58 protein-coding genes, 4 tRNA genes and 1 pseudogene (1 of these 63 only partly in view) are annotated in these 54,159 nt (G+C 67.2%); 29 read left to right on the top strand and 34 right to left on the bottom strand.

All coding sequences use genetic code 11. The annotated features are described in order from the left end of the window. The 5 genes from recA to ABE522_RS11235 form a co-directional block, all read left to right on the top strand. Positions 1 to 414, top strand: partial view of a recombinase RecA gene (recA, locus tag ABE522_RS11255; protein ID WP_042615466.1) — the 3' end only. The gene continues 627 nt to the left of window position 1, outside the view; only the last 414 of its 1,041 coding nucleotides appear in the window; its start codon lies beyond the left edge, outside the window; it ends in the stop codon at positions 412 to 414. Positions 415 to 523: 109 nt separating this feature from the next. Beyond that, entirely contained in the window at positions 524 to 1,018 is a 495-nt protein-coding gene (gene recX, locus ABE522_RS11250) for a recombination regulator RecX (protein WP_346591765.1), read from the top strand. Positions 1,019 to 1,123: 105 nt separating this feature from the next. Then, positions 1,124 to 3,775 (top strand): alanine--tRNA ligase, encoded by a 2,652-nt coding sequence (gene alaS / locus ABE522_RS11245; RefSeq protein ID WP_346591764.1) that lies wholly within the window; start codon positions 1,124 to 1,126, stop codon positions 3,773 to 3,775. 145 nt (positions 3,776 to 3,920) lie between these two features. After that, positions 3,921 to 4,121 (top strand): carbon storage regulator CsrA, encoded by a 201-nt coding sequence (gene csrA / locus ABE522_RS11240; RefSeq protein ID WP_042615469.1) that lies wholly within the window; start codon positions 3,921 to 3,923, stop codon positions 4,119 to 4,121. Between the two features lie 81 nt (positions 4,122 to 4,202). Then, positions 4,203 to 4,295 (top strand) — tRNA-Ser (locus tag ABE522_RS11235). Positions 4,296 to 4,431: 136 nt separating this feature from the next. Here the strand turns inward: ABE522_RS11235 and ABE522_RS11230 are convergent. Next, complete coding sequence (locus ABE522_RS11230) at positions 4,432 to 5,133, bottom strand: pirin family protein (protein ID WP_346591763.1); 702 nt, start codon at positions 5,131 to 5,133, stop codon at positions 4,432 to 4,434. 139 nt (positions 5,134 to 5,272) lie between these two features. On the opposite strand from ABE522_RS11230, the gene ABE522_RS11225 reads away from it, so the two are divergent. Beyond that, positions 5,273 to 6,187 (top strand): LysR family transcriptional regulator, encoded by a 915-nt coding sequence (locus ABE522_RS11225; protein WP_346591762.1) that lies wholly within the window; start codon positions 5,273 to 5,275, stop codon positions 6,185 to 6,187. A gap of 93 nt (positions 6,188 to 6,280) precedes the next feature. Here ABE522_RS11225 and ABE522_RS11220 read toward each other — a convergent pair. The 9 genes from ABE522_RS11220 to ABE522_RS11180 all read right to left on the bottom strand — a co-directional run bounded on the left by ABE522_RS11220 (position 6,281) and on the right by ABE522_RS11180 (position 11,529). Next, positions 6,281 to 6,357: transfer RNA gene (locus ABE522_RS11220), tRNA-Arg, on the bottom strand. A 54-nt stretch (positions 6,358 to 6,411) separates the two neighbouring features. Next, positions 6,412 to 6,488, bottom strand: a tRNA-Arg gene (locus ABE522_RS11215). A gap of 56 nt (positions 6,489 to 6,544) precedes the next feature. Beyond that, positions 6,545 to 6,621 (bottom strand) — tRNA-Arg (locus ABE522_RS11210). A 63-nt stretch (positions 6,622 to 6,684) separates the two neighbouring features. Continuing rightward, complete coding sequence (locus tag ABE522_RS11205; protein ID WP_346591761.1) at positions 6,685 to 7,539, bottom strand: alpha/beta hydrolase family protein; 855 nt, start codon at positions 7,537 to 7,539, stop codon at positions 6,685 to 6,687. After that, positions 7,536 to 8,345: a bifunctional hydroxymethylpyrimidine kinase/phosphomethylpyrimidine kinase gene (gene thiD, locus ABE522_RS11200; RefSeq protein WP_346591760.1), complete on the bottom strand. Its 810-nt coding sequence runs from the start codon at positions 8,343 to 8,345 to the stop codon at positions 7,536 to 7,538. Before thiD ends, ABE522_RS11205 begins: the two co-directional genes overlap by 4 nt. 50 nt (positions 8,346 to 8,395) lie before the next feature. Beyond that, the gene (locus tag ABE522_RS11195; RefSeq protein WP_346591759.1) at positions 8,396 to 8,890 is read right to left on the bottom strand and encodes a hypothetical protein; all 495 of its coding nucleotides are present in this window, start codon (positions 8,888 to 8,890) and stop codon (positions 8,396 to 8,398) included. Beyond that, complete coding sequence (locus ABE522_RS11190; protein ID WP_346591758.1) at positions 8,887 to 10,284, bottom strand: PhoH family protein; 1,398 nt, start codon at positions 10,282 to 10,284, stop codon at positions 8,887 to 8,889. Before ABE522_RS11190 ends, ABE522_RS11195 begins: the two co-directional genes overlap by 4 nt. Before the next feature lie 85 nt (positions 10,285 to 10,369). Then, complete coding sequence (locus tag ABE522_RS11185) at positions 10,370 to 10,849, bottom strand: peroxiredoxin (RefSeq protein ID WP_346591757.1); 480 nt, start codon at positions 10,847 to 10,849, stop codon at positions 10,370 to 10,372. Between the two features lie 119 nt (positions 10,850 to 10,968). Further along, entirely contained in the window at positions 10,969 to 11,529 is a 561-nt protein-coding gene (locus tag ABE522_RS11180; protein ID WP_042615184.1) for a glycine cleavage system transcriptional repressor, read from the bottom strand. A 163-nt stretch (positions 11,530 to 11,692) separates the two neighbouring features. Between ABE522_RS11180 and dapA the strand changes: the two genes are divergently transcribed. Then, on the top strand, positions 11,693 to 12,586 hold the full coding sequence (gene dapA / locus ABE522_RS11175; RefSeq protein WP_346591756.1) for a 4-hydroxy-tetrahydrodipicolinate synthase: 894 nt from the start codon (positions 11,693 to 11,695) through the stop codon (positions 12,584 to 12,586). A 28-nt stretch (positions 12,587 to 12,614) separates the two neighbouring features. Beyond that, the gene (locus tag ABE522_RS11170; RefSeq protein WP_346591755.1) at positions 12,615 to 13,163 is read left to right on the top strand and encodes a hypothetical protein; all 549 of its coding nucleotides are present in this window, start codon (positions 12,615 to 12,617) and stop codon (positions 13,161 to 13,163) included. 100 nt (positions 13,164 to 13,263) lie between these two features. Here ABE522_RS11170 and fdxA read toward each other — a convergent pair whose 3' ends face one another. Next, positions 13,264 to 13,587 (bottom strand): ferredoxin FdxA, encoded by a 324-nt coding sequence (fdxA, locus tag ABE522_RS11165; RefSeq protein WP_042615187.1) that lies wholly within the window; start codon positions 13,585 to 13,587, stop codon positions 13,264 to 13,266. Between the two features lie 513 nt (positions 13,588 to 14,100). Next, positions 14,101 to 14,448, bottom strand: coding sequence for a RidA family protein (locus tag ABE522_RS11160; RefSeq protein ID WP_346591754.1), 348 nt, complete (start codon positions 14,446 to 14,448; stop codon positions 14,101 to 14,103). A 181-nt stretch (positions 14,449 to 14,629) separates the two neighbouring features. On the opposite strand from ABE522_RS11160, the gene mprF reads away from it, so the two are divergent. Continuing rightward, positions 14,630 to 17,188: a bifunctional lysylphosphatidylglycerol flippase/synthetase MprF gene (gene mprF / locus ABE522_RS11155; protein ID WP_346591753.1), complete on the top strand. Its 2,559-nt coding sequence runs from the start codon at positions 14,630 to 14,632 to the stop codon at positions 17,186 to 17,188. Here the strand turns inward: mprF and ABE522_RS11150 are convergent. The 4 genes from ABE522_RS11150 to ABE522_RS11135 form a co-directional block, all read right to left on the bottom strand. After that, entirely contained in the window at positions 17,185 to 18,510 is a 1,326-nt protein-coding gene (locus ABE522_RS11150; RefSeq protein ID WP_346591752.1) for a virulence factor family protein, read from the bottom strand. The genes mprF and ABE522_RS11150 overlap by 4 nt on opposite strands. 79 nt (positions 18,511 to 18,589) lie before the next feature. Next, positions 18,590 to 19,207 (bottom strand): DUF998 domain-containing protein, encoded by a 618-nt coding sequence (locus tag ABE522_RS11145; protein WP_346591751.1) that lies wholly within the window; start codon positions 19,205 to 19,207, stop codon positions 18,590 to 18,592. Then, a complete protein-coding gene (locus ABE522_RS11140) occupies positions 19,204 to 19,374 on the bottom strand; it encodes an oxidoreductase-like domain-containing protein (RefSeq protein WP_192083205.1) in 171 nt (56 codons plus the stop codon). The genes ABE522_RS11145 and ABE522_RS11140 overlap by 4 nt, the downstream gene beginning before the upstream one ends. Before the next feature lie 43 nt (positions 19,375 to 19,417). Next, positions 19,418 to 20,020: an HD domain-containing protein gene (locus tag ABE522_RS11135; RefSeq protein WP_346591770.1), complete on the bottom strand. Its 603-nt coding sequence runs from the start codon at positions 20,018 to 20,020 to the stop codon at positions 19,418 to 19,420. Positions 20,021 to 20,251: 231 nt separating this feature from the next. Between ABE522_RS11135 and ABE522_RS11130 the strand changes: the two genes are divergently transcribed. After that, positions 20,252 to 21,412, top strand: a complete 1,161-nt coding sequence (locus ABE522_RS11130) for a tetratricopeptide repeat protein (RefSeq protein ID WP_346591750.1) — start codon at positions 20,252 to 20,254, stop codon at positions 21,410 to 21,412. Positions 21,413 to 21,416: 4 nt separating this feature from the next. On the opposite strand, the gene ABE522_RS11125 is transcribed toward ABE522_RS11130, so the two are convergent. After that, positions 21,417 to 21,752 (bottom strand): zinc ribbon domain-containing protein YjdM, encoded by a 336-nt coding sequence (locus ABE522_RS11125; RefSeq protein ID WP_042615086.1) that lies wholly within the window; start codon positions 21,750 to 21,752, stop codon positions 21,417 to 21,419. Between the two features lie 123 nt (positions 21,753 to 21,875). Between ABE522_RS11125 and ABE522_RS11120 the strand changes: the two genes are divergently transcribed. From ABE522_RS11120 to ABE522_RS11110, 3 genes are all read left to right on the top strand, one after another. Further along, a complete protein-coding gene (locus tag ABE522_RS11120) occupies positions 21,876 to 23,237 on the top strand; it encodes an Hsp70 family protein (RefSeq protein ID WP_346591749.1) in 1,362 nt (453 codons plus the stop codon). A 243-nt stretch (positions 23,238 to 23,480) separates the two neighbouring features. Beyond that, positions 23,481 to 23,774 carry a YkgJ family cysteine cluster protein gene (locus ABE522_RS11115; protein WP_083492053.1) on the top strand — a complete coding sequence of 98 codons (294 nt, stop codon included), beginning with the start codon at positions 23,481 to 23,483 and terminating at the stop codon, positions 23,772 to 23,774. An 11-nt stretch (positions 23,775 to 23,785) separates the two neighbouring features. Continuing rightward, on the top strand, positions 23,786 to 23,965 hold the full coding sequence (locus tag ABE522_RS11110) for a hypothetical protein (protein WP_042615088.1): 180 nt from the start codon (positions 23,786 to 23,788) through the stop codon (positions 23,963 to 23,965). Positions 23,966 to 24,028: 63 nt separating this feature from the next. Here the strand turns inward: ABE522_RS11110 and ABE522_RS11105 are convergent, their stop codons facing one another. The 3 genes from ABE522_RS11105 to ABE522_RS11095 are packed head-to-tail and all read right to left on the bottom strand — an operon-like array spanning position 24,029 to position 26,076. Then, entirely contained in the window at positions 24,029 to 24,919 is an 891-nt protein-coding gene (locus ABE522_RS11105) for a DUF4097 family beta strand repeat-containing protein (RefSeq protein WP_346591748.1), read from the bottom strand. Between the two features lie 27 nt (positions 24,920 to 24,946). Then, entirely contained in the window at positions 24,947 to 25,483 is a 537-nt protein-coding gene (locus ABE522_RS11100) for a hypothetical protein (RefSeq protein ID WP_346591769.1), read from the bottom strand. A gap of 17 nt (positions 25,484 to 25,500) precedes the next feature. Beyond that, positions 25,501 to 26,076: an RNA polymerase sigma factor gene (locus tag ABE522_RS11095; RefSeq protein ID WP_346591747.1), complete on the bottom strand. Its 576-nt coding sequence runs from the start codon at positions 26,074 to 26,076 to the stop codon at positions 25,501 to 25,503. Positions 26,077 to 26,203: 127 nt separating this feature from the next. Here ABE522_RS11095 and ABE522_RS11090 point away from each other — a divergent pair, with 127 nt between their 5' ends. From ABE522_RS11090 to ABE522_RS11080, 3 genes are all read left to right on the top strand, one after another. Further along, complete coding sequence (locus tag ABE522_RS11090; RefSeq protein WP_101100372.1) at positions 26,204 to 26,392, top strand: hypothetical protein; 189 nt, start codon at positions 26,204 to 26,206, stop codon at positions 26,390 to 26,392. A 36-nt stretch (positions 26,393 to 26,428) separates the two neighbouring features. Then, positions 26,429 to 27,010: a mechanosensitive ion channel family protein gene (locus ABE522_RS11085; protein WP_346591746.1), complete on the top strand. Its 582-nt coding sequence runs from the start codon at positions 26,429 to 26,431 to the stop codon at positions 27,008 to 27,010. Positions 27,011 to 27,429: 419 nt separating this feature from the next. Continuing rightward, positions 27,430 to 27,780: a DUF3301 domain-containing protein gene (locus tag ABE522_RS11080; protein WP_346591745.1), complete on the top strand. Its 351-nt coding sequence runs from the start codon at positions 27,430 to 27,432 to the stop codon at positions 27,778 to 27,780. 42 nt (positions 27,781 to 27,822) lie between these two features. Here ABE522_RS11080 and ABE522_RS11075 read toward each other — a convergent pair whose 3' ends face one another. From ABE522_RS11075 to ABE522_RS17510, 7 genes and pseudogenes are all read right to left on the bottom strand, one after another. Then, entirely contained in the window at positions 27,823 to 28,296 is a 474-nt protein-coding gene (locus ABE522_RS11075) for a ClpXP protease specificity-enhancing factor (protein ID WP_346591744.1), read from the bottom strand. 78 nt (positions 28,297 to 28,374) lie between these two features. After that, positions 28,375 to 29,010, bottom strand: a complete 636-nt coding sequence (locus ABE522_RS11070; RefSeq protein WP_123699408.1) for a glutathione S-transferase N-terminal domain-containing protein — start codon at positions 29,008 to 29,010, stop codon at positions 28,375 to 28,377. Between the two features lie 163 nt (positions 29,011 to 29,173). Beyond that, positions 29,174 to 29,923 carry a cytochrome c1 gene (locus tag ABE522_RS11065; protein WP_346591743.1) on the bottom strand — a complete coding sequence of 250 codons (750 nt, stop codon included), beginning with the start codon at positions 29,921 to 29,923 and terminating at the stop codon, positions 29,174 to 29,176. Then, on the bottom strand, positions 29,916 to 31,175 hold the full coding sequence (locus ABE522_RS11060) for a cytochrome b (RefSeq protein ID WP_346591742.1): 1,260 nt from the start codon (positions 31,173 to 31,175) through the stop codon (positions 29,916 to 29,918). Before ABE522_RS11060 ends, ABE522_RS11065 begins: the two co-directional genes overlap by 8 nt. Further along, positions 31,175 to 31,795 (bottom strand): ubiquinol-cytochrome c reductase iron-sulfur subunit, encoded by a 621-nt coding sequence (petA, locus tag ABE522_RS11055; RefSeq protein WP_346591741.1) that lies wholly within the window; start codon positions 31,793 to 31,795, stop codon positions 31,175 to 31,177. Before petA ends, ABE522_RS11060 begins: the two co-directional genes overlap by 1 nt. Before the next feature lie 150 nt (positions 31,796 to 31,945). Beyond that, positions 31,946 to 32,905 (bottom strand): lytic transglycosylase domain-containing protein, encoded by a 960-nt coding sequence (locus tag ABE522_RS11050; protein ID WP_346591768.1) that lies wholly within the window; start codon positions 32,903 to 32,905, stop codon positions 31,946 to 31,948. Positions 32,906 to 32,952: 47 nt separating this feature from the next. After that, a pseudogene (locus ABE522_RS17510) lies at positions 32,953 to 33,925 on the bottom strand (helix-turn-helix transcriptional regulator). A gap of 78 nt (positions 33,926 to 34,003) precedes the next feature. Between ABE522_RS17510 and ABE522_RS11040 the strand changes: the two are divergent. From ABE522_RS11040 to ABE522_RS11000, 9 genes are all read left to right on the top strand, one after another. After that, positions 34,004 to 34,624: a glutathione S-transferase family protein gene (locus ABE522_RS11040; RefSeq protein ID WP_346591740.1), complete on the top strand. Its 621-nt coding sequence runs from the start codon at positions 34,004 to 34,006 to the stop codon at positions 34,622 to 34,624. A 194-nt stretch (positions 34,625 to 34,818) separates the two neighbouring features. Then, positions 34,819 to 36,240: a tRNA (N6-isopentenyl adenosine(37)-C2)-methylthiotransferase MiaB gene (gene miaB / locus ABE522_RS11035; protein WP_346591739.1), complete on the top strand. Its 1,422-nt coding sequence runs from the start codon at positions 34,819 to 34,821 to the stop codon at positions 36,238 to 36,240. Positions 36,241 to 36,465: 225 nt separating this feature from the next. Beyond that, the gene (locus ABE522_RS11030) at positions 36,466 to 37,452 is read left to right on the top strand and encodes a PhoH family protein (RefSeq protein WP_346591738.1); all 987 of its coding nucleotides are present in this window, start codon (positions 36,466 to 36,468) and stop codon (positions 37,450 to 37,452) included. After that, positions 37,449 to 37,934 (top strand): rRNA maturation RNase YbeY, encoded by a 486-nt coding sequence (gene ybeY / locus ABE522_RS11025; RefSeq protein ID WP_346591737.1) that lies wholly within the window; start codon positions 37,449 to 37,451, stop codon positions 37,932 to 37,934. Before ABE522_RS11030 ends, ybeY begins: the two co-directional genes overlap by 4 nt. Positions 37,935 to 38,013: 79 nt before the next feature. Continuing rightward, positions 38,014 to 38,208: a hypothetical protein gene (locus ABE522_RS11020; RefSeq protein ID WP_346591736.1), complete on the top strand. Its 195-nt coding sequence runs from the start codon at positions 38,014 to 38,016 to the stop codon at positions 38,206 to 38,208. 95 nt (positions 38,209 to 38,303) lie between these two features. Further along, positions 38,304 to 38,873 (top strand): hypothetical protein, encoded by a 570-nt coding sequence (locus ABE522_RS11015; RefSeq protein WP_346591735.1) that lies wholly within the window; start codon positions 38,304 to 38,306, stop codon positions 38,871 to 38,873. Between the two features lie 110 nt (positions 38,874 to 38,983). Further along, positions 38,984 to 39,865: an HlyC/CorC family transporter gene (locus tag ABE522_RS11010; protein WP_346591734.1), complete on the top strand. Its 882-nt coding sequence runs from the start codon at positions 38,984 to 38,986 to the stop codon at positions 39,863 to 39,865. A gap of 20 nt (positions 39,866 to 39,885) precedes the next feature. After that, on the top strand, positions 39,886 to 41,121 hold the full coding sequence (locus ABE522_RS11005; protein WP_346591767.1) for a lipoprotein N-acyltransferase Lnb domain-containing protein: 1,236 nt from the start codon (positions 39,886 to 39,888) through the stop codon (positions 41,119 to 41,121). 15 nt (positions 41,122 to 41,136) lie between these two features. Next, positions 41,137 to 42,153 (top strand): magnesium and cobalt transport protein CorA, encoded by a 1,017-nt coding sequence (locus tag ABE522_RS11000; RefSeq protein ID WP_346591733.1) that lies wholly within the window; start codon positions 41,137 to 41,139, stop codon positions 42,151 to 42,153. A gap of 69 nt (positions 42,154 to 42,222) precedes the next feature. Here ABE522_RS11000 and ABE522_RS10995 read toward each other — a convergent pair whose 3' ends face one another. Further along, positions 42,223 to 43,587, bottom strand: coding sequence for an NAD-dependent succinate-semialdehyde dehydrogenase (locus ABE522_RS10995; RefSeq protein WP_346591732.1), 1,365 nt, complete (start codon positions 43,585 to 43,587; stop codon positions 42,223 to 42,225). 264 nt (positions 43,588 to 43,851) lie between these two features. On the opposite strand from ABE522_RS10995, the gene ABE522_RS10990 reads away from it, so the two are divergent. After that, positions 43,852 to 44,259, top strand: coding sequence for a MoaF-related domain-containing protein (locus ABE522_RS10990; RefSeq protein WP_346591731.1), 408 nt, complete (start codon positions 43,852 to 43,854; stop codon positions 44,257 to 44,259). 48 nt (positions 44,260 to 44,307) lie between these two features. On the opposite strand, the gene ABE522_RS10985 is transcribed toward ABE522_RS10990, so the two are convergent. From ABE522_RS10985 to ABE522_RS10975, 3 genes are read right to left on the bottom strand one after another with little or no spacing between them, the layout of a single operon-like run. Continuing rightward, positions 44,308 to 45,153 (bottom strand): ABC transporter permease subunit, encoded by an 846-nt coding sequence (locus tag ABE522_RS10985; RefSeq protein WP_346591730.1) that lies wholly within the window; start codon positions 45,151 to 45,153, stop codon positions 44,308 to 44,310. Next, complete coding sequence (locus ABE522_RS10980; RefSeq protein ID WP_346591729.1) at positions 45,150 to 46,061, bottom strand: ABC transporter permease subunit; 912 nt, start codon at positions 46,059 to 46,061, stop codon at positions 45,150 to 45,152. The genes ABE522_RS10985 and ABE522_RS10980 overlap by 4 nt, the downstream gene beginning before the upstream one ends. Then, positions 46,058 to 47,194, bottom strand: coding sequence for an ABC transporter ATP-binding protein (locus ABE522_RS10975; RefSeq protein WP_346591728.1), 1,137 nt, complete (start codon positions 47,192 to 47,194; stop codon positions 46,058 to 46,060). The genes ABE522_RS10980 and ABE522_RS10975 overlap by 4 nt, the downstream gene beginning before the upstream one ends. 192 nt (positions 47,195 to 47,386) lie before the next feature. On the opposite strand from ABE522_RS10975, the gene ABE522_RS10970 reads away from it, so the two are divergent. Next, positions 47,387 to 47,857 (top strand): MoaF-related domain-containing protein, encoded by a 471-nt coding sequence (locus ABE522_RS10970; RefSeq protein WP_346591727.1) that lies wholly within the window; start codon positions 47,387 to 47,389, stop codon positions 47,855 to 47,857. Positions 47,858 to 47,866: 9 nt separating this feature from the next. Here the strand turns inward: ABE522_RS10970 and ABE522_RS10965 are convergent, their stop codons facing one another. The 3 genes from ABE522_RS10965 to ABE522_RS10955 all read right to left on the bottom strand — a co-directional run bounded on the left by ABE522_RS10965 (position 47,867) and on the right by ABE522_RS10955 (position 51,257). Further along, positions 47,867 to 48,982, bottom strand: coding sequence for a polyamine ABC transporter substrate-binding protein (locus ABE522_RS10965; RefSeq protein WP_346591726.1), 1,116 nt, complete (start codon positions 48,980 to 48,982; stop codon positions 47,867 to 47,869). A gap of 119 nt (positions 48,983 to 49,101) precedes the next feature. Then, positions 49,102 to 50,499 carry a glutamine synthetase family protein gene (locus ABE522_RS10960; RefSeq protein ID WP_346591725.1) on the bottom strand — a complete coding sequence of 466 codons (1,398 nt, stop codon included), beginning with the start codon at positions 50,497 to 50,499 and terminating at the stop codon, positions 49,102 to 49,104. Continuing rightward, positions 50,496 to 51,257: a gamma-glutamyl-gamma-aminobutyrate hydrolase family protein gene (locus ABE522_RS10955; RefSeq protein ID WP_346591724.1), complete on the bottom strand. Its 762-nt coding sequence runs from the start codon at positions 51,255 to 51,257 to the stop codon at positions 50,496 to 50,498. The genes ABE522_RS10960 and ABE522_RS10955 overlap by 4 nt, the downstream gene beginning before the upstream one ends. A gap of 97 nt (positions 51,258 to 51,354) precedes the next feature. On the opposite strand from ABE522_RS10955, the gene ABE522_RS10950 reads away from it, so the two are divergent. Continuing rightward, positions 51,355 to 52,662 carry an NAD(P)/FAD-dependent oxidoreductase gene (locus tag ABE522_RS10950; protein WP_406846341.1) on the top strand — a complete coding sequence of 436 codons (1,308 nt, stop codon included), beginning with the start codon at positions 51,355 to 51,357 and terminating at the stop codon, positions 52,660 to 52,662. Between the two features lie 68 nt (positions 52,663 to 52,730). Then, positions 52,731 to 54,056, top strand: coding sequence for a GGDEF domain-containing response regulator (locus tag ABE522_RS10945; RefSeq protein ID WP_346591722.1), 1,326 nt, complete (start codon positions 52,731 to 52,733; stop codon positions 54,054 to 54,056). Positions 54,057 to 54,159: the final 103 nt, after the last annotated feature.

Below are 54,159 nucleotides of genomic sequence, written 5' to 3'. Positions count from 1 at the left end.
ACCACCGGCGGCAATGCGCTGAAGTTCTACGCCTCGGTGCGTCTGGACATCCGCCGCATCGGTGCGATCAAGAAGGGCGATGAGATCATCGGCAACCAGACCAAGATCAAGGTCGTCAAGAACAAGCTGGCGCCGCCGTTCAAGCAGGTCATCACCGAGATCCTGTACGGCGAAGGCATCAGCCGCGAAGGCGAACTGATCGACATGGGCGTGGAAGCCAAGCTGGTTGAAAAAGCCGGTGCCTGGTACAGCTACGGCGAAGAGCGCATCGGCCAGGGCAAGGACAACGCCCGCGGCTACCTGCGCGACAACCCGGCCGTGGCCCAGCGCCTGGAAGCGGAGCTGCGCGAGAAGTTCCAGCCGGCTGAAGCACCGAAGGAAGCCGGCGACGAAGACGACGCCGACGAAGCGTAAGACATGCTGTGGGGCAGGGCGGCGCCGTCAGTGACGCCGTCCTGTCCCGCAGGATTTTCACGCCGGCCAACGGCGTGGCGTCAGGGACGGCGCTGAGTGAAGGATGAGCATGCACGACGAATCCGACGCCCCACCGGGCGCACGTAAACGACGCCGGCCCGAACTGACGCCCCTGCAGCGGGCGCTTGGCCTGCTGGTGCGGCGCGATCATTCGCGCAAGGAACTGGGCCGCAAACTGGTCGCGCGCGGCATCGAGCCCGAACAGGCGCAGGCCGCGGTGGACAAGCTGACCAGCGAAGGCTGGCAGGACGATGAACGCTTCGCCGAGTTCCTGGTGCGCAACCGGGCCAATGGCGGGTACGGACCGCGCCACATCCAGGCCGAACTGGGCACCCATGGGCTGGACAGTGATGCCATAAGCGCCGCGATGGACAGCTACGAGGGCGATTTCCTGGAGAATGCCCGTGACCTGGTGCGCCGCCGTTTCGGCGAGGAAGGACCGCAGGACCTGCCGCAGCGGCGCAAGGCCGCCGACCTGCTGGCCCGCCGCGGGTTCGATGGCGACACCATCCGCCGCGCCACCCGCTTCGATGCAGAGGACTGAGCGCCGCTGGCCTGTTACCCTTCAACGTTTCGGAGGTCCGAAACCCGACCCTGGCCAGTGTGGCTGGAGGCGGTGGCGCCTCCGGCACGCAGACTGCCAGCCCCCATGACCGCATCCGCCAAATTCACTACCTCCCAGATCCGCAGCGACTTCCTTGAGTTCTTCAAGGGCAAGGGCCACACCATCGTGCCGTCGGCACCGCTGGTGCCGGGCAACGACCCGACCCTGCTGTTCACCAATTCCGGCATGGTCCAGTTCAAGGACGTGTTCCTGGGCGCGGAGAAGCGCAGCTACGTGCGCGCTGCCGACGTCCAGCGCTGCCTGCGCGCAGGCGGCAAGCACAACGACCTGGACCAGGTGGGTTACACCGCCCGTCACCATACTTTCTTCGAAATGCTGGGCAACTGGTCCTTCGGCGACTACTTCAAGAAGGACGCCATTGCCTGGGCCTGGGAGCTGCTGACCCAGGTCTGGAAGCTGCCGGCCGAGCGCCTGCTGGTCACCGTCTACCAGACCGATGACGAGGCCTACGCGCTGTGGCGCGACATGGTCGGCATCCCGGAAGAGCGCATCGTGCGCATCGGCGACAACAAGGGCGCCCCGTACGCCTCGGACAACTTCTGGCAGATGGCCGACACCGGCCCGTGCGGTCCGTGCACGGAGATCTTCTACGACCATGGCGACCACATTGCCGGTGGTCCGCCGGGCTCGCCGGATGAAGATGGCGACCGTTTCATCGAAATCTGGAACCTGGTGTTCATGCAGTTCGATCGCCAGCCCGATGGCAGCCTGGTGCCGCTGCCGGCGCCCTGCGTGGACACCGGCATGGGCCTGGAGCGCCTGGCGGCGATCCTGCAGCACGTGCACACCAACTATGAAATCGACCTGTTCCAGGCGCTGATCCGCAAGGCCAGCGAACTGACCGGCATGGCCGACCTGGAAAACAAGTCGCTGCGGGTGATCGCCGACCATATCCGTGCGTGTTCGTTCCTGATCGTCGATGGCGTGCTGCCGTCCAACGAAGGCCGTGGCTACGTACTGCGCCGGATCATCCGTCGCGCGCTGCGCCACGGCTGGATGCTGGGCGTGCGCCAACCGTTCTTCAGCAAGCTGGTGCCGACCCTGGTCGAGCAGATGGGCGTGGCCTATCCGGAACTGCCGGCCACCGCCGACACCGTGACCCGCGCCCTGCAGGCCGAAGAAGAGCGCTTCGCCGAGACGCTGGACGCCGGCATGAAGATCTTCGAAGACATCGCGGGCAAGGCCAGCAACAACATCATTCCCGGCGTGGATGCGTTCCGTCTGTACGATACCTATGGTTTCCCGCTGGACCTCACCGCTGATATCGCGCGCGAGCGTGACATGACCGTGGACACCGCCGGCTTCGACGTGGCGATGGAACAGCAGCGCGAAACCGCGCGTGCGGCGGGCAAGTTCGGCGGCGGCGTCAGCCTGCCGGCCGACCTGGTCGCCACCCTCAAGCCCACCGTGTTCCTCGGTTACGACGCGCTGCAGGCCGATGGCCTGCGCGTGGTGGCGCTGCTGAAGGACGGCCGTCCGGTGCAGGCCGCCGCCGCCGGTGATGCGGTGATCGTGCTGACCGAACAGACCCCGTTCTACGCCGAATCCGGTGGCCAGGTCGGTGACACCGGCGTGCTGTCGGCTGCTGGCGTGCGCGTGGACGTGACCGAGACGCAGAAGTTCGCGGGCCAGTTCCATGGCCATGTCGGCACCCTCGCCGAGGGCAGCCTGAAGGTCGGTGACGTGCTGGCCGGCCAGGTCGACGCGGAGCGCCGCGGCGCGACCATCCTCAATCACTCCGCCACCCACCTGCTGCATGCCGCCCTGCGCGAAGTGCTTGGCACCCACGTGCAGCAGAAGGGTTCGCTGGTGGCGCCGGACCGCCTGCGTTTCGACTTCTCGCATTTCCAGCCGATCAGCGCCGAAGAACTGGCGATCATCGAGCGCAAGGTCAACCAGCAGGTGCGCATCAACAACGCCGTGGAAGTGCACAACATGGCCATGCAGGAAGCGCTCGACTTCGGCGCGATGGCCCTGTTCGGCGAAAAGTACGGCGAAAACGTGCGCGTGCTGAAAATGGGCGACTATTCCACCGAACTGTGCGGCGGCACCCATGTCAGCCGCACCGGTGACATCGGCCTGTTCAAGATCACCTCCGAAGGCGGCGTGTCCGCTGGCGTGCGCCGCATCGAGGCGGTCACCGGCCAGGGCGCGCTGGATTTCGTCGCGGACGAAGAGGCACGCCTGTCCGAAGCGGCCAGCCTGCTCGGCGGCAGTGCGGGCGACGTGGTGGAGAAGATCCGCACCCAGATCCTGCGCCAGAAGCAGCTCGAACGTGAACTGGAATCGCTGAAGGCCAAGCTCGCCGCCGGTGCCACCGCGGACCTGTCCACCCAGGCGGTGGACGTGTCCGGGGTGAAGGTGCTGGTCGCGCGATTGGAAGGCTTTGACGCAAAAGCCTTGCGCGATGCGGTGGATCGCCTCAAACAGCAACTGGGTGATGCCGTGATCCTGCTGGCCGGTGCGCAGGACGGGAAGGTCGCCCTGGTTGCTGGCGTGAACGGCAGTGCAATGGGCCGGGTCAAGGCCGGGGAACTGTTGTCCCACATTGCCAGTCAGATCGGGGGCAAGGGCGGTGGTCGTCCCGATCTCGCCCAGGGTGGTGGCGAGGACGGGCCCGCCCTTGCGACTGCCCTGGCTGCGGCGATCGACTGGGTCCGCCCGCGTCTGGGATGAACCGCAGCCCTTCCGCGCCTTGAAGCTGCGGGAGGGCTGACGGTACCATTGGCAATCTTTTTCCCTTCGTAGTGGGGCGGGCCTTTACGGCGCGTCAGGCCGGTGGGGGATACCCTTCCACACGGTTTCATGGAGAATTACCACAATGTTGATCTTGACCCGCCGCGTTGGCGAAACCCTGATGATTGGCGACTCGGTCAGCGTGACTGTCCTGGGCGTCAAGGGAAACCAGGTCCGTATCGGCATCACGGCGCCGAAGGACGTGGCCGTGCATCGCGAGGAAATCTACCAGCGCATCCAGCGCGGTGATGAAGCTGCGACCAGCAGTGAAGATTCTGCTGAATAAGGCTTTACCTCCGGTCGCGAAAAAAGCTATTATTCGCGTCCCCGCTGCGGAGTACTTCTCCACCAGCGGTTGCAACACCCCGGAGCGATGCCCGAGCGGCTGAAGGGGCTCCCCTGCTAAGGGAGTATAGGGTCAAAAGCTCTATCGAGGGTTCGAATCCCTCTCGCTCCGCCATATATGAAAACGCCCGCAGATACTCTCTGCGGGCGTTTTTTTTGTGTCGTTGATGCCGCGTCGCCGGCTCGGTACCGCGCGGCTGCCTGACCCGCCGTGCCGTCGCAGGCCACGAGAGGTCAGGCGATGCGGGGCATTACAGCGCCAGGTCGAACACCAGCACCTCGGCGTCATTGCCGTTTTCCAGTGTCAGCTGGGATTCGTCGCGCACCTGCAGCGCATCGCCCGCTTCCAGGGTGATCCCGTTGACCTGCAGCTGGCCACGCGCCACCTGCACATAGGCGCCGCGACCGCTCGCCAGGGTGTGGGTGAGGCGCTGTGCGCCATCCAGGATGGTGGCGTAGATGCGGGCATCCTGATGGATCAGCAGCGAACCTTCGGCACCGTCCGGCGAGGCGATCAGTCGCAGTTGGCCACGCTTGTCCTCGGGGCTGAAGTTGGTTTCCTGGTAGGACGGCGCGATGTTCTCCTGGTCCGGGAACAGCCAGATCTGCAGGAAGTGCACCGTCTCATCGGCCGAATGGTTGAACTCGCTGTGGCTGACGCCGCTGCCGGCGCTCATGCGCTGCACATCGCCGTAGCGCAGCACCGAACCGGTGCCCATCGAATCCTTGTGTTCCAGCGCGCCGCCGAGCACGTAGGAAATGATTTCCATGTTGCTGTGGCTGTGCGTGCCGAAGCCCTGGCCGCCGATCACCTTGTCTTCGTTGATCACCCGCAGCGGGCCGAAGCTGGTGTAGCGCGGGTCGTAGTAATTGGCGAAGGAGAAGGTGTGCATGGAGTTCAGCCAGCCATGGTCGGCCTTGCCGCGGGTGGCGCTCTTACGGATCTGGATCATGGTGGTGCTCCTTGTTCGATGGTTTCGACGTGGGACCTCGCGGCCGTGCAGGCCGTGGTTTCCCGTTGCGAAGAAGTATCCGCTTGCCCTCGCGCTTTGAAAAACGGATAGTTTCGCAAGCCATCATCGAAAATTTCGAATGCTCAAGCTCAGCCTCGACGCCCTGCAGATCCTGGATGCCATCGACCGCCGCGGCTCGTTCGCTGCGGCCGGCAAGACGCTGCACAAGGTGCCCTCGACCATTTCCTACACCGTGGCCAAGCTGGAAGAGGACCTCGGCGTGCAGCTGTTCGACCGGGTCGGGCCGCGTGCGGAGATGACCCCGGCCGGCCGCGCGCTGCTGGATGAGGGCCGCCACCTGCTGCGTGCGGCGCGCGAGCTGGAGCTGCGGGTGCGCCGGGTAGCCTCTGGCTGGGAGGCCGAACTGACCCTGGCGGTGGATTCGATGTTCCCGACCTGGTTGCTGGGGCGGGACATCAAGGCGTTCCGTGACGTCGCCGCGCAGACCCGCCTGCGGCTGATCGGCGAGGCGCTCTCGGGCACCTGGGAGGCGCTGCTCGATCGTCGCGCGGACCTGCTGGTGGGGGCGGCGGGCGAGGGCCCCAGTGGCGGTGGCTACGTGGTGGAGCCACTGGGCAGCGTCGAGTTCGTGTTCGCGATCGCGCCGGGCCATCCGCTGGCTGCGGTGCCGGGCGTGCTGCGGCGCGAGCAGCTGGTTGAACACTGTGCGATCGCCGTTTCCGATTCGGCGCGTCGGCTGTTGCCGCGCACCGTTGGCCTGCTGATGGGGCAGGAAACCCTCAGCGTGCCGGACATGGCCAGCAAGCTGCGCCTGCAGCGCGAGGGCATCGGCTTTGGTTTCCTGCCGGCGCCGTGCGCGCATGCGGCGGTGGACCGCGGTGAACTGGTGATCCGTGAGGTCGAAGAGCACAAGCCGGAGGAAACGTTCTGGCTGGCATGGCGCACCGGCGAAGATGGCGCGGCGCTGCGCTGGTGGCGCGAACGGCTACGCACGCCAGGCACGCTGGAGGCCTGGTGGCACGCGATGCGGTGACCCCGGTAGCGCCGACCCATGGTCGGCGAGCGCAGCGGTAAGTGGCGCATGCAAAAAAAACAGCAGGCCGAGGCCTGCTGTTTCTTCGAATAGTGGTGCGCCCGGAGAGATTCGAACTCCCGACCGCCTGGTTCGTAGCCAGGTACTCTATCCAACTGAGCTACGGGCGCACGGTGTACTGCCTTCTACTGCTGCATCAACGGCGGCGTTGATGATCGCGTCACTGGTGCGCCCGGAGAGATTCGAACTCCCGACCGCCTGGTTCGTAGCCAGGTACTCTATCCAACTGAGCTACGGGCGCATGTGACAGCGATTTCTGCGTTACCACATCAACGGCGGGGTTGATGTTCCTGTTGATGGTGCGCCCGGAGAGATTCGAACTCCCGACCGCCTGGTTCGTAGCCAGGTACTCTATCCAACTGAGCTACGGGCGCCCTGCAACAGGAGCGGAATTATGCGGATTACCGCTGCATCCGTCAACGCCTTTGTGAAGGATTTCAGTCAAATGAACGCAACAGCGCCTCCGCGACCGGCTCCGGCGCCTTCATCCAGTGGAAGTGGTCGGCACGCGCGCGCAGCATCGCGGCATCCAGCACGGAGGTCGTGACCTGCACGTTGGGCAGCTTGGCCAGCAGGGCCTGCATCGATCCCGTAGGTGCCAGCCAGTCATCGGTCATCAGCACGGCGCGCGCCTGTCCCTGCACGAGCCGCAACTGGCTTTCCAAGTCCTCGGCCATGCCTGCGGCGGCATAGCGGTTGCACAGCCCCACGCGCGACCAGTCCTGGATCAGCCCGCGTGCTTCATTGCCGCCAAAGCCGAGTCGGCGGCCCGGCAGCACGCCGTTGCGCCGCGCCAGCCAAGGCAGGAAGCGGTAGGCCAGTGGCAGCAGCCAGCCGCGCGGCGCCGGGAAGCTGCGCCACCACGGCGTTCCGCTGGCCACCAGCCACAGGTGCTGGAAATCGGCGGGGAAGCGCCCGGCATGCAGGCACGCCAACTGCCCACCCAGGCTGTGGCCGCCTACGATCCACGGCAGCACGCGGTCTTGCTGGTCATGCTGGAGCAGCAGCTGTTGGCTGGCCGGCAGGTCCTGTTCGAGGATTTCCCGGTAGCCCCAATCCTGTGCACGCGAAGGCCGCAGCGAACTGCTGCCATTGCCGCGCCACTCATGCAGGTAGACCGCGATGCCGCGCGCAGCCAGCGCCTGCGCCAACGGCAGGTAATGCCGCGCGGCCACACCCAGCGCAGGCAGCCACAGCAGGCGCGCGCGCGGCTGTGCGGGCAGGCAGTGCAGCAGGGCGAAGGCGTGCCCGTCGGCCGCCTGCAGCGACGTGCTGTGCGCGTCCAGGGTCATGCGTGGGACGCAGCGCCGAAGTGATCCAGCACCAGCACCGTGCCGCGGCCTGGCGCATAGCCCTGTTGCAGGCCGCGCGCCACGTAATCGATGGCGGCCTCGCAGGCGTTGGCCAGGCTCAGCCCGTTGCACAGCTGGGCGGCGATCGCCGATGCCAGCGTACAGCCGGTCCCGTGCGCGTCCACCGGCAGACGGGCATGGATGAAGGTCTCGCTGCTCACGCCGTCGAAGAAGCGGTCGACGACGCGATTTCCCTCCTGCAGGTGGCCGCCCTTGAGCAGCACCGCGCCTGCGCCCAGCTCCAGCAGCAGTGCCGCAGCGTGCTCGGCGTCGTCGCCGTCCAGGATGCGCCGGCCCACCAGCAGTTCGGCTTCCGGAGTGTTCGGAGTAATCAGCGTGGCCAAGGGCAGCAGGCGGGTACGCAGCGCTTCCAGTGCGCTGTCTTCCAGCAGGCGCGCGCCGCTGGTAGCGATCATCACCGGGTCCAGCACGATGTGCGGCGGGCGATGTTTCTCCAGTGCATCGGCCACGCAGTGGATCACCTCGGCGTTGGCCAACATGCCCAGCTTGACCGCGTGCACGTCGAAGTCATCGAAGCAGGCGGCGATCTGGGCCTGCAGGAACGCGATCGGTGGGACATGCACGGCGCTGACGCCGCGGGTGTTCTGCGCGGTCAGCGCGGCGATCGCCGAAAGGCCATGCACGCGGTGCGCGGCAAAGGCTTTCAGGTCGGCCTGGATGCCGGCACCACCGCCGGAATCGGATCCGGCGATGGTGAGGGCGGAAGCGGGCGTGTTCGGGCTCATGGGTCGATTGTAGGGCCCCGCCATGCCCGCCTGCTCGATAGCATCCGCCGCTAGCCCTGTTTGCCCCCGTTGGCATGGAACTCGGAGAACGTGCCGAGCTTCGGGTCGAACAGCGCGCCCCAGAACATCGCACCGCCATCGCAGGCGCGCATCGCTTCGCGCGCCGGGTTGATGCCGCTGTCGTCCGGCAGTTTGAAGGCATTGACGTAGATCAGCTCGCGACCGTCGGCTTCGATGCCGACGTACTGGCGATCGTAGTCCTGCGGTGCGTCCACCTGGCCCGCCAGCTGCTGCAGCTGGGCCTCCAGCTGTTCGATCTGCAGGCGGCTGGGGGCCCAGTAGCCGGTCACCCGGCCGGCGTCGCGGCCGGGGCTGGGGCGCGAACAGGTGTCGAGCACCTGCGCGGCCACCACCGGCCGGGTCACCACCCAGGACTGCCCGGTCTTGGCCGCCGTGGGAACACTGGGCGGACCCTGTACGGTGCTGCAGGCGCCCAGCAGGGCACCCGCGGCCAGGGGCAACAACACATGCGTCAATCGGTTCACAGCACCTCCGATGCATAGTCGGCCAGCCGCGAACGTTCACCGCGTCGCAGCGTGATGTGCGCGCTGTGCGGCCAGTTCTTGAAACGGTCCACCGCGTAGGTCAGGCCGGACGTGGTTTCGGTCAGGTACGGCGTGTCGATCTGCTCCACGTTGCCCAGGCAGACGATCTTGGTGCCCGGGCCGGCGCGGGTGATCAGGGTCTTCATCTGCTTCGGGGTGAGGTTCTGCGCTTCGTCCAGGATCAGGTAGCGCGAGAGGAAGGTGCGACCGCGCATGAAGTTCATCGAACGGATCTTGATCCTGCTGGCCAGCAGGTCGTTGGTCGCTGCACGGCCCCACGAGCCGCCTTCCTGCGGCTGGGTCAGCACTTCCAGGTTGTCGGTCAGCGCGCCCATCCACGGCGTCATCTTTTCTTCTTCGGTGCCGGGCAGGAAGCCGATGTCTTCGCCGACGCTGACCGTGGCGCGGGTCATGATGATTTCGCGGTAGCGCTGCTGGTCCAGCGTCTGCGCCAGGCCGGCAGCCAGTGCCAGCAGGGTCTTGCCGGTGCCGGCGGTGCCGAGCAGGGTGACGAAGTCGATGTCCGGATCCATCAGCGCATTGAGCGCGAAGTTCTGCTCGCGGTTGCGCGCGCTGATGCCCCACACCGCATGGCTGCCATGGCGGAAATCATCCACCAGCGCCAGGTTGACCGTGTCGCCGGTGACCTTGCTGACGCGCAGCTCCACCTCGTCCTCGCCCGGCAGGTAGACGTACTGGTTGGGATACCAGTCCTCGTCCTCGTGCGCTTCCACTTCGTAATGCGAACGTCCCTTGTCGCTCCAGCTGCGCAGGTCGTTTGCGTGGCGCTTCCAGAAGTCTTCCGGCAGCTCGGTGGCGCCGGTATACAGCAGGCTGAAATCATCCAGCGCGCGGTCGTTCTCGTAGTCCTCGGACACGATCCCGGCGATGGCCGCCTTGATCCGCAGGTTGATGTCCTTGGACACGAACACCACCGGTACATCCGGTGATTCCTCCTGCAGCGCCAGGATCGCGCCGAGGATGGCGTTGTCCGGGATGACCTTGCCGAAGCTCTTGCCGGCGTCGAAATGGCTGGTCTGGAAGCGCAGCTTGCCGGCGCTGTGGACGCCGCGCAGCTGCAGGCCATGGGGTCGCTGCAACGGGATGCCTTCTGCCAGGTTGTCCAGCCCGGACGCCTGTACCAGTTCATTGAGGAAACGGCTTACCTGGCGGGCGTTGCGGCTCGCTTCGGAGGTGCCCTTCTTGCCATTGTCCAGTTCTTCGATCACCTGCATCGGCAGGTAGACATCGTGCTCCTCGAATTTGAACAGCGCGGTGGGATCGTGCATCAGCACGTTGGTATCCAGCACGTAGATGCGCTTGCCTCGGGTCATCATCGGTTCCTGGTGGACGGGCAGGGGAAAACCACCCCGGCCTGCACGTGGGCAGGGAGGTGGCGGACGAAGTAGGCGATGGGAGTCACTGTGCCTGGGCGGCCTTCAGTGCGTGGAGCACCGCATCGGCATGGCCGGCGACCTTGAGCTTGCGCCAGGACTGCACGATGCGGCTTTCCGGGGACACCAGGAAGGTGCTGCGTTCAATCCCGCGCACCTGCTTGCCGTACATGCTCTTCAGCTTGATCACGTCGAAGGCGCTGCACAGCGCCTCATCGCTGTCACTGACCAGCGCGAAGCGGAAACCCTGCTTGGCGCAGAAATTGTCGTGCGATTTCACCGAGTCGCGCGAAACACCGAGGACCACCGCGCCGGCCTGCTCGAACTGCGGCAGCAGGGCATTGAAATCGAGGCCTTCGGTGGTGCAACCCGGAGTGCTGTCCTTCGGGTAGAAGTACAGCACCAGCCATTGGCCGGCGAAGTCGCCGAGGGTGGCGTGGGCGCCGCCGGACAGTGCCAGCGGGAGGGACAGGGTGGTGCGGTCCAGGATGTCGCCGTTGTTCATGTGTTCCTTGCAGGGCCTGGGGTGGAGCCTTCGTCGAGCAAGCTCGACGCTACTACATCTGGACGCTACTACATTTGCATGAAACCCCGCACGCCCGTGACGGACGTGCGAAAAAACAGTCAGAACTTCATCGGATCCATGATCGCGTCCAGGTTCAGGTGGTCGCAGAACTCGAGGAAATCATCGCGCAGCGCGGCGATGTGCATGTTCGCCGGAACGCCGATGGTGACCTGCGCGCTGAACATTTCCGCGCCGGTCTGCATCGCACGGTAGCGGGTGCTCTGCAGGCTTTCGATGGTGATGCCCTGGCGGTCGAAGAAATCGGCCAGCTGGAACAGGATGCCCGGCTTGTCGGCGGCGATCACTTCCACGATGTAGGGCAGCAGGTTGGACTGTGCCTGCTTGGCTTCGGTGCGGTACCAGACCAGCTTGAGGCCTTCCTCGCGCTCCAGCCGGGTCAGCATGGCCTCCAGTTTGGCTACCGAATCCCAGGAGCCGGTGGCCAGCGCGGTGACCGACACATCACGGCCCACGGTGGACAGGCGAGCGTCCACCAGGTTGCAGCCGCTGTCGGCGATGCGGCGGGTGACAGGCAGCAGGGGGGACTCCGGATGCGTCGTGTAGGCGTTGATCAGGAGATGGTTTTCGCTGGGCGAAGGGCGCGGGGTGGTGTCGGTCAAGGCGATTCCGGGTAATGCGTGCGTGAGTCTGAATGCCCCCAACGGGCGGGGATTCACCGGTGTCCAGCATACTTGCCCGCGCTTTCGCGCCGCAAGTAACATGCAGGGCGGCCGGAGTTCCCTGCCGTCCCGTTTCTCCCCCCACAGCCACGAGCAGCACGCCTTGTCCCTTTCCGGCCTCATCACCGCGCTGGCGACCCCCTTCCGGGCCGACGGCTCCCTCGACATCGACGGTTGGCAGCGCCTGCTGCACCTGCAGCTGGAAGGAGGGGTGCGCGGCGTGGTCGTGGCCGGCTCCACCGGCGAAGCGTCCACCCTGTCCGATACGGAATACGACCAGCTGCTGGCCAGCGCGGTCGAGCGCATCGCCGGCCGCGTGCCGGTACTGGCCGGTACCGGCCTGTCCGGCACCGCCAGGACCATCGAACAGACCCGCCGCGCTGCCGCGGCCGGGGCGACCCACGCGCTGGTGGTGACCCCGCCCTACGTGCGTCCGACCCAGGCCGGGCTGATCGCGCATTACCGCGCCGTGGCCGACAACGGTGGCCTGCCGGTGGTGCTGTACAACGTGCCCGGCCGCACCGGCTGCGACATGCTGCCGGAAACCGTGGCTGAACTGGCCGGTCATCCGAACATCGTCGGCATCAAGGAAGCCGTGGGTGACAACGGCCGGGTAAAGGCGCTGCTGGCGCTGCGCAGCGACGGTTTCGCCATCCTCAGCGGGGATGACGGCACCGCCGCGCGCTCGATCCAGGCCGGCATGGATGGCCTGGTCTCGGTAGGCTCGAACGCGCTGCCGGGTGCTTACCGCCGCATGTGCGAGCTTGCCGCCGCCCACGATCATGATGCGACCGGAAGCTGGGACGCGCGCCTGCAGCCGTTCCATGATTTCTGTGGTGTCGAACCGAATCCGATCCCGGTCAAGGCGTTGTTGCGCCGGATCGGCATCGGCCATGACCTGCGCCTGCCGTTGCTGCCGCTGTCGGCAGCACACCAGCCCGCGGCCGAGCATCTGGCCGGCGACATCGCCGCGCTCGAAGCCCTTTCCAGCCACTGACCCCCTCGTGGCGTTCCAGGAGATTCCCATGCGTCAATCCGTTTCCACCTTCCGCGTACTGTCCATCGCGATCCTTGCCCTGGGCACCGTCGTGGCCACCACCGGCTGCTTCAAGAAGGGTGCGCGCGGCGATTACGCGCTGGCCCCGGAAGTCCGCCCGCTGGAAGTCCCGCCGGACCTGACCGCACCGGCCGGTGCCGGCAAGGCGTCCACCACCGGTGAAACCGGTTCGGTGCTGGCCTCGCAGGCGTCGCGCCCGGCCCCGGCGGCTGCCCCGGGCCAGGCTCCGGCCGCGCCGGCCAACAATGCCTCCGGCTTCAACGTCACCGCCGGCAAGGACCAGGCCTTCACCGACGTGGGTACCGCACTGGAGGCCATCGACGGGCTGACCATCGCCACCCGCGCCCAGCTGCTGGGTTCCTACGACGTGGCCTTCGAAGGCAGCAACTTCCTGGTGCGTGTCGTGGCGGTCAACGGCGGCTCATACGTGTCGGCGGTCGATCCGCGCGGCCTGCCGGCTACCGCCGATGCGCCGGTCAAGCTGATCGCCGCGCTGAAGGCCAAGCTGGCTCCGTAACGGGCGATGCCCGGTAGCGCCGAGCCGTGCTCGGCGTCACCTGCAGCACGAAAGAAGAAGGGCGCCCTCGGGCGCCCTTCTTCGTTGTCGTGCGCGCGGTTCAGCGCTCCAGCAGCGGCAGTTTGTCCGGCTTGCCATCCCAGTCGCCGGCGTCGGCGGGCGGGTCCTTGCGCACGGTGAGCACCGGCCATTCCTTCGCCAGTTCCGCGTTCAACCCCACGAACACTTCCTGTCCAGCCGGGACGTCGTCTTCGGGGAAGATCGCGTTGACCGGGCACTCGGGTTCGCACAGGGTGCAGTCGATGCACTCATCCGGGTCGATCACCAGGAAGTTGGGGCCTTCGTGGAAGCAGTCCACGGGGCACACTTCCACGCAATCGGTGTGCTTGCACTTGATGCAGTTTTCAGTGACGACAAAGGGCATGGGGGGAGGCGGATCCGTCTTTCAAGCCGCTAATTCTAGAACAGGTTGGGGTGGGGGTGGTCGAACCGGTGGAACCCGCCGGCGGCTGGCGGGTTGTGTGGACTCGGTGCGTGGGTCGGCCGGCGGGGCTGGGCGGGGGACGGCAGAAGCCGCTCCTGCGGGCCTCGTTTCGCGCCCTCCATGGCGCTCAACGCCCCCGCCCAGCCCCACCCCCCCGCCCCTGACAGGTTCCGGTGGCCGCCACCCGCGTATGAAAAAAAGAGAAAAGCGGTAGCGCCGGCCCATGGCCGCCATGGACCTGTCGAAGGTGGGGCGGGGTGGCTGTGCAGGACCGTCTTTTCGCATGGATGCGAAAAGCGAGCCTACATGGACGTACTTGCGGCGTGTCCTGTACAGCCGCCCCGCCCCGCCAACCCAACAGCCCTGCAGCTTTTGCCGTTGCCGTTGCCGTTGCCGTTGCCGTTGCTTGAAGAGCAGGTGCCGGGCGCAGCCCGGCAACACCTCAACACCCGATCACGGAACCGCGGCGGTCACCACGATCTCGACCTTCCACTCTGCATGCGCCAGCTTGGCTTCCACCGTCGCACGCGCCGGGGTCATGCCCGGCACCACCCATTCGTCCCACGCCGCGTTCATGCCATCGAAGTCGGCGATGTCGGCCAGGAAGACCTCCGCCCGCAGCACGTGCTGCTTGTCGCTGGCCACCTGCACCAGCAGCTTGTCGATCTCTTCCAGCACCTGCCGGGTCTGCCCGGTGATGTCCTGGCTGGTGTCCTCGGGGATCTGCCCCGACAGGTAGGCGACCTTGTTGTGGACGGTCATCTCGGACATGCGCGGACCAACATCGAAACGCTCCAACACGGGCGTGCTCCTCTTTCTGTGGACAAGCCCCATTCTGGCCCACCGCGCCCGGCTTGTGGTGATGGCAACGGCAGTGCAACAGCCGACCGCCCTCCTCTAGCCAAACCCCCGGCACGGGCGCACGATGCGCAGCTTCGCGCCGTTGACGCGCCCATCGCCCGTGCGGGTCCACTTTCCTTCCATGACCGAAGCCCCGCCTCCCGCGGCCCCCGCCCGCCAACGCATCAAGCGGCTGCTGACCATGGCGTTTCCGCTGCTGGTGCTGGCCCTGGCGCTGCACGGACTGGCCGGCGCCTTCGACCAACATGGCTACCGCGCGGTGCGCCAGGCGTTCCACGATCTTGGCAACGGGCAGGTGCTGCTGGCGGTGCTGCTGGCCCTGGCCAGCTATGCCTGCCTGGTGGGCTTTGATGCCATCGGCCTGCGCCGCAGTGGCGTGCGCGTGCATCCGGCGCGGATCGGCATCACCGCGTTCCTGGCGCATGCGCTGGGACAGACGGTCGGCTTTGCCGCACTGACCGGTGGCGCGGTACGGCTGCGCGGCTATCGCAGCGCCGGGCTGGACCTGGCCCAGATCGGCCAGGTGGTGCTGATGAGCACGCTGGGCTTCGTGTTCGGCGCCTGGGTGTTGCTGGGCGCCGCGCTGTGCCTGGAACCCGCCGCCGCCGCCCTGGCCGTTCCGCTGCGCACCGGGATGCTGCAGGCCGGTGGTGCGACGCTGTTGCTGGGCTATGCGGTGGCCATCCTGGCGGTCGGCCGCGGAGGGCGCACCTTCTCTTTCTTCGGCCATGCGCTGTGGTTGCCGGATCGCCGCACCATGCTGGCGGTGACCGCGCTCAGCGTGGTCGAACTGGTGCTCGCCGCTGCCGCGCTGTACGTGCTGCTGCCCGATTCCACGCCCACCGGCCTGCCCGGCTTCGTCGGCATGTACCTGGTGGCGGTGCTGGCCGGCCTGGTCTCCACCGTACCGGCCGGCTTGGGCGTGTTCGAATGGAGCCTGCTCAAGCTGCTGCCGCAGGTCGCGCCCGGGGCGGTGCTGGCCGCCGCACTGGTCTACCGCATCACCTACTACGTACTGCCCTTGCTGCTGGCCACGCTGCTGGCCACCGCGCCGGCACTGCGCCGTCCGCTGCGTGCCGGTGCCGGTGCCACCCGTGCCGGTTGGAAAGCACTGCGCCCGTGGCTGCCGCATATCGTCGCGCTTGCGGTGTTCAGTGTCGGCGCTGCGCTGATCGTGGACGGCACGCTGCCCGCGCCGCATCGGCACCTGCACACGGCCTCACTCCCCTTGCTGGAAACCTCGCACCTGCTCGGCAGCCTGGCCGGCGTGGTGCTGCTGCTGATCGGCCAGGGGCTGTCGCGGCGCAGCCATGCCGCCTGGATGCTGGCGCTGGCGATCTGCGTCGCGGCACCGCTGCCGATCTGGCTGCGCGGTGGCCAGGTGCTGATCGCGGTCGCTGCGTTGCTGGTGGCGGTCGCGCTGTGGACGGCACGTCGTGAGTTCTACCGCGAGGGCGCGCTGCTGGACCAGGCGTGGTCGTGGCCGTGGCTGCGCAACCTCGGCCTGGTGCTGGTGGCGGTGGTGTGGCTGCTGTTCTTCGTCTACAGCCATGTGGAATACCAGAACGAGCTGTGGTGGCAGTTCGCGCTGTCCGGCAACGCACCGCGCGCGCTGCGTGCGCTGCTGGTGGTGGCGATGGCGGTGGCGATCTTCGGCATCGGCCGGCTGCTGCACAGCACCCGCGGACCGCTGCCGGTGGCCGATGAGGCCACCCTGCAGGCGCTGGCGCCGGTATTGGCGGCCGCACGCGATACCCAGGCCTGCCTGGTGCTCACCGCAGACAAGGCGGTGCTGCGCGACGCGGCCGGGCTGGGCTTCGTGATGATGCAGCGGCATGGCGGTTCGCTGATCGCGATGGGCGACCCGGTGGGGCCGCCGGACGTGGCCCGGACGCTGATCTGGCGTTTCCGCGAAGAAGCGGACCGCCTTGGCCTGCGACCGGTGTTCTACCAGGTGGGCGAAGCCTACTGGCAGACCTACCTCGACCTGGGACTGGGGCTGGTGAAACTGGGCGAAGAGGCGATGGTGCCACTGCAGGAGTTCACCCTGGAAGGCCGCGACCGCGCCGACCTGCGGCAAGCCTGGAACCGGGGCAAACGCAGCGGACTGAGCTTCCGCGTGGCGGCAGCCGACGACGTACCGGCACTCATCCCGCAACTGTCGGCGGTTTCCAGCGCCTGGCTGGACGACAAGGCCGGCGAGGAAAAAGGCTTCTCGCTGGGCAGCTTCGCCCCTGCTTACCTGGCACGTTTCCCGGTGGCGCTGGTGGAAGCGGAAGGCCGTATCGTGGCCTTCGCCAACCTGTGGCACGCACCGGCCGGGCACGAGCTGTCGGTCGACCTGATGCGGCACCTGCCCGATGCCCCGAAGGGCACGATGGACTTCCTGTTCATCGAACTGTTCCTGTGGGGACGCGAGCGCGGCGATACCCGGTTCTCGCTGGGCATGGCGCCGCTGTCCGGGCTGGCCGATCACCGCCTCGCCGGCCGCTGGTCACGCGTGGCCTCGCTGGTGGCGCGCCACGGCGAGCGCTTCTATGGATTCAGCGGACTGCGCCGCTTCAAATCCAAGTTCGCCCCGCAGTGGCGGCCGCGCTACCTGGCCGCGCCCGGTGGCGTGCACCTGCCGGCCGCACTGCTCGATGCCACCCGCCTTATCTCTCTCGAGCCCCGCCACTAGCGCGCAGCGGCGTTGAGGATCTCCCGGGCGAGGCGGTCGTGGTCACCGTTGAAATGGTGGTCGCCGGGCAACTGCAGCACGCGCGCGCCCGGCGGCAGGTCCGGGCACAGGGCGTCGGCGTCCTTCTGCCCGTAAATACACAGGGTCCTGTCGGCGGGCAGGCGGGCGATCTCCGGTGCGATCGGCAGGCCGTCATCGTTGCTGCCCAGCCAGTTGCTGACGTGGAATTCGAAGTCGGCCGTGCGCCCCACCGACAGCAGCGCGATCAGTTCCACCTGCGATCGCAGCGCCGGTGCCAGCCGGTTGATGCTGGCCGGCAGTACATCGGCACCCTGGGAAAAGCCGATCAGCAGCAGCTTCGGACGCTGCCAGCGCTGGCGGTAATAGTCGGCGATGCGGGTCAGGTCGGCGGCGAAACCGGCCGGCGTGCGTGCGCTCCAGAAGTACCGCAGTGAGTCCACTCCGACCACCGACACACCCTGCGCGGCCAGCGCCGCGGCAACGTCCTTGTCCAGTCCCGCCCAGCCGCCATCACCGGACACGAAGATGGCAACGGTATCGCCGGGCACGGTCGAAGGCACCTCGACCACGGGCAGGCCATCGAGGTCCTTCGGGGCAGGCGCCACGTTGACCCCGGGTGCTTCGCCCAGCACCCGCGCCGCGGCCAGCAGGCCAGGCAGTGCATCGCCGCGAGCAGTACGGCGGAAGGTGCGTGCCGAAGCGATCGTCTGCTGGAAGGCACGCGCCTGCGCACCGCTGTCGGCCGCCAGCCACGGCAGCGCAAGCGGCACGGGTTTCAGCGTGCCATCGACGATGCCGGCGCCACAGGCCATGCGCTGGTTGTCCGCGCCCGGCTGGAAGCCGGTGGTCAACGCGCCGGCGAATACGCCCTCGCCAGCCTGCGCCGCCAGCACATAGGCGAACCGGGCGCCGTCGCCATCGCCGGCCAGCAACGGCAGGCGATAGCCCGGCAGGTGCAGCCACGCCTGCAGCCAGCGCGAGAAATTCTCCACGTCGCCTGCACCGAACGCGCAGGGCGCACTGCCTTCGCGCTGCAAGGCGTCCTGCACCTGCCCCATGTCGACCGACACCACCAGCGCGCCGGCCGCGCGCAGGGCATCGCGTTCGCGCTGCGCCGCTGCGGCCTTGCCAGTGGCATGGAACCACACCACCACGCGCTGCACCGGGCCCGGTGGCGGTTGCACCGGCACCTGCTGGAACCTGCCGTGGCTGGCTGGCTGCACCGGCTGTGCAACAGCCACGCAGGGCGCCAGCACACACCACGCCAGCAACGCGCGAGCATATTTCCCACCTGACCGCATGCAGCATTCCCCTCGCCTTTGACGTGCGTCCACGATACGCCCGGCAGGCGCCGGGGTGTGTGCCGGGACGGGTGTCCGCTCAGCGTGCGTCGCGTGCGTGGCGCCAGCCCGACCATGCCAGCCACAGCAGCCAGCCGACGATCACCGCGATCACCAGTTTCTGGCCTGCCCCGCGCGGCGGCCCCCGCCACAACACGTGCAGCCACAACAGCACGAAGGCCAGCCACGCCCACCACCACAGCACCGCCGCCGCGCGCTTCCAACCGGGTTCGCGGCGCAGGTACCAGGACTGCAGCAGCATCGCCACGCTGGCGCACAGGAATGCGGTCATCGCCGAAAGCCCGTGCACCAGCGGCCACGCAAGCGGGGCCCGCCCGGGCAGCCAGCTGTCCCCCACCGCCACCCCTGCCAGGCCCAGCCCGGAACACACGAACAGCAGGGCGGCGGCGCCACTGCGGCGCGGACCGCGCAGCTGCCGGTACATCGAAAGCCCGAGTACCACGATGGCGCCTGCCAGCAGGCAGTACGCCATGCGCAGCGCAAGCCCCCAGGGTCCGTGCAGATACAGGCTCAGGGTAGCGGTGACCCAGTCAAGGTCAGCGCGCGCGAACTGGGTCCACAGGGCGGTCGCCACGAACAGCAGCAAGGCCACCATCGCCACGCCACTGGCGCTGCGAAGGCCGCGTGCGCGGTTCATGGCGCGCCTGCCTCCGGATGCCGCAGCAACCACGCCGCCAGCGCCTGCCGATAGTTCTGCAGCGCTTCGCTGTACAGGTCGAGCACGCACAACGGGCAACCACTGCCGCAGCATTCGTTCGGACCGGGCGCTTCCGGCGGGATCGGACGGGGATCGGGATCAGTCACGCAATCAGGCCAACAGGACAGGCCGCCAGTGTAGCGGCCGCTGTCAGGGCCCGGCCACCCGCAGCAGGTTGGCCCGTGCCGGTGCGTCGAAATGCTGGTGGAACAGGTCGCTGAGGTAGATGCGCGGCTGCCGCGCCAGGTTGCGCAGGAAGCGGCGACGGCCGGCGCGGTAGAGGAAGGCCGGCACGCTGCCGGCATACTCTTCGGCCACGCCGCGGTCATAGGCATCGAACACTGCTTCCGGCGCGCCGAGGATGGCCATGTCGCAGTCCAGGAACAGCGCCGCCTCGTCGTCGACATCGCCGGGCTGCAGGCTGCCGTGGCGTGCGGTCAGCAGGATCAGTTCGCGCACCCGTGCCACGTCGATGTCCTGTTCGGGCAGCCACTGTGCGATGGCCTCGGCAGCGAGCTCAGCCGAACGCGCCTCGTTGTCCTTGCGCCCGCTTGCATAGATCGCATCGTGGTACAGCACGGCCAGGTAGACCTCGCGCGGCTGTTGCCATGGCGCCTGTTCGGCGACCCACTGCGCGTGCTGCAGCAGGGCGCGCACATGGCCGAAGTGGTGGTAGGCGCGCGGCGGCGATGCATAGCTGGCCTGCAGTGCGTCCCACTGTCCGGCGGGCAGGATGATCGGCTGGAATTCCATGTGCTCAGGATGGGCCAGCGAGTCGCCGCGGCGCAAGCACTGGTCATTCTTTCACCACCCGTTCACGGTGCCTGCAACGAAAAGCTCGGTGCCACTTATGCACAGCTTTCTGCGTGCATGGTCCACACCCGCTGTGGATGACCGCCAGGCATCCGACCAGCGGTGCAGCGGCAGGCAGGCGCGGCGCTATGCTCGTGGCCGTGGCGCATGCCGCGCCCGCGGAGAATGGCGATGACCCGCCCGTTGCTGCCCGTATTGGTGGCGTTCGCCACGCTTGTGCTGGCCGCCGCGCCGGCGCTGGCGCAGTCAGCGGCGCAGGCCCCTGCCGCATCGTTTCAGGGCGCGCTGCCGACGGCTGCTCCACCCCCTTCCCCAGCGGAGGTACTGGCCATCCCGCCGGGCCTGTCCGCGCTGCTGCAGGCCCGCGTCATCGATCCCGGCGGCGGCCGCGGACCGCAGCTGCTTCGACTGGCGGAAATGATCTTCGACCGCGACGGCATGGACCTGCAGTACGACGCCGGGGCGACCTACACCATCGAAGAGACATGGCAGCATCGTCGCGCCAACTGCCTGTCCTTCACCCTGCTGTTCGTCACCCTCGCGCGCCATATCGGCATCCAGGCGCAGGTGCAGGAAGTGGCGCAGGTGGTGTCGTGGTACCAGGATGCGGGCGTGCTCTACAACGTCGGCCACGTCAACGCGGGCATTGAATTCAACGGCCGCCGTGGCACCGTCGACCTGGACCGCAACGTGCTGTACGACCGCGACGGCCCGCGCCCGATCAGTGATGCGCGGGCGCTTGCCCACTTCTACAACAACCGCGGGGCCGAACGGATGGAGGCCGGTGACGTGGCCGGTGCACGTGCCTGGTACGCTGCGGCACTGCACCAGGCCAGCGATTTTCCTTCGGCGTTGAACAATCTCGGCGTGCTGGAAACCCGCCGGGGCAACCTGGCCCTGGCGCGGCAGCATTACGCCGATGCGCTGCGCATCGCGCCGCGCAATCCGGCCAGCCTGGCCAATGCCAGCAACCTGCTGCTGCGACTGGGCGAAACCAGCGAAGCGGCACGCCTGCAGTCCCGCCTGCGCAGCGTGCGGCAGAGTGATCCGTTCTTCCAGTATGTGCTCGGCACCCAGGCCGAACGTGCCGGTGATGCCAATGCAGCCATCACCTATTACCGGCGTGCGCTGCGTCTGTACGACAGCGCACACCAGTTCCACTTCGCGCTGGCCCGGGCCTACCTGATGGCCGGCCAGCTGGAGCGCGCCAATGGCGAACTGGCGCGCGCGCAGGCGTTGGGCGGTGCGGCCCTGCAATCGCGTTACCAGGACAAGCTGGACAGCCTGCAGCGCTGGCGGCGGCAACAGGCCAGCGCGCGGCTGGGCCGCTGAGGCATCAGGCCTTCTTGAGGAAACAGGTTTTCAGCACCAGGCCCTTGATCTTGTCCGAGTTGCCTTCGATATGCTCGGCATCGTCTTCCACCAGGCGGATGTTGCGGATCACCGTGCCCTGCTTGAGCGGGATCGACGAGCCCTTGACCTTCAGGTCCTTGATCACCGTGACCGTGTCACCGGCAGCCAGCACGTTGCCGTTGCTGTCCCGTACCACCACGCCGGAACCGACACCTTCCTCGGCGGTCCACTCGAAGCCGCAGTCGGCGCAGATCATCAGGGCACCATCGGCATAGGTATTTTCAAGCGTGCATTGCGGGCAGGCGGGGGTGGCGGACATCGGGCGAAACCTGGCTGTAGTTCAACAGCGTCCATTGTAACCGCCCGCCCGGGCGGACCGGCCCTACCGCTGGGCCGGCCGGCGCGCTACAGTGCGCGGCCCTCGAAACAGCGGAACCCTACCATGCGCCTGGGCATCGACTTCGGCACCAGCAACTCCGCCGCAGCCATCGTCCGCGATGGCCAGGTGCAGCCGATCCGTTTCGGTGACGCCGACCAGTTCCGCACCTCGGTGTACTTCCCCGGCATCATGCAGGACCCCGGTGAGTTCAAGCTTGAACCCGGCCAGGAACATGAGCTGCAGGCGCTGATCGAAGCGGCCGCCGCCCAGGCCCGCGCCAACGGCCAGGTGCGCCCGCTGGAAGCCCTGCGCCGCGAGGCGCTGCTGTCGCTACGCCGCCAGTGGATGGAAAAGCGCATGGCCGAGCCGCGCAGTTCCAGCCAGCTGCTGCAGAACGCGGTGTATGGCGATGACGCGCTGGAAGCCTACTTCGAGGAGAACGAAGGCAACCTGGTGCAGAGCCCGAAATCGATGCTCGGCTACAACCTGCATCCGCGCGCTCGCCAGACCATCACCGGGATCGCCACCCACATCCTGGAGCACATCCGGCTGACCGCCAGCGCGCAGCTGGGCGCGCCGGTGCGCGAGGCCCTGCTCGGCCGCCCGGTGCAGTTCCGCAGTTCCATCGGCGATGCCGGCAACGACCAGGCGCTGGCGATCCTGCGCGAAGCTGCGCTCGGTGCCGGTTTCGACGAAGTGGCCTTCATGGAAGAGCCCGCCGCGGCCGCCATGCACTACCACGCCACCAGCGGGCAGGCGCACGAAGCGATCATCGTGGACATCGGCGGCGGCACCACCGACATCGCCCATGCCCGCGTGGGCGGCGGCGAACCGCCGCGCATCCACCGCGCCTGGGGCATCGCCCGCGGCGGGACCGATATCGACCTGGCGCTGAGCCTGGCCGCCTACATGCCGCTGTTCGGCCGCGGCATCACCCGGGTGCCGACCCACCACTACGTGGAAGCGGCGATGGTGCAGGACATGACCCGCCAGCGCGACTTCCGCCAGCACAGCTACGACCACGTCGAAGACCCGTATGGCAGCCGCCTGCAGGCGCTGCAGGACACCGGCAACACCGCCCGCCTGTACCGTGAGGTGGAGCGTGCCAAGATCAGCCTCAGCGGCGCCACCGAACACGCCAGCCCGCTGCCGTTCATCGAAAAGGGGCTGCAGACGGAAACCTCCGCCGAGGGCCTGGGGCAGGCCGCGCACGGCTACCTTGGCCAGCTGCGGGAGCTGCTCGACCAGGTCCGCCAGGACATCGGCCAGGCCCCGGATGCGGTGTTCATGACCGGCGGCATGTCCCGCGCCGGCTACCTGCGGCAGGCCGCCGCCGATGCCTTCCCCGAGGCCCGCCAGGTCCATGGCGATGCCTCCTTCGGCGTCGTGCAGGGGCTCGCGCTGGCCGCAGCGGGCTCGCATTAACATATCTCCGCACGATCCGCGTTAAACTCGACCAGCTTGACATTCACCTGCGCCTACCGCTGACGTGCCGCCCTTGTGGCGCACGCCGCGCGCTCCAGTGCGCAGCCGCCCCTTGCGGGCCCTGTGGCCATGCTTTTCTTGGCGCTGCCATGACCACGCACCCGCTCCGAGCCGCGATCGAGACCATCCTTGGGCATTACGAAGGCCCACGAGGCCTTACAACCTGAGCAGACCCCCGCCTCCATCGACTGCCGTCGCTGTGACGCGGTGTGCTGCCGGATGCCGGTGTGGTTGATGCCGGGCGATGACGTCCCCATCTGGTTCGTTGAAAGCGACGGCCACGGCGGCCGCCGCATGGCGCAGAACGAAGAAGGCTGGTGCGCAGCCATCGACCCGTACCACCTGCGTTGTTCCATCTATACGCAGCGTCCCGCCATCTGTCGCCAGTTCGAGATGGGCGGCGATGACTGCCAGCGTGAACGGCAGGACTACCAGCACCAGGCGCTTGCCTGGAACCCTCCCCACCCTTCCACCTGACAGGAGCACCCATGCCCCGCAAGGCAAAGACCCCCGCGAAGGCCAGCAACACCATCCGCAACGAGCGCAAGGGCGGTTCATCGTCCACGCCCAGCAGCAACAGCATCGCCGCCGACCTGGCCGCGTTCCGCAAGGCGGGCGGCAAGATCGAAGTCCTCGGCAACACCTGGTCGCTGAAGAAAGCCAGCTGACCGCGTCGGCGACCGCGGCGGCAGCACCGCCGCGGCCGGCCAAGGCTGGCCCCTGCCAACGGGTCAGCGACCCAGCCGGACCCGCACGCCACCGGAATGCGATTCCAGGCTGATGTCCCCATCGCCATTGCCCAAGCGGGTATCCAGCGAGCTGCCAGGGCCGTAACGCGGCCGTTCCACCGTGCCGGCGTCGCTCTGGATGGAGCCGCTGAAACTGTTCACCGACAGCTGCGCGGACACGTTGCGCGGCAGGTGCAGGGAGATCGGCGCACTGACCGATTCCACGCTGATCCGCCCGCCCGGCGCCAACGCCGCCGCGGACAGCTCGACCGTGCCCGATACCGTCTCCACGACCATGCGCTGGGTGCGCCCGGCCTCTACCTCCACCCGGCCGGACACCGACGTGGCGCCGATTTCGCCGGACAGCCCGCCACCGGCCCGGATGCTGCCACTCACCGTCCGCGCGTCCATGCGGGGGGTCTGCACCTGCGCGTCGACATCACCGCTGACAGTGTTGAGCGTGCTCTCGCCGCTGCGACCGGCAGCACGCAGGTCACCGCTGACCGTGTTCGCCTGCAGGCGCTTGACATCGATCGCGCTGATGTCCAGGTCCGCGCTTACCGTGCCCAGCTGCAGCTCCACCGCACGCGGAACGCGCAGTTCCAAGGTGGCGCCGCTGCCGTTGCTGCGCCGCGGGTACTGCACTTCCCAGCGTACCCGGTTCGCGCTTTTTTCCTGTTTCAACGTCAATCCTTCGGCGAGCGTGCCGGTGAGCTGCACCTCACTGCGGTCCCAGCCACGTACCACCACCTTGCCGGCGATGTTGCTCAGTTCGATGCGTCCGCCGCTGGCGATGGCGTGGCGTTCATCGATGCGGGTGTCCGCCAGCGCCGGCAGGGACAACAGCGCAAGCGCGGTGAACAGCAGCGAGCGGCGTGGGATGGAAGCGTTCATGGTCATGCGTACTCCTGATGGATCGGGTCAGCTGGGCAGGCCGGTGGCGGACGTCGCCGCCTGCCGGGTCAGTTCAAGGCGCAGCGCATAGGTGCGTTGCAGCTGGTCAAGCAGGTAGCGCGAACGCGGGCTCTGCGCCAGCGCCGCATGGATCTGGTCGGCACTGTCATCGAGCTCGCGCAGCGCGGGGCGCCATTCGGGTGCATCGACCCGCGGCAGCGCCGCGATGGCCTGCCGGTAGTCGGCGCTCATCACGCTGGCCTGCTGCTGCAGCACGCTGGACGTGCCCGGCGTCTGCGATGTCAGCGGCATCGTCATCGGCGCCACCCAGTACAACGCAACGCTGGCGGCCAAGGCCGCGCCGGCTGGCAGTGCCCAGCGCAGGCGGCGCCGTGCGGGGCGGCCGTGGCCCAACGTGCGCGGCGGGTCCGCCACGATCGGCGGCCGCGGCGGCAGCGCAGCCTGCAACCGTGCCCAACCGTCCCCCGGCGGCGCCAGCTCCCTTGGCAGCGCGCGCAGGCGCTGCTGCAGCGCATCGTCGGTGTGGTCGGTGTGGTCGGTCATACGAGGGTCTTCGTGGTTCATGTCATGTCTCCCAGGCGCGCGCGCAACAGGCCGCGTGCTCGATGCAACTGTGCCTTCGAACTGCCGACCGCCATCTGCAGCTGTTCGGCGATCTCAGTGTGTTTCCAGCCTTCGATGTCATGCAGTACCAGCACGGCGCGCGCGCGCGGCGGCAAGGTGGCCAGCCCCCTTTCCAGATCGCGTTCGGTCCCGGCGCAGCGGTCATGCACGTGCATTTCCGGCAGGTCCAGGTCCGCATCGTCCAGGCTGGCGTGGGCCTGGTTGCTGCGTGCGCGCAGCTCCATCAACGCGGCGTTGACCGCCAGCCGATGCAGCCAGGTGGCGATGCTGCTGTCCATCCGGAAGGCCGGCAGCGCTTTCCATGCCTGCAGGAACGCTTCCTGCAGCGCATCTTCGGCACGTGCCTGCTGGCCGCCGCACAACCGCCACACCACCGCGAACAGGCGCGGCGCATGCCGCCGGTACAGCTGCTCGTAGGCGGCCACATCGCCCGCGGCGGCAGCCCGCACCACCGCCGGTTCGTCGTAGGCAGGCAGGCTTGTATCCAGTGTGGGCGTGAGCGTGTCGAGCATGACCCTTGGATGCGGCGCCTGCGGAAAAGGTTTAAAGCGCTTGAGCGGGAGGCGGCGTTAAACCTTTCGGCCCCCGCCTGCATCCAAGCCCGGTACCCAGCGGCCACCCCGGCCACGGAGAAGGCCCATGTCCACCCCCGCCGCCAGCGGCCTGCTTGCCATCCTCGTCTGCGGCCTGCTGCAGGGCAATCCCCTGCAACTGCAGGTGCGCCTGCAGGGCAACCGCGCCTGCCTGCTGCAACAGGGCGTAGTGGCCGCCTGTGCCGACCTGCCCGGCGCCATGGCGATGGTCGATCCCCGGGCCGGGCGCAGGTAACATCGACCTCCCCCTGCGTTACCGGATGTCTGTTCCATGCAAAAGTACCTGCCGCCGTGGGCCCATGCCTGGCTGGAACAAGCGGAGACGGCCCTGCTGGTGCTGGCCGCCCTGCTGGCCGCCTGGCTGCTGAAGCTGGTGCTGCGACGGCTGATCCGCCGCTTCGCCGCGCACTACACCCTGCCACCGGAAATGGTGATGGGCGCGCGCCGGATCACTACGTTCGTCATCTATTTCGGTACGCTGCTGGTGATCCTGCGCATCCTGGGCACGTCCGGAACGGTGCTGTGGACGGCTTTCACCGGGTTCGCGGCAGTGGGCGCGGTGGCGTTCTTCGCGGCCTGGAGCGTGTTGTCGAACATCTTCTGCACGCTGTTGATCTTCACCACGCGGCCATTCCGCCTGCACGATTACATCGAAGTGCTGGAGAACGGCGAGAAGCCGGGGCTGAAGGGGCGGGTGATCGACGTGAACCTGATCTACACCACGCTGCAGGAAACCGGCGACGGACACGAGGGGACGGTGCTGCAGCTGCCGAACAACCTGTTCTTCCAGCGGACGGTGCGGCGGTGGCGGGATCCGTCCACGGCGCCGGGTGGCATCCAGGGCGACGGTTGAGGTCGGTCGAACAGGTGGGAATCCCCTCGCGGGTGGTGGCTTTCACGCTGCCGCTGGGGTGGGCCGGGCGAGGAGGCTATGCGGGGCACGCGCAAGTACGTCCATGTAGCGCTTCGCGGCTCCTGCCGCTCAAGGCCCCGCACAGCCTCCCCGCCCGGCCCCCTGACAGGTTCCGGTGGCCGCCACCCGCGTAAGAAAGAAGACGAAAAGCGGTAGCGCCGACCCCAGCGCGGCGGGGCCCCGCCACCCCCCCACCCCCCCCCCCCCCGCCCGCCCACTGCCCCACGCTTTTGACGTTGACGTTGCTGTTGACGTTCGCTTCAAAGCCCGCGCGCAGCGCGCAAACCACACCCCAACGCTTGAACTGCGCCATCCGGTGCACCATCTTGTGGGTTCCTACTTCAATCAGTGCGCCGACCATGCCCACCCTGATCCTGCTGATGATCGTCGGCGCCTTTGGCTACGCGTTCTGGAATTCGTCGCGCGCGGCAGCCGAGCGTGCCGGCGTACTCGGACGCAACGCGTGCAAGGCCGCCGACGTGCAGTGGCTGGACCAGAGCGTGCACGCCATCGGCCTGAAAGTGGCGCGCGGCGACGACGGGCGCCTCTGCTTCGAGCGCACCTTCAAGTTCGAATATTCGTATGACGGCATCGATCGCCATGTGGGCAGGATGGTCCTGCGTGGCGATGAGCTGGTGTCCTTCAGCGGGCCCGGCGCGGCGCGGATCAGTGCGATCCGCCCCGACGTGGATGACGCCGAAGACGTCTGAGGACGCGCGAAGGGAGCGACCATCGTCGCTCCCCCGTCAGGGTTACTTCACCACGCGCAGTTGCGGGCGACCGCTCGGGCGCGGCGGCGGATTGCCGTCCGGCGGCGTGTCATCCGGCGGCGTGCCGTCAGCGTCAGCGGACACGTCTTCCAGCGTCACCTCTTCCTCGGCCGGTTCCGCGCCGATGATGTCATCCGGCAGCGCCATGCCCTGCCCCGTTTCACGTGCGTACACCGCCAGCACCGCGCTGATCGGGACCTGCACGGCGAAGCTCACGCCGGAGAAGCGGGCCGAGAAGCCGACCGACTCGTTGTCGATCGCCAATCCCATCACCGCGCGCTCGGCGATGTTCAACACCACCCGGCCGTCCCTGATGCTGGACGGCGGCACTTCTACGCCAGCAACGCCGGCATCCACCAGGATGTGCGGGGTCAGCTGGTTGTCATTGATCCATTCCACCAGGGCGCGCAACAGGTACGGGCGGTGGCTGGTCATCCGGAAGAATTCGTCAGTCATGCGTGAAGTGTACGCGCCCGCCCCCCCTGCGTGGCAGGGGAGCGGGCGGACAGTTGGCAAACAGTCGGGAAGTGCAGGTCAGCCCGGCAGGTCGCGGAGCTTCTTTTCCTGCTCGGTCAGGCTGCGGATGAAACCGGGGTGGCGGAAGATCCGGTTGCCATAATCCTCGATCGCCTTGCCGTCCTTCGGCAGCGGCACGTCCAGCGCCTGCAGGCGCCAGATGATCGGCGCAACCGCACAGTCGGCCAGGGTCATTTCCGGATTCAGGAAGAACTTGCTGGCCTTGAACAACGGCACCGCGCTGGTCAGCAGTTCCTTCAGGCGTTTGCGGCCCGCTTCGGCCTGGGTCTTGTTGCCCAGCTGGATGGCCTGCACCTGCGGCACCCAGTCGTGCTCGATGCGCAGCATCGCCAGCCGGATGCGCGCACGCGACAGCGGATCGACCGGCATCAACGGCGGATGCGGATAGCGCTCATCCAGGTACTCGCTGACCACCGAGGCCGCATACAGCACCAACTCCCGCTCCACCAGAGTGGGCACGGAGTGGTACGGATTCAGATCGATCAGGTCTTCGGGCGGATTCTGCGGATCCACCGGCACAAAGTCATAGGTGACGCCCTTGGCCGCAAGGACCAGACGCACCCGATGACAGAGCACATCGTCGTTCGAGGAAAACAGCGTCAGGGTATTACGCATGCGTACGCTCGCCGCCATCAAAGGCTCTCCAACGACAGGAGTCCGCCTGCCGCATCGGCGCTGCCGGACCATTTCCGACAGTCGACTCTTTCTCGAGTGTGCAACCGACGCTCACAAAAGCCAATAGGCCAAGGGTATTGAGCCGCGGATTGACGTACACGCCGCCGCTATGCCGCAGTCGTCAATGGACATCCTTCCAGTAGTCCTTCTTCAGCAGGTACAGCAGGAAGGTCAGGAAGGCCAGGAACAGCACCACCCAGACACCCAGCTGCTGGCGCTTGAGCGCGGCAGGCTCACCGGCGTAAGCCAGGAAGTTGGTGATGTCACGCACTGCCTGGTCGTACTGTCCGGGATCGACATTGCCTGGCGCGCGCAGCTCCAGCGCCAGCACCGGCGGATCCAGCCCCGGCGCCTCCGGCTTGCCGTGCACGGCATGCTGCAGGCCCTGCATCTGCCACAGCGGGTTGGGCATGGACGCGTTCGGGAATACGGTGTTGTTCCAGCCCAACGGGCGGCTGCTGTCCAGGTAGAACGACTTCAGGTACGTGTAGACCCAGTCCGGGCCGCGCACCCGCGAGATCAGGCTGAGATCGGGCGGCATCTTGCCGAACCATTTCTCCGCTTCGGCCGTGGGCATGGATACCGGCACCGGATCGCCGATCGCCGATCCGGTGAAGTTGAGGTTGTTCATCACCTCTTCTTCGGTCAGGCCGAGGTCGGCGGCCATGCGCGAGTAGCGCAGGTATTTCAGCGCATGGCAGCTGGAGCAGTAGTTCATGTACAGCTGCGCGCCGCGCTGCAGCGACGCACGGTCACCGAGGTCGTTGCCGGCCTGCAGCATCTTCGCCGTGCCTTCGGCGGCAACGGCCAGGCCGCTTGCCAGCAGCATCGTGGCCGCCAGGGCCATCCGCACCATCCAGCGCTCAGTCATGCGTGGTCACCCTTTCCGGTACCGGCTTGGTCTTGTCCAGTCGCGTCCATATCGGCATGGTGAGGAAGAAGGCGAAATACAGGAAGGTCAGCACGCGGCCCACCCAGGTTTCCCACACCGCCGTGCCCGGGCCGGAACCGATCACCCCCAGCCAGACGAAGCACACCACCAGCACGCCCAGCATCACCTTGGAGATCCAGCCGCGATAGCGCACCGATTTGACCTTGCACTTGTCCAGCCAGGGCACCAGGAACAGGATGGCGATCGCCGAGAACATCACGATCACCCCACCCAGCTTGTTCGGGATCACCCGCAACATCGCGTAATAAGGGGTGTAATACCAGACCGGCTTGATGTGTTCCGGGGTCACCAGGCGGTTGGCCTCGGTGAAGTTGTCGTGTTCCAGGAACTGCCCGCCGAAGGCCGGCGCGAAGAAGATGATGAAGGCGGCGATGACCAGCAGGAACCCGGCCCCTACCGCGTCTTTCATCGTGTAATACGGATGGAACGGGATGCCGTCGGCGGGCGCGGTCGCTGACCAGCGGTTGCCCTTCGGCCCCTTCTTGATTTCCACGCCATCGGGATTGTTCGAGCCCACCTCGTGCAGGGCGCCCAGGTGCAGCACCACCAGCAGCAGCAGCACCAGCGGCAGCGCGATCACGTGCAGCGCGAAGAAGCGGTTGAGCGTGGCGTCGCTGGGCAGGTAGTCCCCCATGATCCATTCGGTCAACCCGTTGCCGATCACCGGGATCGCGCCGAACAGGGAAATGATCACCTTCGCGCCCCAGAACGACATCTGGCCCCACGGCAGCACGTAGCCCATGAAGGCTTCGGCCATCAGCACCAGGTAGATCAGCATGCCGAGGATCCACACCAGTTCGCGCGGCTTCTGGTAACTGCCGTACAGCAGCCCGCGGAACATGTGCAGGTAGACCACGATGAAGAACAGCGAGGCACCGGTGGAATGCATGTAGCGGATCAGCCAGCCCCACTCCACGTCGCGCATGATGTACTCGACCGAGGCGAACGCTTCGGCCGCGCTGGTCTTGTAATGCATCGTCAGGAAGATGCCGGTGACGATCTGATTCACCAGGATCAGCATCGCCAGCGAACCGAAGTAGTACCAGATGTTGAAGTTCTTCGGCGCGTAGTACTCGCTGACGTGCTTGCGGTACACCGGCATCAGCCCGGGGGCCCGTGCATTGACCCAGTCGGCGACACCGCTGGCGGTGCGGGCAAGGATATTGGCCATCAGGCAGTTCCCTCCGGATCCACGCCGATGATCAGGGTGTTGTCATCCTGGTAGTGATGCGGCGGCACCAGCAGGTTGGTCGGGGCCGGGACATCGTTGAAAACCCGCCCGGACATGTCGAAGCGCGACTTGTGGCAGGGGCAGAAATAGCCACCTTTCCACTGCGCGTCGTACGGTTCGGGGCGGATCTCGGCGACCATCTCCGGGGAACAGCCCAGGTGCGTGCACAGCCCGACCAGCACCGACACCGCCGGCTTTATCGAGCGCAGCTCCGGGTTTTCCTTCAGCACATAGTCCGGCTGCTGGTCCTGTACGGACGATACGGGATCCTTCAGCCGGCCATCCAGGCTGGGCAGCGCCTCCAGCACGGCCTTGGATCGCTTGACGATCCAGATCGGCTGCCCGCGCCACTCCAGGATCAGCCGTTGGCCTTCCTGCAGGGCACTGATGTCGGCGCTGATCGGTGCACCGGCCAGCTTGGCACGTGCACTGGGATTCCAGGACTTGATGAAAGGAACTGCGACGAAACCGACGCCGACCGCCCCGACCACCGCAGTGGTAGCGGAAAGGAAACGGCGACGTCCATGGTTCACTGGATCGTATACCCCATCGTTGGCCATCCGGCACTCCGATATTGATTAGGTAGCTTTAAGGCTGCCGGCAACCTGGTGGGGGCCAGGCCGCTTTGAATCTGAAACGAGTGTAGCGAAACGTTCGTCGCGGTCAATGTGCCAGTGCAGCAGCGCGACGCTGCCGGACCGGCAGTGCGGCTATTGGTTGCTGGCCAGCGCTCCGCGGTAGCGTTCGGCCAGCTGCCCGACCCGCTGCACGTAGTAGCGCGTTTCACTGTACGGCGGGACGCCGCCGTGGCGGTCCACCGCGCCTTCGCCGGCGTTGTAGCCGGCGGCGGCAAGCGTCAGGTCGCCATTGAAGCGCTTCAACAGCCACGACAGGTACTGCACCCCGCCGCGGATGTTCTGCGCCGCATCGTAGGAATCGGTGACGCCGAAACGTGCTGCGGTCGGCGGCATCAACTGCATCAGTCCCTGTGCCCCGGCGCGGCTGAGCGCGGTCGGGTTGTAGGCCGATTCGGCATGGATGATCGCGCGCACCACGGCTTCTTCCACGCCGTACTGGCGCGCTGCGGCGGCGATCTCGGCCTGGAAGGCGGTGGTGTTCAAGCGCACCGAGCCGAAGTTGACACCCGGTCGGGTGCCGCAGGCGAAGCAGCGCTCGATGAAGCTGTATCGGATGGTGCGCACCTGCTCCAGGCTGGCGACCTGCCGCGACGGACGGGCGCTGGTGTAGTGGCGCACCCCATCCTGCATGTAGGAATAGACCTGGCCGCTGACCACCCGGCCCGCCTTGTTCTGCGGCCTGGGCGCGGCGGTCGGGCTCGAGGCGGGGGCGACGGCGGGCGAAGCGATCACCGCGGCGGTGGTACTGGCGACGGCGGTGGCCGCGCCCATCATTCCCATCGGGACCGCACCGGCGGCCGGTGCTTCACGCGGCGCGGCCACCGCAACCGGTGCCGCAGGGGCCACGGCCGGTCGTGGCGCACGGCTGTCGCGGGTGTAGCTGATGACGCTGCACTGCGCCCCGGCCACCCGCTTGCTGTCATAGCTCGGCACGCCGTCGGCGCCAACGCACTTGTACAGGTTGCCGGCACTGGCCGGCACGGCAACCAGTGCAGCAACGATGAGTGCCGCGATCCCCAAGATCCCCTTCATGGGCGCGAGTGTCCCAGCTTGTGCGGCCCTTGCCAAGCACGTCACGCTCAAACCGCGCGTGAAGATCCCGCATCGGTCATCGCCGCTGCCAACCCGGCCAGGCAGGCGGCCATCTCGGCACGCAGCGCGGGCGGCGTGGTAACGACGTGCAGCGGACGGATCCCGAGGCTCAGGATCTGGCTGGCCAGCATCGCCGGCGTATCCGCGCCCACGTGCAGGATGCAGTGCGCCGGCCCGCCCGCCTGCAGCACCCCGCACCACGGCGGCACCTGCGGGGCCAGCTGTTCGAGCGTTCCAGCGAGGTGCACCTCGGCTTTCATCACGAAGGGCGCCTGGCTCACTGCCTGATGCACCGCCACTTCCGGCGGCACCGACAGTACCCGGCGCACCCTGCCCCGGCAACGGCTGCAGGGCGCTGATGCGGTCCACGCGCAGGGTGCGCCAGTCGGCCCGGCCGTGGTCCCAGGCCAGCAGGTACCAGCAGCGGCCGTAGTTCACCAGATGCTGGGCATCGACCCGGCGATGCGTGGCTGCGCCGGCATGGCTCAGGTAATCGAACGCCAGCGGCGCGGCCTGCCGGCAGGCCACGGCCAGCTTGCCCAGCAGCAGGCCGTCGACGCTGGGTTTCTGCGACAGGGTGGCGGTGGCGGCGTGGATTTCTCCGGCCTGCTGGCGCCGTCGACGGGGGACCAGCGGGTCCAGCTTGGTCAGCACCGCACGGGTGGTGTCCTCCATGCCGGACATGCTCGACGCCGCTGCACGCAGCGCGAGTGCGACGGCGGTGGCCTCTTCTTCTTCCAGCAGCAACGGCAGCAGCGGCCCGCCGGCACCCATCTGGTAACCGCCGCCGATCCCGGACGACGCATGCACCGGATAGCCCAGCTCCCGCAACCGCTGGATGTCGCGGCGGATGCTGCGTCTGTCCACGTCCATGCGTTCGGCCAACTCACCCCCCGACCAGCGCTGCCGGGCCTGCAGCAGGGCGATCAGGCGCAACAGGCGGATGGCGGTGTGCGACATGGCGGCAGGTGATCGAGGTCAGAAGTTGTCCGCGATACTGCGCCACCATGGCCGTACATTCCACTGGAGCACATGCCCATGACCACGCGCCACGTCACCCTGTACCACGCCTCCCCGTCACGTTCGAGCGGCGTGCTGGTGCTGCTTGAAGCCCTCGGCGCGGACTACGCGCTGGAGCTGCTCAGCCTGAAGGACGGCGACAACCTGGCGCCGGCCTACCTTGCCCTCAACCCGATGGGCAAGGTGCCCGCCATCCTGCACGACGGGGCACTGGTGACCGAACAGGTCGCGGTGTACCAGTACCTGGCCGAGCTGTACCCGGAGGCCGGGCTGGCCCCACTGGCAGGTGATCGACTACGCGGCCCGTTCCTGCGCTGGCTGGCGTTTTACGGTTCCTGCTTCGAGCCGGCGATGGTGGACACGGCGATGAAGCGCGCGCCGGCCCCGCGTGGCATGTCGCCCTACGTGGACGCGGAGACCGTGCTGCGGGTGGTGGAAGATCAGCTGCAGCAGGGGGATTACCTGCTGGGCGAGCGGCTGTCGGCGGCGGATTTCCTGTGGGGCAGCGCGCTGGGCTGGATGAGCGGGTTTGGCCTCCTGCAGCCCGGCCCGGCCACGGCGGCGTATATCGCGCGGATGGGGGCACATCCGGCCGTGCTGCGCGGGAAGGCGCTTGATGCGGGGTTGGCGGCGGGTTGAGGCCCACGCTACCGGCCCGCTGCGCTCGCCGACCATGGGTCGGCGCTACCTTCGCCGACCGGTAGCGCCGAGCCGTGCTCGGCGGGACCCCTCCGGCCACGGCCCGCTGCGCTCGCCGACCATGGGTCGGCGCTACGGGGCCGTGGCTCCGGTAAACTACGGGGCCATCCCGCCACCCGCCTGGATTGATCGCCATGACCGGGACGCCAGACGTCTTCCTGCCCGCCGCTGCGGGCGATACCCCGCTTATTGCCCTGCCCACCGGGCCGCGCAGGCCCGACACGGTGCGCGGCAAGCTGTACATCAAGACCCACGGGTGCCAGATGAACGAGTACGACTCGGCCAAGATGGCCGACGTGCTTGCGGCCAGCGACGGGCTGGAACTGACCGACCGGCCTGAAGAGGCCGACGTGATCCTGGTCAACACCTGCTCCATCCGCGAGAAGGCGCAGGAAAAAGTGTTCAGCCAGCTCGGAAACTGGAAGGCGTTCAAGAACAATGGCCGCGACGTCATCATCGGCGTCGGCGGCTGCGTGGCATCACAGGAAGGCGAAGCGATCATCAAGCGCGCGCCCTACGTGGACCTGGTGTTCGGGCCGCAGACCCTGCACCGCCTGCCGGAGCTGATCCGCGCACGGCGCGAACAGAACCGGCCGCAGGTCGACATCAGCTTCCCGGAGATCGAGAAGTTCGACAACCTGCCCGCCCCGCGCGCCGAAGGCGCCTCGGCGTTCGTCTCGATCATGGAAGGCTGTTCGAAGTACTGTTCGTTCTGCGTGGTGCCCTATACGCGTGGGACCGAAGTCAGCCGGCCGTTCGAGGACGTGGTGGTGGAAGTGGCCGAGCTCGCCGCGCAGGGGGTGCGCGAGATCAACCTGCTCGGGCAGAACGTCAATGCCTATCGCGGTCCGTACGGCGAAGGCGAATTCGCCGACCTGGGGCTGCTCATCCGCACCATCGCCGAGATCGACGGCGTGGGACGCATACGCTTCACCACCTCGCATCCGCTGGAGTTCAGCGACTCGCTGGTGGACGCCTTCCGCGACGTGCCGCAGCTGGCCAACTTCCTGCACCTGCCGGTGCAGGCGGGTAGCGACCGCGTACTGTCGGCGATGAAGCGCGGTTACACCGCGCTGGAATTCAAATCAAAGATCCGCAAGCTGCGCGCGGTGCGGCCGGATATCTCGATCAGCTCGGATTTCATCGTCGGCTTCCCCGGCGAAACCGACGCGGATTTCGAGAAGACCATGAAACTGATCGAAGACATCGGCTTCGACCAGAGCTTCTCCTTCATCTATTCGCGTCGTCCCGGCACGCCGGCGGCGGACCTGGAAGACACGATCAGCGACGCGGAAAAGCACGCCCGGCTGTCACGCCTGCAGGCCCGCATCAACCAGCATGCAGCCGGCATTTCGAGCGCCATGGTCGGCACGGTGCAGTCGGTACTGGTGGAAGGCCCCTCGCGCAAGGATCCGAACGAGCTGAGCGGCAAGACCGAGAACATGCGCACGGTCAATTTTGCCGCCCCCGCTCGCCTGGTCGGGCAGTTCGTCGATGTCCTGATCACCGAGGCGTACGCCAACTCGCTGCGCGGACGCGTGGTCGAGCGGGGCTGAGCGGTCCGGCAGGCGGTGCTGGCGAGGAAATGACCAGCCCGGCGGCAACGTTGCCCTCACTGGCTTTGCGCGGCTTATCCACACCTTCTTCGCCTGCCCGCCCACAGTGCCTGTGGAAAGCGGGCCGGAGCCGCGATGCGGTGGCGGTCCGTGCATGACAGCGCTACTCTGTTGTCCCATTCCAAGCCCTGCGGCACGGTCGTCCCGGCGGTGCCTCCTGATGCAATGACCGCACTTGCCCATCGCGATTTCACCCTGTCCCCGGAAGACACCGAACGGCTTGCCAACCTGAGCGGCCCCTTCAATGGCCACCTCCGCCAGATCGAGCTGAAGCTGGGCGTGGAGATCGCCAACCGTGCCCACGTGTTCCGCATCACCGGCCCGGCCGAAGCCGCCGCCGAAGCGCAGAAGCTGGTCGAGGCCCTGTACGAAGAGGCCGCCGAAGTCACCTTCGACAGCCAGGCCATCCACCTGCGGCTGAACCAGGCCAACGTGGAACAGATCGCCGAACGCGCCTACGAGGCGCAGGAAGTGGCGATCAAGGTCAAGCGCGGCACGGTGCGCGGACGCGGAGCCAACCAGGCCCGCTACCTGCACCAGATCGCCAGCCACGACATCAACTTCGGCATCGGCCCGGCCGGTACCGGCAAGACGTTCCTGGCGGTGGCCAGCGCGGTCGAGGCGCTGAACGAATCGCGCGTGCAGCGCGTCATCCTGGTACGTCCGGCGGTGGAAGCCGGCGAAAAGCTGGGCTTCCTGCCCGGCGACCTGAGCCAGAAAGTCGACCCTTACCTGCGCCCGCTGTACGACGCACTGTATGAAATGCTGGGCGTGGAAAAGGTCGTCAAGCTGCTGGAAAAGAACGTGATCGAGATCGCGCCGCTGGCCTATATGCGCGGCCGCACGCTCAACGACGCATTCGTGATCCTGGACGAGGCGCAGAACACCACCATCGAACAGATGAAGATGTTCCTGACCCGGCTGGGCTACGGTTCCACCGCCGTGGTCACCGGCGACCTGACCCAGACCGACCTGCCCAAGCACGTCAAGTCCGGCCTGCGTGATGCCATCGACGTGCTGCGTGACGTGGAAGGGGTGAGCTTCACTTTCCTGGAGGCGCGCGACGTGGTGCGCCATCCGTTGGTGGCCCGGATCGTCACCGCCTACGACCGTCGCGACCTGCACGAAATCCAGCCGGGAGCCACGCCATGACCCAGGGTCCCATCCGCCTTGATGTCGCCGTCAACTACGCCCTGCCCCGCGCCGGCCTGCCCTCGGCAGTGAGTTTCCGCAAGTGGGTGGCGGCCGCGCTGAAGGGTCGCATCCGCGAGGCGGATCTTGCCATCCGCCTGGTAGATGCCAAGGAAGGTCAATCGCTCAACCGCCACTACCGCGGCAAGGACTACGCCACCAATGTGCTCAGCTTCCCGGCCGAACTGCCCGAGGGCCTGCCGAAGGGAGTGAAGTTCCCGCTGCTGGGCGACCTGGTGATCTGCGCGCCGGTGGTGGCACGCGAGGCCGATGAACAGGCCAAGCCGCTCAACGCGCACTATGCGCACCTCACCGTGCACGGGGTGTTGCACCTGCTCGGCTGGGACCACGAGGACGACAAGGAAGCCGACGCGATGGAACAGCTGGAGCGCGAGATCCTCGCCGAGCTCGGCATCTCCGATCCCTACGCCGGCGAGCGCTGAACCTGTCGCTGACGGCTCTTCCGCACGCCATGGCGTTCGTGCTTCAATCCCGCGTCGACTTCATGCCAGGAAGGCTGTGATGCTGGAACAACGTCCCACCGCCGTCGCTCCCCTGCTGCTCGTTCTCGGCGCGGCCTGCGCGCTGGGTGCAGGCTGGTTGCCGCTCTCGCCGAACAGCGGCATGGCGGTGACCGCACTGGGTATCGTCGGCGCGGTGCTGGCAGCGGGCCCGGCCTGGCGCTGGTGGACCCGCACCGAGCAGCGCCTGCGCTGACCCGTACGGCACGTTTGGCAGGGCACCGTTGGTCGGCACCGGCGTGGTGCCGCTATCATCGGGCATCCTGCCCAGCGCACGCCCGTTGATTTCCGATGACACTGCCCGCCCGCATCGCCCTGCTGATCCTGTTGCCTGCACTGCCGGCGGCCGCCGACGCCGGCGCCGACGCCGGCGTGGACATTCCGGCGCTGGTCGAGTGCCGCCAGGGAATCGCCGAGCACGCCGCGCTGGGCGCTGCCACCGCCGATCCCTTGAAGGCGATCGCACTCGGCCTGCAGCCGATGCCACAGCAGAACCCGTTCATGACCGAATTCCGCCTGGCCAACCCCACTACGGTGTTCGGCCGGCAGACCGACCACATCGCGGTGGCCGGCGCCAGCGTCATGGCCGTGCTCGATCTGGACGATCCGCGGCCGTTGGCCGGCGAATTGAAGCTGGAAACCGCCTACGACGCCGACGGCAAGTTCATGGCCGGGCGTGAAGTGGTCAGCCGCGACACAACCGACCCGAAGACCGGGGATCCGATGATCGAGTCGATCATCCTCAGCGTGTCCACCGTCCGCAGCCATCCCGGCCAGACCCTGGCGGGCTGCACTTACAGTCTGGACCTGCCGGCGGAAGAAGCGACCGCCCCGGACGCGACGGCCTCCGCCGAGGGCTGAACACGGCCTTCGGGACCGGCCCCGGACGTCGGCGGCAGACGCGTTGCACGTCCCGCCATCCTGCTAGACTGCGTTCATCGCCCGGCCTGCCGGGTGCCTTTTTTCCCGAGATGTCTGAAGACGACAGTACAAGCTCCGCACAGGAGCACAGTGAGAAGAAACGCAGCTGGCTTGAACGCCTGGGTGCTGCGTTTTCCGGTGAACCGCATACGCGCGACCAGCTGGTTGCGGTGCTGCACACAGCACACGAAGACGGCCTGATCGCGGCCGACACCCTGCGCATGATGGAAGGTGCCATTTCGGTCGCCGACCTGACCGTGGGTGACGTCATGATCTCGCGTTCGCAGATGGTGTCGCTGCCGGTGGAGGCCCCGTTCCTGGAGCTGATGCAGCAGGTGGTCGAATCCGGCCATTCGCGCTTCCCGGTGCACGGTGACAACAAGGACGACATCCTGGGCGTGCTGCTGGCCAAGGACCTGCTGCGCGGCGTGGTCGCCGACCATGGTCCGGGCAACATCCGCGAGCTGCTGCGGCCGGCGGTGCTGATCCCCGAAGCCAAGCGCCTGAACGTGCTGCTGAAAGAGTTCCGCCTGTCGCGCAACCACATGGCGATCGTGGTCGACGAGTACGGCGGTGTGGCCGGCCTGGTCACCATCGAAGACGTGCTGGAACAGATCGTTGGCGAGATCGACGACGAGCACGACGAAGCCGAAGATCCTGCCGCCGGCATCGCCATCCAGGCCGACGGCCAGTACGTGGTGGATGCGCTGACCGCCATCGGTGACTTCAACGAACGCTTCGGCGCCAGCTTCCCCGATGATGACTACGACACCATCGGTGGACTGGTCACCGAAGCCATCGGCCACCTGCCGGAAATCGGCGACGAGCTGGCCCTGGACCGCTTCATGTTCCGCGTTGCCCGCGCCGACGCCCGTCGCGTGCAGGCCTTCCACGTGACCGTGTTGCCGGCGGACGAGCAGGAAAACGCTTGAACCTGCGCATTGCAACGCTGATGAGCGGCTGGCTGGCGATAGTGCTGCTGGCCGGCCTGCTGGGCCTGCCCCTGCAGGCGCTGGCGCAGCAGCCGGCTGCCGACCCGGTCGCCACTGCAGCAGCCGCCTCCGCGGTGCCGCGCATCGGCGTGGTCACCATGCAGCCGGGCACCATCTTCTTCGAGCGCTTCGGACACGACGCGATCGTGGTGGTCGATCCGGTCACCGGCGCCGCCACCTCCTACAACTTCGGTTACTTCGACCCGGGCGAGCCTGATTTCGTCAGCCGGTTCGTGCGCGGCGAGATGATGTATTACCTGGTCGCACTGCCGTTGGAGCAGGACCTGGGCTACTACGACGAAGCCGGACGCGGTGCCAGCGTGCAGTGGCTCGACCTGGCCCCGGCGCAGGCGCGCGCACTGGCGACCGACCTGGCCGAGCGTGCCAAGCCGGAGAACGCGCGCTACCGCTACGACTACTACACCGCCAACTGCGCCACGATGGTGCGCGACACGCTCGACAAGGCACTGGACGGCGGCCTGCACGCGCAGCTGTCCGGCCGTTCGCGCGGCAACACCTACCGCAGCGAATCGGTGCGGCTGGCATCGCCCGCCCCGTGGATGTGGCTCGGCTTCGACCTGGGCCTGGGCCCGTTCGCCGACCAGCCGTTGTCACGCTGGCAGGAGGCCTTCGTGCCGATGCGGCTGGCCGACGCGCTGCGCCACGCACGCAACAGCGAAGGGCGTCCGCTGGTGCAGTCCGAACAACAGTTGCTGGCCCACCGCATCGATGCCGAACCGGCAGAGCGCGCGCGCGCCTGGTGGCCCTGGCTGGTGCTCGGACTCGGCCTGGGCACCGGCGTGATCGCGCTGCGGCGCCGGCCGCGTCTGCTGGCCGCGCTGGCGCTGCCGTTCTGGGTCTTCAGCACGATCGCCGGCGGCCTGCTGGTGTTCCTGTGGGGCTTCAGCGACCACCACGCCGCCTGGGCCAACCGCAACCTGCTGCAGCTCTCGCCGCTGTGCCTGCTGCTGCTGCCGGGCGCGATCAGCCTGCTGCGCCGCCGTGCCCCCGGCCGTCTGTTCCGGGTGAGCCTGTGGTGCGTGGCGATGCTGTCGTTGGCCGGCCTGGTGCTGCATTGGCTGAGCCTGCAGGCGCAATACAACATCCAATGGATCGTGCTGTTGCTGCCCGTGCACGCCGCGCTGGCCTGGGTCCTCGGCCGGCGCCTGCCACGATCGTCGATTCACGCGCACTGACGCAGGATAGGTGGCATGACCCTGCCTGATACGACCGCCCCCGCCCCGCACAACCCCGCGTGCGTCATCAACTGCGTCCATTACGATGATGACGGCAAACGCCATGACATCAGCCTGGATGCGATCAGCGACGTGATCGCCAGCGGCAACGGCTTCGTATGGGTCGGCCTGTACGATCCGGCCGACCCGGTCCTGTTGAAACTGCAGGAGGAATTCGGCCTGCACGACCTGGCCATCGAAGATGCGCGCAATGCGCACCAGCGGCCGAAGGTGGAAACCTACGGCAATTCGATGTTCGTGGTGGTCACCACCGCGCAGATGGTCGACGAGCGCATCCAGTACGGTGAAACGCATGCCTTCGTCGGGCCGCGCTTCCTGGTCACCGTGCGGCATGGCGCGTCGCTGTCCTATGCGCCGGTGCGCGCACGCGTGGAGCGCGAGCCGCACCTGCTGAAGATGGGCCCCTCCTACTGCCTGTACGCGGTGCTGGACTTCGTGGTCGACAACTACCTGCCGATCACCAACCGCTTCCGCGACACGCTGGAGCTTCTGGAAAAAGACATCTTCGCCGAGAACTACAAGCGCAGCACCGTGGTGCGCCTGTACGAACTCAAGCGCGAGCTCAACAAGATGCGCATGGCAGTGGCTCCGCTGCAGGACGTACTGTCCGCGCTGAGGCGCTATCCCGCTGAAACCGGCCTGGTGCCTGACGAGGTCAAGCTGTATATCCGCGACGTGCACGACCACGCCGTGCGGATCAGCGATGTCATCGATACGCTGCGCGAGATGCTGGGCACCGCGCTCAGCGTCAACCTGTCGCTGGTCACCCTGGCACAGGGCGAAACGGTCAAGCGACTCGGCGCCTGGGCCGCGCTGCTGGCGGCGCCGACGCTGATCACCAGCTGGTACGGCATGAACTTCACCCACATGCCGGAGTTGGACAAACCGTGGGCCTATCCGGCGATGATCATCGGCGTCGGCGCGGTCTGCGTGGGCCTGTACCGGTTGTTCAAGCGGGTGCGCTGGCTGTAGACCGTTAGCGCCGGGCCATGCCCGGCGGATCCCGCGACGCCGAGCATGGCTCGGCGCCGCCAGTGCAGCTCAGGCGACGTAGATCGTCTTGATGTTCATGAACTCATGGATGCCGTGTTCGGCCAGTTCACGGCCGAAACCAGACTCCTTGCTGCCGCCGAACGGCAGCCGCACGTCGCTCTTGACGACGGAATTGACGAACGCCGCGCCGCATTCCATCTGCTGCGCGAATGCTTCACCGCGCGCGGCATCGCGGGTCCATACGCTGCCGCCCAGCCCGAAGCGGGTATCGTTGGCCACCTTCAAGGCTTCTGCTTCGTCCTTGACGCGGATCACCGCGGCGACCGGGCCGAACAGCTCTTCGTCGTAGGCCGGCATGCCCGGCCCGACCTGGTCCAGCACGGTTGCCGGATACCCTGCGTGGCTGCCGGCGACCGGCTGGCCACCGGCCAGCACCCGCGCTCCCTTGACCACACTGGCCTGGACCTGCTTGTGCAGTTCGTCGCGCAGGTCGGCGCGGGCCATCGGCGCCAGCGTGGTCCGCGCGTCGGCGGGATCGCCGTAACGACGCGTACTGGCCGCGGCGACGAAGCGTTCGACGAACGCATCGGCCACCGCCTCCACCACGATGAAACGCTTGGCCGCGATGCAGGTCTGCCCACTGTTGTCGAAGCGCGACTTCACCGCCGCCTCGACCGTGTTGTCCAGATCCGCGTCATCCAGCACCACGAAGGCGTCGCTGCCACCCAGTTCCATCACGCACTTCTTCAGCACGTCACCGGCGGTGGCGGCGATGGACCGCCCTGCCCGCTCGCTCCCGGTCAAGGTCACCGCTTTCACCCGACGGTCGCGCAGCACCTCAGCGGCCTGGTCGTTGTCGATGTGCAGCACATCGAACACGCCGTCGGGCAGGCCACCGGCGCGTACCACCGCATTGATCAGGTCGGCGCACTGCGGCACGTTGCTGGCGTGCTTGAGCAGGGCCACGTTGCCGGCCATGAAGGCCGGCGCAAGGAAGCGGAACACCTGCCAGACCGGGAAATTCCACGGCATCACCGCGAACACGCAGCCGATCGGCTCATAGCGCACGTAGCTGCGCTGCGCCTCGGTGTCGATCAACTGCGGCTTCAGGTAGTCCGCGGCATGGTCGGCGTAGTACTCGCAGGCCGCCGCGCACTTTTCCACTTCCGCCAGCGCCTCGGCCTTCAGTTTTCCCATCTCGCGGGTCATCGCGTCCTGGATGTCGTCCTTGCGGGCGCGCAGCTGGGCACCGATGCCGCGCAGCACCGTCGCGCGTTCCTGCAGGGATGTGGCGGACCAGGCCGGAAACGCGGCGGCGGCAGCCTGCAGGCGCTGTTCGATCCCGGCCTTGTCCAGCAGCTCATGGCGATAGTCCACGCGGCCGGTGGCGGGGTTGACGATCTCGACGGTCATGGAGGGCTCCTGTAAGTCAGGCATCCATTCTGCGCCGCCCAACGTGAGCCGGATGTTGCCGGATCGGCTGCCTCGGCACCCGAGGGTACGACCGGATGTCGCTCTCATCCATCGGCTTAGGGCAACACGGACGCATCGCAGCAGCCGTCAATCCCCGACCGGCTTCCCTCTTACGGCGCCGGGGGCTGGCGATGAGACTTCATCTGCGCGAGGCCTCGCGCGTGCGCCATCCACGGCCTGCAACCAGGCCCACAAGGAGACGTCGTGTACAAGAAGATCATCATGAGCACATTGCTGGGATTGGCCACCGCCGCCGCCCTGGCCAGCCCCCCGCCGCAGAGACATCCGGACCATCCGTACCCCGGCATCGGCAGGGTCGTGGAGCTGGATTTCGGTGAGAACGTCTACGAACTGCGGTTCGAAGAAGATGGCAGCACCATGACCTATGTCGGCATACGCGGGCCGGAGGAGGGCGAAAGCGAGACCGTGGAGTACACCGCCATCGCCACGGCGCCCAGCCAGTACCTGCTTTACTGGATCGAGCCGGTCCACCAGGCGACCGTGGTCCAGGTCCAGGACTGGTTCGAAGACCGCGTCTACACCAACATCACCAGCGAAGGACTGGAGTTCACCAACCTGAGCGGAACGCTGCGCGACAAAGGACCGCTGTGATCGAGCGACCCGCAGCAGCAACGGCTGGCAGCACGCCGTGGCGTGCCGTCAGCCGTTGTCCTGGCGGGCCAGCAGCAGGTCGCGCTGGCGCCGTTTTTCACCACGCGCGGTCACATACCAGCCGATCACCGCGGCCACCGCCACCGCCGATACCATCAGCGTGGCCAGCGCGTTGATCTTCGGGCTGATGCCCATGCGGACCGAGGCGAACACCTTCATCGGCAACGTCGTCGAACTGGGGCCGGCCACGAAACTGGCGATCACCACGTCGTCAAGCGACAGGGTGAAGGCCAGCAGCCAGCCGGCCAACAGCGCGGGGGCGATGATCGGCAGGGTGATCTTCAGGAACACGGTCAGCCGGCTGGCGCCGAGGTCCATCGCCGCCTCTTCCAGGGATATGTCCAGCTCCTGCAGCCGCGATGACAGCACCACCGTCACGAAGGACAGGGTGAAGGTCACATGGGCGATCCAGATCGTGGCCGCACCCCGTGCCGGGAAGCCGGGAAGCCCACCCATCGACACCAGCAGGGTCATCAGCGAGAAGCCCAGGATCACGTCAGGCATCACCAGCGGCGCGGTGATCAACGCGCTGAAGGCGGACTTGCCGCGGAAATTCCGGAAGCGGGTCATCACCATGGCCGCCATCGTGCCCAGCACGGTGGCCGCACAGGCGGTCCAGAACGCCACTTTCAGGCTCATCCACAGCGCATCCATCAGCGCGCGGTCGTTGAACAGTTCGCCATACCAGCGGGTGGAAAAACCGGCCCATACCGTGGCCAGCCGCGAACTGTTGAAGGAGAACACCATCAGCAGCAGGATCGGCAGGTACAGGAAGGCAAAGCCCAGCGCCAACGCGCCCCAGCCCATCCAGCGGTAACCGCGCATCGTGCTCATGCCTGCCTTCCTTCCAGCACGCGCTGCTGGGACCGGTTGAACAGGAAGATCGGCACCAGCAGCAGCAACAGCATCACCACCGCCACCGCCGATGCCACCGGCCAGTTGCGGTTGTTGAAGAACTCGCCCCACAGCACGCGCCCGATCATCAACGTGTCCGGCCCGCCCAGCATTTCGGGAATCACGAATTCGCCCACCGCCGGGATCATCACCAGCATGCAGCCGGCGATGATGCCGGCCCTGGACAGCGGCAGGGTGATGCGCAGGAAGGCCTGCCACGGCTTGGCGCCCAGGTCGTAGGCGGCTTCCAGCAGGCGCTGGTCATGCTTGACCAGGTTGGCATACAGCGGCAGCACCATGAACGGCAGGTAGCAGTACACGATGCCGATGTAGGCCGCGGTCGGGGTGTACAGGATCTGCAGCGGCTGGTCGATCAGGCCGATCTTCAGCAGCAGCTGGTTGAGCAGGCCGTTGCGGTCCAGGATGCCGATCCAGGCGTAGACGCGGATCAGGAACGAGGTCCACGACGGCAGCACCACCAGCATCATCATGACGTTGCGCGTGGACGGCTTCATCCGCGCGATGGCATACGCCATCGGGTAGCCGATCAGCAGGGTCAGCACGGTGGAAACGGCGGCGATCCTGAACGAGCTGACATAGGCCAGCACGTACTGCTGGTCGCGTACCAGCTGCAGGTAGTTTTCCAGGTTCAACTTCAGCGCCAGCGCGCCATCCACGTACTGCAGCAGCCACGTGTAGGGCGGCGAACCGACCCGGGTATGCGCGAAGGAGATCATCAGGATGATCACGAACGGCACCGCGAAGAACAGCAGCAGCCACAGGTACGGCACGCCCACCACCGCATCGCGCAGTCCCGGCATCCAGCGCTTGCGCACGGCCGCGCTCATGAGGTCAGCACCACGCCGTCGTTGTCGCGCCAGTGCACCCACACCTCATCGCCCCAGGTCAGGCCATCGCTGGCCCAGCGTTGCGAATTGGCGAAGTTGGCCATCACCCTGGCCCCGCTGGGCAGGCGCACGTGGTACACCGAATGGCTGCCGAAATAGGCGATGTCCTCGATCACGCCCTGGGCCTTGTTGGTGTGTCCTTCCGGCTCGTCCTTGCCGATGATGATCTTTTCCGGACGCACCGCGAAGGCGACCGGCTGGCCTTCGTAGCAGGTGATGCCGTGGCCGATGTAGATCGGCGCGGGGAACGCCGGCGAGCGCACGGTGACGTACTCCGGCAGGTCCTCGTCGATCACCCCTTCAAACGAATTCACCGAGCCGATGAAGCCGGCGACGAAGCGGTTCGCCGGCTGCTCGTACACCTCATCCGGCTTGCCCACCTGCTGGATCCAGCCCGCGTCCATCACCGCGATGCGGGTGGCCATGGTCATCGCCTCTTCCTGGTCATGGGTGACCATCACGCAGGTCACCCCGGAGGTTTCGATGATGTTGACCAGCTCCAGCTGCATCTGCGAGCGCAGCTTCTTGTCCAGCGCGCCCATCGGTTCGTCCAGCAGCAGCAGCTTGGGCCCCTTGGCCAGCGAACGCGCCAGCGCCACGCGCTGCTGCTGGCCACCGGACAGCTGGTGCGGCCGGCGCTTGGCCAGCTGGGTCATGTGTACCAGCTCGAGCATTTCACCCACCCGGCGGCGTATTGCGTCACTGGCCAGCCCATCCTGCTTCAGTCCGAAGGCGATGTTCTGCTCCACGCTCATGTGCGGGAACAGCGCGTAGGACTGGAACATCATGTTGACCGGACGCTTGTACGGCGGCAGCGCCACCAGCGGCTGGCCATCGAGCACGATGCTGCCTTTGGTGGGCGTTTCGAACCCGCCCAGGCAACGCAGCAGCGTGGATTTGCCACTGCCCGAGCCACCCAGCAGGGCGAAGATCTCGCCCTTGCGCACGTCCAGGTTGACGTCGTCGACCGCGACGAAACCGTCGAATTCCTTGCGCAGGTCACGGATGGACAGGTAGCCGGGCTCGCCGTGGGTATCGGCGACGACGGCTTCCGGCAGGGCTTCAGCGGGCATGGGGGGCTCCGGGAGCGGATGGTGGACAGCGGCGCCATTCTAGCCATGCCCGTGCCGAAGCGACATGACGGCAGTTGGCGGCCGGCGACGCGTCCACTGCGGCGCGTCGCGGTCCGCTCTTACCCTGCGCGCGGTGGACGGGCACGCTCATCCCAGCACCTGCACCGCAGTCCCCGAAACCGGAACCCTTCCATGCGCACCCTCCGCCCCCTCGCCGCCCTGATCCTCGCCTGCGCACCGCTGGGTGCCTGGGCCTGCAGCCCCACCGGCTACCCCGGAACCGGCCAGACCATGCTGTCGGACTTCGACACCGGCGCCTTCCTCATCCATTTCCATGACGACGGCTGTACGGCCAGCTTCTGGGGAGTCAGCGGTGATGCCATCGGCAACAACAACACCGTGGAGTACGCGTACACGCCCATGGGTGCCGGCCTCCACAAGATCACCTGGGTGGCATACAACCCGGAGAAAGTGCCGCTCGCCAACGTGGTGCACATACAGAACTGGAACACCTGCATGGTCTATAGCAGCTTGAGTAAGCCGGATATGACGTTCGTGCACTGGCAGGGTCCGCAGATCCGCAACTGGGACAGCACGTCCGACTCCGCCACCTGCCCCGGCCCTGCCACCTCCCCGCCCGAAGGCGGGGGCGTGGCTGGCTGACCGCTGTGATCAACGGCCGGTTTTGATTTCCGTCCACAAGCGGGTGTACAGCTTGTCGGTTTCCGGAGTGTTGATCGAATAAGTGAACATCTTCTCCGCGACGTCCGCCGGCGGGTAGATGGTCGGGTCGGTCCGGATCGCCTCGTCCACCAGCGGCGTCGCCTCGCTTACCGGGTTGGCGTAGTGGATGAAGTTGGTGTTGGCCGCGGCAACCTTCGGTTCCAGCAGGTAATTGATGAACTCGTAGGCGGCTTCCGGGTTCCTGGCATCCTTCGGGATGGCCAGCATGTCGAACCACTGCGGCGCGCCTTCGCGCGGGATCGAATAGGCCACGTGCACGCCGTTGGCCGCCTCTTCGGCGCGGTCACGCGCCTGGATGATGTCACCCGACCAGCCCACTACCAGGCAGGTGCCGCCGTTGGCCAGCGAGCCCACGTACTGCGAGGAGTGGAAGTTCTGCACGTACGGGCGGATCGATTTCAGCAGCTCGCCGGCCTTCTGGATGTCGGCCGGATTGTTGCTGTGCGGGTCCAGGCCCAGGTAATGCATGGCCACGGGAATCATGTCGGCCGGGGTGTCCAGCAGGGTCACCCCGCAGTCCTTCATCCTGGCGATGTTTTCCGGCTTGAACACCAGGTCCCAGCTGTTGGCGATGTCGGCGCTGCCGCCGAAGCGTTCCTTCAGCATGTCCACGTTGTAGCCGATGCCGGTGGTGCCGATCATGTACGGCACGCCGTACTTGTTGCCCGGGTCCTGGGTGGCGATGCGTTCCATCACCTTCGGGTCCAGCTTGGCCAGGTTCGGTATCTTCGCCTTGTCCAGCGGCAGGAACACGCCGGCCTGGATCTGGCGGCCGAAGAAGTTCAGCGTCGGCACCACCACGTCGTAGCCGCTGTTGCCGGCCAGCAGCTTGGTTTCCACCATCTCGTCACTGTCGAACACATCGTAGGTGACCTTGATCCCGCTCTGCTTTTCGAACGCCGGGATGGTGTCTTCGGCGATGTAATCGCTGTAGTTGTAGACGTTCAGGACCTTGCCGTCCTGCGCGGCGCCGTTGCCGCCTCCGCCACCGCAGGCGGAAAGCAGGGCGGCGGAAAGGCCGAGGGTCAGGGTGCGCAGCTTCATGGGAGGGGGGCTCCATAGCGGGGTGGGGGCCGATGCCGGCCTGCAGACGGCTGCCAGCCTAACGCCGCAGCGCCGGAACTGGTAGCGCCGAGCCATGCTCGGCGGGATGTGCCCAATGTCTAGACATTCAGCAGCAGGAACTCGCGCTCCCATGAACTGATGACCCGGAAGAAGGTCTCGTATTCCTTGCGTTTCACCGAAATATAGGCCTTGCAGAAGCGCTCGCCGAGCAGCGCCTGCAGTTCGGCGCACTGCTCCAGGCCGTCCAGCGCCTCGCCCAGTGATCGCGGCAGGTCGTAGCCCAGTTCCTTGGCGCTGCCGCTGATCGGCGCATCCGGTGCCAGCTGTCCGCGCAGGCCCAGCAGCCCACAGGCCAGGGTGGCCGCCATCGCCAGGTACGGGTTGGCATCTGAACCGGCAAAGCGGCTTTCCACCCGCATGTTGTCCGGCGTATCCATCGGCACGCGCAGGCCGCAGGTGCGGTTGTCGAAGCCCCAGTGCACGTTGCTCGGCGAGACCTCGCCGAATACCAGCCGGCGGTAGGAGTTCACGTTGGGCGCGAAGAACGCCATCGCCTGCGGCGCGAACTTCTGCAGCCCGCCCAGGTAATGCCCGAACACCGGACTGAACTCCCCTTCCCCGTCGCCATCGCCGGCGAACACGTTGGCCCCATCGCTGATCCGCAGCAGGCTCTGGTGGATGTGCATGGCACTGCCCGGCTCGTTTTCCATCGGCTTGGCCAGGAACGTGGCATACACCCCGTGGCGCATCGCCGCCTCGCGCATGGTGCGCTTGAACAGGAATACCTGGTCGGCCAGGTTCATCGCATCGGCATGGGTGAAATTGACTTCCAGCTGCGCCGCGCCGGATTCGTGGATCAGCGTGTCCACGTCCAGCTTCATCGCATCGGCGTAGTCGTACATCAAATCCAGGATCGGATCGAACTCGTTCACCGCGTCGATGGAATAGGACTGCCGCGCGGTCTCCGGACGGCCCGAGCGACCGGCCGGCGGCAGCAGCGGGAAGTCCGGATCGGTGTTCTTCTGCACCAGGAAGAACTCCAGTTCCGGTGCCACCACCGGGCGCAGGCCCAGTTCGGTATACGCATCCAGCACGCGGCGCAGCACGTTGCGTGGCGCCAGTTCGTGCGGCTGGCCGTTCTTGGTATAGCAGTCGTGGATGATCTGCGCGGTGGGATCGGTGGCCCACGGCACCATGCGCACCGTTTCCGGATCCGGGCGCAGCACCATGTCCGAATCCGAGGGCGAGGTCAGTTCGTAGTAATCATCCGGGTAGTCACCGGTGACGGTGGTGGCGAAGATGCCCTCCGGCAGCCGCGTGCCGTAATCATGGGAGAACTTGTCGGCCGGGATGATCTTGCCGCGCGCGATGCCGGTGATGTCCGGCACAAGGCACTCCACTTCGGTGATGCGGCGGTCCTTCAACCAGCGCAGCAGGCTGCTTTCCTGCGCATCTTCCTCGGTGGGCGTCCTGCGCGTGCGGCTGTCGGTACTCATGCGGAATCCTGTTGAAGTCGTTGTCGCTGGCGGCAAGCTTGGCCGAATGCGTGGAACACAGCGTGATAGAAGGGATTGTGGTTGACGCGCCACTCCGGATGCCACTGCACGCCGATCACGAAGGAATGCCCGCTGCTGCGCGCAGCCTCCACCAGCCCATCATCGGCGTGTGCTTCAGCCGCCAGGCCGTCGGCCAGCCTGTCCATGCCCTGGCCGTGTACCGAATTGACCACCGCCGAACGCCCGCCTTGCCACTGCGCCAGCCAGCCGCCAGCCACCAGCGCGACGCTGTGCGCCGGACCGTACTGCACCTCCACCGAAGCCGCCGGGTCTTCGCGGTGGTCATGCCGGCCCTCCACCCGGTGCACCTGTGGATGCAGCGTGCCGCCCAGCAACACGTTGAGTTCCTGGAAACCACGGCAGATCGCCAGCACCGGCAGATCGGCCGCCAGGGCGTGCTGCAGCAGGGAAAACGCAGCCCCGTCGCGCGCGGGATCATGCAGGTTGCCCGGCCAGGTGCGGCCCCCGGCGTAATGCTGCGGTTCGATATTGCTCACTGCGCCGGTCAGCAGCAGCCCGTGCAGCCTCGACAACCAGTCGCCCGCAGGCAGCGGCGGCTGCAGCGAGGGCAGCAGCACCGGGGTGACGGCGGCCGCATCGACCAGCGCACGCACATACTTCTCCCCGGCCATCGCGAAGCGATGATGGCCCTGCTGTGTACTGTCGGTCGGCAATCCCACAAGGGGCGGAAGGCGCATGCGAAGGTCCTCGGCGCTGGCTACACGGTAACCCCGGCAGATGACCACAGCAACCGCACCGCCAGTCACACCATCACCGTGTCAACTGCGCCAGACTATGCCGATGGACCCCACGCATTCCCTGCGCGAAGACCCCGCCCTGCCGCCCAGCTGGTACGCCGCCAGCGTCGAGCCGCGCGCCCCGCTGCCGGCGCTGGACGGCGACGTCCACGTTGACGTGGCGATCCTCGGCGCCGGCTACACCGGGCTTTCGGCGGCCCTGGAACTGGCGCGCCGTGGCCTGCGCGTGGTGGTGCTGGAAGCCTGCCGGATCGGCTGGGGGGCCTCCGGCCGCAACGGTGGCCAGGCGCTGGTCGGCTATGGCTGCGAAGTGGACGTGCTGGAAAAGCAGGTCGGCGCGGAAGACGCACGCACGCTGTTCGACTACTCCCGCCAGGGCGTGCAGTTGCTGCGCGATCGCATCGACCAGCACCGGATCGACTGCCACTGGGTATCCGGCCATGCCAACGTACCGATCACCGCGCGCCAGTCGCAGGCGCTGCAGCGCGACGTGGAGCGGCTGACCGCCCAGTACGACTACCCCATGCAGTGGTGGGACCGCGCTACCCTGCGCGCGCAGCTGGACAGCCCGCGCTACCAGGGCGCGATGTTCGATCCGCTGAGCGGCCACCTGCATCCGCTGGCCTACGCGCAGGGCCTGGCCGATGCCGCGATCGCCGCCGGCGCGGTGATCCACGAACACAGCCCCGTGCGGGAACTGCAGCGCACGCCGCGCCCTGCCCTGCGTACCGCCACCGGCACCGTCCACGCCGCCCACGTACTGCTGGCCGGCAATGCCTGGCTGGAAGGCATCGCCCCGGAACTGGAGCGCCATGTGATGCCGGTCGGCACCTATGTCGGTGCCACCCCGGTGCTGGGCGAAGCGCGCGCGCGGGCGCTGATCCGCAACGACATGGCCGTGTCCGATACCGGGCTGGTGCTGGACTATTTCCGGCTCAGCCACGACCACCGCGTGCTGTTCGGCGGCGGCGCCAGTTATTCCTCGCGCCCGCCCGCCGGCCTGGACAGCGTGATGCAGCGGCGCCTGTGGCAGGTGTTCCCGCAGCTGCACGGCGTGCCGCTGGACTACCTGTGGGGCGGCTACGTCGACATCACCCCCAGCCGCGCCCCGCACTGGGGCCGGCTGACCCCGGACATCTATTTCGCGCAGGGCTTTTCCGGGCATGGGGTGGCCTCGGCCAACCTGGCCGGGCAGGTCATCGCCGAGGCCATAGCCGGCCAGGCGGGGCGGCTGGAGGTATTCGAACGGCTGCCGCACCGGCCGTTCCCCGGCGGGCGCCTGCTGCGCACGCCGCTGCTGGTTGCCACGATGGCATTTGTAAAGCTGCGCAATCTGATTTGGTGACGCAGTTCAAGTTTTCAGAGCAGCGGCCGATAGCCTTGAAGACCCAGCCCGTTCCGAGCGCACGCCTCATGCCCGCCTTGCTGCAGGGCGCTTTCGTAAGCGACCCCGGTGTTGATCCCCTGCCCCAGCGCATCCTGCTGGTGGAAAACTCGCGCACCTTCACCACCCTGGTGCGTGAAGCCATCGAGCAGCGCCTGGAACTGAAGGTGACAGTGGCTTCGAGCCTGGCCGAAGCCGGCCGCCTGCTGGAACAGGAGCAGGGCTGGTTCCTGGTGATGACCGGCCTGGTGCTGGCCGACGGGGATCGCGAAGCGGTGGTGGATTACTTCGTCTCCCGCGGCCTGCCGACGGTAGTGGTCAGCGGGGTGTATGACGAAGACGTGCGCCGGCGCGTGCTGGAACAGAAAGTCATCGATTACGTGCTGAAGAACACCCCCGGCAGCGTGGATTACCTGGTGTGGCTGGTGCAGCGGCTGGACCGCAACCGCCGTATCGCCGCGCTGGTGGTGGATGACTCGCCGTCCGCGCGTGCCTATGCTGCCGCGCTGCTGCGCATGTACGGCCACCCGGTATACGAAGCGGCAGATGGCGAAAAGGGGCTGGCGGCGATCGATGCGCATCCGTCCATCCGGCTGGCCGTGGTGGACCAGGAAATGCCCGGCATGCAGGGCGTGGAGTTCACCCGTCGATTGCGCATGCAGCGTTCGCGCGACAAGGTGGCGGTGATCGGACTGTCCGGCAACACCGATGCCTCGCTGATTCCCCGCTTCCTGAAGAACGGCGCCAACGACTTCCTGCGCAAGCCGTTTTCGCGCGAAGAGTTCTTCTGCCGCGTCTCCCAGAACGTGGACCAGCTGGAGCTGATCGGCACCCTGCAGGACCTGGCCACCCGCGATTTCCTGACCGGCCTGCCCAATCGCCGCTGCTTCCTGGAACACAGCCAGCGCCAGTTGCAGGGCGTACAGCAGCAGGACGACTGGATCGCGGTGGCGATGGTGGACATCGACCACTTCAAGCACATCAACGATACCTTCGGCCACGACGGCGGCGACGACGCGCTGCGTGCCTGCGCCGATACCGTGGCCGAACACGCGCGCAGCGGCGACCTGGTCGCCCGTTTCGGGGGCGAAGAGTTCTGCCTGATGGTGCCCGGGCTGGCGCCGGACGAAGCGGTGGACTACTTCGAAACCCTGCGCCAGAGCATCGCCGCGCTGCAGGTTCCCATCGGCGGCACCGTGCTGCGCATGACCGTCAGCATCGGCCTGTGCTGCATCCGCCCCCAGCGTGACAGCCTGCACGAACTGATCACCGAAGCCGACCGCCAGCTGTATCTGGCCAAGGCCGGCGGCCGCAACCGCGTGTGCAGCGCCGCACTGGGCGCCACCCCCGCCTGAGACAGGCTTTCGGTAGCGCCGCGCCCCCCGCGGGGGGGGGGCGGCGCGGGCGGCGGACCCCAGACAAAAACGCCCCGCCACGCGGGGCGCCGCCCGGCCCGCG

Origin of the sequence: Stenotrophomonas lacuserhaii, assembly GCF_039674585.1 — a bacterium.
Lineage (GTDB): Bacteria > Pseudomonadota > Gammaproteobacteria > Xanthomonadales > Xanthomonadaceae > Stenotrophomonas > Stenotrophomonas pennii_A.
The sequence above is the reverse complement of the archived record's forward strand: the minus strand, read 5'-3'. Positions and strand labels throughout refer to the sequence as shown.

Bases quoted from the DNA above. Each gene is read 5' to 3' on its own strand.
- ybeY (WP_346591737.1), top strand. From the start codon at position 37,449: ATGACCCAGGGTCCCATCCGCCTTGATGTCGCCGTCAACTACGCCCTG.
- ABE522_RS11110 (WP_042615088.1), top strand. From the start codon at position 23,786: ATGCCCCGCAAGGCAAAGACCCCCGCGAAGGCCAGCAACACCATCCGC.
- ABE522_RS11070 (WP_123699408.1), bottom strand. From the start codon at position 29,010: ATGGCGGCGAGCGTACGCATGCGTAATACCCTGACGCTGTTTTCCTCG.
- mprF (WP_346591753.1), top strand. From the start codon at position 14,630: ATGACCGAAGCCCCGCCTCCCGCGGCCCCCGCCCGCCAACGCATCAAG.
- ABE522_RS11010 (WP_346591734.1), top strand. From the start codon at position 38,984: ATGTCTGAAGACGACAGTACAAGCTCCGCACAGGAGCACAGTGAGAAG.
- ABE522_RS11080 (WP_346591745.1), top strand. From the start codon at position 27,430: ATGCCCACCCTGATCCTGCTGATGATCGTCGGCGCCTTTGGCTACGCG.
- ABE522_RS11075 (WP_346591744.1), bottom strand. From the start codon at position 28,296: ATGACTGACGAATTCTTCCGGATGACCAGCCACCGCCCGTACCTGTTG.
- miaB (WP_346591739.1), top strand. From the start codon at position 34,819: ATGACCGGGACGCCAGACGTCTTCCTGCCCGCCGCTGCGGGCGATACC.
- ABE522_RS11100 (WP_346591769.1), bottom strand. From the start codon at position 25,483: ATGACCGACCACACCGACCACACCGACGATGCGCTGCAGCAGCGCCTG.
- ABE522_RS11205 (WP_346591761.1), bottom strand. From the start codon at position 7,539: ATGACCCTGGACGCGCACAGCACGTCGCTGCAGGCGGCCGACGGGCAC.
- ABE522_RS11185 (WP_346591757.1), bottom strand. From the start codon at position 10,849: ATGAACAACGGCGACATCCTGGACCGCACCACCCTGTCCCTCCCGCTG.
- ABE522_RS11090 (WP_101100372.1), top strand. From the start codon at position 26,204: ATGTCCACCCCCGCCGCCAGCGGCCTGCTTGCCATCCTCGTCTGCGGC.
- ABE522_RS11060 (WP_346591742.1), bottom strand. From the start codon at position 31,175: ATGGCCAATATCCTTGCCCGCACCGCCAGCGGTGTCGCCGACTGGGTC.
- ABE522_RS10965 (WP_346591726.1), bottom strand. From the start codon at position 48,982: ATGAAGCTGCGCACCCTGACCCTCGGCCTTTCCGCCGCCCTGCTTTCC.
- ABE522_RS10960 (WP_346591725.1), bottom strand. From the start codon at position 50,499: ATGAGTACCGACAGCCGCACGCGCAGGACGCCCACCGAGGAAGATGCG.
- recX (WP_346591765.1), top strand. From the start codon at position 524: ATGCACGACGAATCCGACGCCCCACCGGGCGCACGTAAACGACGCCGG.
- ABE522_RS11065 (WP_346591743.1), bottom strand. From the start codon at position 29,923: ATGACTGAGCGCTGGATGGTGCGGATGGCCCTGGCGGCCACGATGCTG.
- ABE522_RS11005 (WP_346591767.1), top strand. From the start codon at position 39,886: ATGAGCGGCTGGCTGGCGATAGTGCTGCTGGCCGGCCTGCTGGGCCTG.
- ABE522_RS10945 (WP_346591722.1), top strand. From the start codon at position 52,731: ATGCCCGCCTTGCTGCAGGGCGCTTTCGTAAGCGACCCCGGTGTTGAT.
- ABE522_RS11095 (WP_346591747.1), bottom strand. From the start codon at position 26,076: ATGCTCGACACGCTCACGCCCACACTGGATACAAGCCTGCCTGCCTAC.
- ABE522_RS11125 (WP_042615086.1), bottom strand. From the start codon at position 21,752: ATGTCCGCCACCCCCGCCTGCCCGCAATGCACGCTTGAAAATACCTAT.
- ABE522_RS11030 (WP_346591738.1), top strand. From the start codon at position 36,466: ATGACCGCACTTGCCCATCGCGATTTCACCCTGTCCCCGGAAGACACC.
- petA (WP_346591741.1), bottom strand. From the start codon at position 31,795: ATGGCCAACGATGGGGTATACGATCCAGTGAACCATGGACGTCGCCGT.
- alaS (WP_346591764.1), top strand. From the start codon at position 1,124: ATGACCGCATCCGCCAAATTCACTACCTCCCAGATCCGCAGCGACTTC.
- ABE522_RS11230 (WP_346591763.1), bottom strand. From the start codon at position 5,133: ATGATCCAGATCCGTAAGAGCGCCACCCGCGGCAAGGCCGACCATGGC.
- ABE522_RS11020 (WP_346591736.1), top strand. From the start codon at position 38,014: ATGCTGGAACAACGTCCCACCGCCGTCGCTCCCCTGCTGCTCGTTCTC.
- ABE522_RS11105 (WP_346591748.1), bottom strand. From the start codon at position 24,919: ATGAACGCTTCCATCCCACGCCGCTCGCTGCTGTTCACCGCGCTTGCG.
- ABE522_RS11150 (WP_346591752.1), bottom strand. From the start codon at position 18,510: ATGCGGTCAGGTGGGAAATATGCTCGCGCGTTGCTGGCGTGGTGTGTG.
- ABE522_RS10980 (WP_346591729.1), bottom strand. From the start codon at position 46,061: ATGAGCGCGGCCGTGCGCAAGCGCTGGATGCCGGGACTGCGCGATGCG.
- ABE522_RS11000 (WP_346591733.1), top strand. From the start codon at position 41,137: ATGACCCTGCCTGATACGACCGCCCCCGCCCCGCACAACCCCGCGTGC.
- ABE522_RS11145 (WP_346591751.1), bottom strand. From the start codon at position 19,207: ATGAACCGCGCACGCGGCCTTCGCAGCGCCAGTGGCGTGGCGATGGTG.
- ABE522_RS10985 (WP_346591730.1), bottom strand. From the start codon at position 45,153: ATGAGCACGATGCGCGGTTACCGCTGGATGGGCTGGGGCGCGTTGGCG.
- ABE522_RS10975 (WP_346591728.1), bottom strand. From the start codon at position 47,194: ATGCCCGCTGAAGCCCTGCCGGAAGCCGTCGTCGCCGATACCCACGGC.
- ABE522_RS11225 (WP_346591762.1), top strand. From the start codon at position 5,273: ATGCTCAAGCTCAGCCTCGACGCCCTGCAGATCCTGGATGCCATCGAC.
- ABE522_RS11135 (WP_346591770.1), bottom strand. From the start codon at position 20,020: ATGGAATTCCAGCCGATCATCCTGCCCGCCGGACAGTGGGACGCACTG.
- ABE522_RS11040 (WP_346591740.1), top strand. From the start codon at position 34,004: ATGACCACGCGCCACGTCACCCTGTACCACGCCTCCCCGTCACGTTCG.
- ABE522_RS11085 (WP_346591746.1), top strand. From the start codon at position 26,429: ATGCAAAAGTACCTGCCGCCGTGGGCCCATGCCTGGCTGGAACAAGCG.
- ABE522_RS11170 (WP_346591755.1), top strand. From the start codon at position 12,615: ATGCGTCAATCCGTTTCCACCTTCCGCGTACTGTCCATCGCGATCCTT.
- csrA (WP_042615469.1), top strand. From the start codon at position 3,921: ATGTTGATCTTGACCCGCCGCGTTGGCGAAACCCTGATGATTGGCGAC.
- ABE522_RS10995 (WP_346591732.1), bottom strand. From the start codon at position 43,587: ATGACCGTCGAGATCGTCAACCCCGCCACCGGCCGCGTGGACTATCGC.
- ABE522_RS10955 (WP_346591724.1), bottom strand. From the start codon at position 51,257: ATGCGCCTTCCGCCCCTTGTGGGATTGCCGACCGACAGTACACAGCAG.
- fdxA (WP_042615187.1), bottom strand. From the start codon at position 13,587: ATGCCCTTTGTCGTCACTGAAAACTGCATCAAGTGCAAGCACACCGAT.
- ABE522_RS11015 (WP_346591735.1), top strand. From the start codon at position 38,304: ATGACACTGCCCGCCCGCATCGCCCTGCTGATCCTGTTGCCTGCACTG.
- thiD (WP_346591760.1), bottom strand. From the start codon at position 8,345: ATGAGCCCGAACACGCCCGCTTCCGCCCTCACCATCGCCGGATCCGAT.
- ABE522_RS11190 (WP_346591758.1), bottom strand. From the start codon at position 10,284: ATGACCCGAGGCAAGCGCATCTACGTGCTGGATACCAACGTGCTGATG.
- ABE522_RS11130 (WP_346591750.1), top strand. From the start codon at position 20,252: ATGACCCGCCCGTTGCTGCCCGTATTGGTGGCGTTCGCCACGCTTGTG.
- ABE522_RS11050 (WP_346591768.1), bottom strand. From the start codon at position 32,905: ATGAAGGGGATCTTGGGGATCGCGGCACTCATCGTTGCTGCACTGGTT.
- ABE522_RS11120 (WP_346591749.1), top strand. From the start codon at position 21,876: ATGCGCCTGGGCATCGACTTCGGCACCAGCAACTCCGCCGCAGCCATC.
- ABE522_RS10950 (WP_406846341.1), top strand. From the start codon at position 51,355: ATGCCGATGGACCCCACGCATTCCCTGCGCGAAGACCCCGCCCTGCCG.
- ABE522_RS10970 (WP_346591727.1), top strand. From the start codon at position 47,387: ATGCGCACCCTCCGCCCCCTCGCCGCCCTGATCCTCGCCTGCGCACCG.